This window comes from Intrasporangium zincisolvens, assembly GCF_034724055.1.
Taxonomy (GTDB): domain Bacteria; phylum Actinomycetota; class Actinomycetes; order Actinomycetales; family Dermatophilaceae; genus Monashia; species Monashia zincisolvens.
Genome location: NZ_JAWIIL010000007.1, coordinates 170,971 through 217,957 on the forward strand (window position 1 = coordinate 170,971; position 46,987 = coordinate 217,957).

Here is a 46,987-nt window from a genome sequence, read left to right on the forward strand (position 1 = left end):
GATCGCTCGTGAAGCCCCACTTCAGCTGCTCGTCGTTGTTGTGCTCGCCGAGGACCACCGGCCAGTCGGCCGCCGTCATCGGACGCAGCGTCAGCTCGCCGTCGGACAGCGACACCAGGTCGGGGAAGGCCGGGAACGCAGGTCCGGCATGCCCCGGCGTCGGCGTGCCCTCCGGCGCGCGCAGCAGGTAGGTGTCCATGACCCAGCCGTGGCGCTCGCGGGCCTCGGCCCGAACCCGCCGCACCTCGTCGATGACGTCGGCGAGGCGGCCGCGTACGAGCAGCTCGTCGGGCGTGCCGAGGTAGGCGCCCCAGAACAGCTCGAGGTCGGGGGCGAGGTCGACGAGACCCGCGCACGCGAGGCCGCCGTCGAGCATGACGACGACGTCACCGAGCGACGCGTCGTACTCGTCGACGAGGCGCCGGCCGGTTGTGATGTGGATGGGAGCACCGATGCGGTTCAAGGGGATCCGGTGCCGCGCGGCGAGCAGCTGAGGGGCACTGACGCCGGGCAGCACGTCGAGCTCGACGTGCATCCCCCGGGCGGCCCAGCGGGTGACGAGGGCGTCGACGACGCGGATCGTCGAGTCGTAGAACGCCGGGTCGCCCCACACGAGGAATCCGACGGTCTCGACGCCGTCGCCGAGGCCCTCGACGACCGACGCGTAGGCGTCGACGCGTGCCGCGTGCCAGTCGCGCACCCCACGGTCGTAGCCGGCGGCGTCCCGGTCGGCGTCCGGGCCACGACGCGGGTCGGGCACCTCGACGAACCGGTAGGACGACCGGTCGGGCACGAAGGCGTCGACGACGGCCTGCCGCGCCGCGACGAGGTCGGTGGCGCGTTCGCCCTTGTCGGCAACGAGGAAGACGTCGACCGACGCGATCGCCTCGGCGGCCTCGCCCGTCACCTGGGCGGGACTGCCCATACCGATGCCGATGATGCGGATCCGCTTGATCACGAGACCTCCTCGCGTTCGGTTTCCACTGCGCGCCCGGCGCCGACGCGGGTCAGGGCCAGCAGGGCGTCGACGTCGACGTGCTCCTCCAGGGCGTCGGCAAGCGTGTCGAGCATCCGCTCACGCCGCTGCGCGAACCCCGGTGCCGACGCGTCGGGCTCCCACTCGGAGCCGCTTGCGCGGGCGACGCCGGTGAGCCAGGCGCGCCGGAACGCGTCGCTCTCGAAGGCGCCGTGCCACATGGTGCCCCACACGCTGCCGGCCCTCCAGCCGTCGAGGAACGGCTCGGGCTCGGCGCCGGGGTAGGGGTCGTCGTCGGGCAGGCGCGAGGCGATGCCGTGGTGGATCTCGTACGCGCCGTCGACGGGATGACCCGCCCACGAACCGGCCGGCCGCGCCAGGACCTTCGCCTCGCCGAAGGCGACGCGCGTCGGCAGCAGCCCGAGGCCGGGGACGGTACCGACGCGGCCCTCGACGTCGTCCTCGATCTCGTGGGCGAGCATCTGGTAACCGCCGCAGATCCCGAGCACCGGGCGCCCGGCCGCCGCCCGTCGCAGCACGACGTCGGTGAGGCCGCGTTCGCGGAGCCACGCGAGGTCGCTTGCAGTGGAACGGGACCCGGGCAGGATGACGAGGTCGGCGGCGTCGACGACGGCCGGGTCGACGGTGACGAGGACGTCGACGCCCGGCTCGACTGCGAGGGCGTCGACGTCGGTGGCGTTGGAGATGCGGGGCAGCCGGACCACGGCCACCTTGAGCCGGTCTCGGGCCGTCGCGGACAGTGCCGTCGACGCGCGCCAGTGCCCGACCTCGAGGGTGTCCTCGCTGTCGAGCCACACGTCGAGCAGCCACGGCACGACGCCGTGGAACGGCACCCCGGTGCGTCGCGTGATCTCCTCGAGCCCGGGCTCGAGCACCGACACGTCGCCGCGGAACTTGTTGATGACGAAGGCCTTCAGCAGCTCACGGTCGGTGTCGTCGAGCAGGGCCCACGTGCCGTAGAGGGCCGCGAGGATGCCGCCGCGGTCGATGTCACCGACGACGACCACCGGCAGACCGAACTCGCGGGCGAGCCCCATGTTGACGTAGTCGCCGGATCGGAGGTTGACCTCGGCGGGGGAGCCCGCGCCCTCGCACACGACGACGTCGTAGGCGTCGGCGAGCTCGCGGTAGGCGGCGAAGGCGGCCTCGCGCAGGTGGGCCCGCCCGGTCGCGTACTGACCGGCCTCGAGCGTCCCGGACGGCTCGCCGCGCACGACGACGAAGGCCCGCCGGTCGGTTCCCGGCTTGAGCAGCACCGGGTTCATCGCCGTCGTCGGCACGAGCCCGGCGGCCAGCGCCTGGAGGTACTGGGCGCGGCCGATCTCGCCGCCGTCAGCGCACACCATCGAGTTGTTCGACATGTTCTGCGCCTTGAACGGCGCCACCCGCAGCCCGCGCCGCGCGAGCACCCGGCACAGCCCGGCGACGAGCACCGACTTGCCGGCGTCCGACGACGTGCCGGCGACGAGCAGGCCCGACGGGGGCGGGGAGGACGACGCGACCACCCGCCCATCCTGCCGGAGCAGCCCCACTCACGGGCACCCGGTCCTACGCTGCGGGGATGGCCTCGACCTTCGACCAGGCGAACGCGTTCCAGCGAGGGCTGCGCCGGTTCTCGGCCACCGCGCCGGGGTCGTGGTTCTTCAAGCGGGTCCTGCACCACCTCGACCTCGTCGGTCACCGCCTCGCACCGGGCCGGCCGGCCGTCAGCACCGTCCTCGCCGGCATCCCCGTGGGGCTGCTCACAACCTCCGGGGCGCGGTCAGGGCAGCCGCGCACGGTGCCCCTCCTGGCCGTCCCGCTCGACGACGGCTGGGGCCTCATCGCGTCACGCTTCGGCTCCGAGCGCCCGCCCGCCTGGTACTTCAACCTGCGGGCCGACCCGCGCGCCACCTTCGAGGTGGACGGCGTCGCCCACCCCGTCCACGCCGAGCAGCTCGTCGGTCCCGACCGGGAGCGGGTGCGCCGTGCCGCGCTCGCCATCTACCCCGGCTACGCCGTGTACGAGGACCGCGCGGGCGGGCGCGATCTCGGCTTCTTCGTCCTGCGCCCGGCGACTCCCGTGCCCGACGCGGGGCCCGACGGTCGCGCGGACGGCGCCGCGCCGGCGTGAAGCCACCGCGACGACGCCGGGCCACCCGATCACGGGTGGCCCGGCGTCGACTCGTGCGGCGCGGTGCCGGGACGGTGGCTCGGGCGTCGGTCTACTCCGGGTCGCCGTCGGCGAGCAGCTGGTAGAGCTTGCGGCGGGTCTCGGTGAGGATCTCCGCGGCCTCGGCCCGCTGCTGCGAGGTGCCCGTCGTGACGATCTGCCACATGGCCCCCATGACCTGGCCGACGATCGGCATGAGCTCGGTGCCGGAACGCTGGTCGCGCGGAGCGCTCTCGGGGCCTTCCTCGCCCGGCTCCTCGAAGGCGCGCCACGTGGCGGCCATCTCCTCGGCGTTCTCCTCGACGTAGGCGCGCCCGGCGTCGGTGAGGCGCAGCAGTCGCCGGCCCTCGACGTCGCGCCCCTCGACGAGGCCTTCGTCCTCGAGCTGCTGGACGGTGGGGTAGACCGAGCCGGGGCTCGGCTTCCACGCGCCGCCGCTGCGCTCGGAGATCTGCTGGATCAGCTGGTAGCCGTTCATCTCGTCGCCCGCGAGGACGTCGAGGATGGCGGCGCGCACGTCGCCGCGTCGGGCGCGGGGGCCGCGGCGTCCGCCGAACTCGGGGCCGAAGCCGGGTCCGCCGAAGTGGCGGACGAGGTCGGCGACCCACGGGGGCGGGCCGGGGCGTCCGCGGCCGTGGCCACCGGGCGGTCCCCAGGGCCCTCGGCCGCCGGGTCCGGGTCCCCAGCCGCCCCAGCCCTGGTCCCATCCGGATTCGCGTCGGGTGTGTCGGTGTCCGTGCATCGGACTCTCCTTTCCGTCGCGACCCACGAACAGTCGCGATACGTTGACGATATATCGCGAACGGTCGGAAGGGAAGAGATGGTTCCCGGGGTCGTGAGAAAAGTCGGGCCGTGTACGTATCACCGGCTCTGTCTGCGTCTCTGCACGTCTAGGGCCATGCGTAGACCTCCCGAGACACCCGTCGACACTCGCCGGACGCCAACGGAAGGCCCCGAAACGTCACCGGCTCGTCGTCGGAGATTTCTCATGGTTCGTTGAGGTATGCAGCAGGTTTGGTTACGGTTCGACGGTGGCGGAGTGACTTCTTCGCCGTGAGGAGGCTGTACGTGGCGACCAACCAGAGGAACGGTGCGGCAGACGGCAGGACGATGACGGCCGGCAGGCCCGCGCCGATCACGAGGAGGCACGCGATGGGGGACGGTGCCGCTATGCCGATCGGCGAGAAGCGCACGCTCCGCCTGCAGTGGGCCCCGTCCGCAGCCCCGCGGATCCGGCGCGAGCTCGTCGCCGACCTCGTCGCGCGTCAGGTGACCCCCGAGGTCGTCGACGAGGCCGAGATCGTCGTCAGCGAGCTCGTCGCCAACGCCGTGCGCCACGCGCGGCCCCTGACCGACGGCGCCATCCGGATCCACTGGAAGGTCAAGAACAACGTCGTCGAGGTCGAGGTCTCCGACGGCGGCGGCCCGACCGTCCCGCGCCCCTCGCCGCCCACGACCTGGGGCCCCGGCGGCCGCGGCCTGCGCATCGTGCGCTCCCTGGCCCACGAGTGGGGCGTCATCGACGACCCGAACGGCCGCACGGTCTGGGCCTCCCTCGGCGGGCCCTCCCGCCGCCGCTCGCACTGAGCGACACGTCGGCATGACGCCGACGGCGGCGCTGACGTCGGCACTGCCCGACCCCGCCCTCGTCGTCCTCGTCGGGGCCTCCGGCTCGGGCAAGTCGACGTGGGCGCTCGACCGCTACCGGGCCGCCGAGGTCGTCGCCTCGGACGCCCTGCGCGCCGTCGTCGGCAGCGGTGAGCACGACCTCGACGCGTCGGTCGACGCCTTCGCCGTGCTCGAGACGGTCGTCGACGCTCGCCTGCGGCGCCGGCTCACGACCGTCGTCGACACGCTCGGCACCGACGCGTCCCGCCGCACCCGCTGGCTCGCGGCGGCCCGCGCCGCCGGGCTGCCCGCCGTGGTCGTCGTCCTCGACACCCCGGCCGCACTGTGCCGGGAGCGCAACCGCGCCCGCGAGCGCGCCGTGCCGGCACGCGTCCTCACCGCCCAGCTCGCCGCAGTGGCGTCGGTCCGCGAGGCCCTCGCGGCCGAGGGCTGGGACGCCGTCCACGTCGTCGCGCCCGACGCGGCCGGGCGTGTCAGTGCCGAGACCGGCCGCGTCGACGAGCGCGCATCCGGCCCGGCACGCGTCCCTGGCCTGCGTGGCGCCGTCGTGCTGCAGGTGTCGCGGTTCCCGGCCGACACCGACCTGCTCGAGTGGCTGCGCGGCGTCGCGACCGCCGCCGAGGAGGCGGGGTTCGCCGGGCTGGCGCTCATGGACCACCTGATCCAGATCCCGCAGGTCGGGCGGGCGTGGGACCCGATCCCCGAGCCGTGGGTGACGCTCGGGGCGCTCGCCGCGTCGTCGACCCGCCTGCACCTCGGCACGCTCGTCTCGCCGGTCACCTTCCGGCCGGCGGGCGTCACCGCCAAGGCGGCCGCGACGCTCGACGCCCTGACCGGCGGCCGTGCGTTCGTCGGCGTCGGCGCCGGGTGGTGGGAGCGCGAGCACGCCGCGTACGGCATCCCGTTCCCGGCGCCCAAGCGGCGCCTCGACCTGCTCGAGGCCGGGCTCGAGACGATGCACGCGCTCTGGGCGCGGGGCACGAAACCGTATGCCGGACGCCACGTCCTGCTGCCCGAGACGACGCTCTACCCGCGCCCCGTCGGCGACCTGCCCGTCCTCGTCGGCGGGGGAGGGGACCGCACGCTGCGCGTCGCCGCTCGACTCGCCGACGGCTGCAACGTGCCCTCCGACGCCGCAGGCCTCGCGAAGATCGCCCGCTACCTCGACCTCGTCGAGGCCGCCGGCCGCGACCGCGAGGCCGTCCTCGCCACGGTCCTCGACGTACCCGTCGTCGGCGCCGACCGCGACGCCGTGTGGTCGGCCGTCGAGCGCCACCGCGGCCGCACCCCCGCCGCGACCTTCGCCGAGCGCCACCACGCGGGCACGCCGCAGGCCCACCGCGAGCGCCTGGCCCGGCTCGCCGACGCCGGCGTCACGACCGTGTTCCTCGCGCCGCCGGACCTCCGGGAACCCGACGACGTCCTGGCCCTCGCGCCCCTCGCGAGCGCCCTGGCGTGAGGCCACGCGCGTGCGGCCACGCGTGCGGCCACTAAGGTGGCGCGCATGGGTAAGGCATCTCGTCGTCCGCGCGGCGCCCGCGCCGACCGCACCACTCGTCCCGCACCGGCCCCCTTCGTCGCCCGGCCCTTCGAGGGCCTGCCCGGCGAGACCGAATGGGTCGCGATGCGCGAGATCGTCCCGGCGGCCACGGCCACCGTGCGGTTCGCCAAGGGCAAGGCCCCCGAGGGCGCGCCCGACGAGGTCACCATCGCCACCGTGCTGCCGCTCGCCTGGCCGGGCCTGCACCGCGACAACGGCGAGGTGCTCGTCGGCATCCAGTCCGGCAACGCCAGCGGCGACACGAGCCGCGACATCGCCCAGGCCATCGCGCTGGCCGTCGAGGCCGACGCCGGCACGCCGGTGCAGACCCTCCCGGTCTCGTCGGTCGACACCACGCGCCTGCAGGACCTCCTCGACCTCGACGCGCCGTTCGAGGTCGACCTGCACGACGGCTTCGACTTCTGGGTCGCCGACGCCGAGCTCGACGCCGACGGCCAGGAGTCGCTCCAGCGCGCCAACGAGTCGGCCATCCCGACCGTCAAGCTCTCCGCGGCCCCGTCCTGCTACTGGTGCCGCATCGGCGAGCGCACGTACGTCCGCTGGGTGCTGCCCTTCGCCGAGGACACCGCCACCACGGCCCTCGCGCGCCTCCACGCGTCCGGCGACAGCCTGCTCGGCGGCGAGGGCCGACTGCTCGGATGCTTCCGCTCGAGCGGCCTGCTCATCCCGGTGTGGGAGGTCGACCCGTCGGCCGAGCCGGCCTCGTTCGAGGACGCCGTCACGGCGATGAAGGAGCGCATCGACGCCGCAGCCGCCTCCACCGAGCCGCTCACCGCCGAGGAGCGCGGAGCCAAGGCCGGCCTGACGAACCGTCAGGTGACCCTCCGCTGAGCGGCTCCGCGACGGTGACCGCGCAGCGGCCCACGGGCGAGCCGCCCGTCGTCGTCGTCATCCCGGCCCGTGACGAGTCGGCCCGGATCGTCGAGACGATCCGCGGCGTGCGCACCATCCCGGGCGTCGTGGCGGTCATCGTGGTCGACGACGGCTCGACCGACCGCACGGCCGTCCTCGCGAGCCAGGAGGGCGCCGAGGTCGTCAAGCTCGTGCGCCACCACGGCAAGGCCGACGCCATGATGAGCGGCCTCGGTCGCCTGGCCGGGCTGCGCCGCGTCGGACGCGTCGACGCCGAGGCCTCGGTGCTCTTCGTCGACGCCGACCTCGAGGCGTCCGCGCAGGCAGTCGGTGCCCTCGTCGGGCCCGTCGCGCGTGGCGAGGCCGACCTCACCATCGCCACCCTGCCCGAGCAGCAGCAGTCCGGGGGCGGGCACGGGCTCGTCGTCGGGCTCGCGCGCCGCGGCATCGAGGAGCTGACCGGCTGGGCGCCGAAGCAGCCGCTGTCCGGGATGCGCTGCCTGTCACCGGCGGCGGTGGCGGCTGCCACCCCGTTCGCGCGCGGATGGGGCGTCGAGGTCGGCATGACGATCGACGCGATCGACGCCGGCCTCACCGTCGTCGAGGTGCCGTGCGAGCTCTACCACCGCGTCACGGGCCACGACTGGCGCTCCCAGGTGCACCGGGCCGCGCAGTACCGCGACGTCGCCCTCGCCATCGGCGTCCGTCGCCTCCGCCGCCGCCTCGGCACCGACTGAGGCAGGCCCAGAGCACGGTTCGGCGCGCCGTCACGCCTGGACTGACGAGCGAAACGAGCGAAGCGAGTGAGCCGAGGAGGGAAGGCGTGACGTCGGGCGCGCCGAACCCGGGCGAGCGAAGCGAGCCCAGACAACTCAGAGCGAAGCGAGTCAGCCGAGGAGGGAAGGCGTGACGTCGGTGCGCGCCGAACACGGCGAGCGAAACGAGCCAGACTTACAAATGGTGGCGGTCGCGGCGGCGGCGGACCGGGGCGTTGCGCGCCTCGATCGACAGGAAGTGCATGGCCGCCGAGATGACGAGCGGCACCGTGAAGATCGTGGCCACCGGCGGGATCGCCGCGCCGGAGTCGTTGGTGAGGAAGCCGATGACGGCCATGACGACGATCGACCACAGGCCGCGGTGCAGCAGCGGCGCCTCCTCGAGCAGGCGTCGCAGCGGCTCGGTGCCGAGCGCGCCCGGCCGGGCCAGCACGTAGACGCCGAGGGCGGTGATCGCGACGACCACGACGAGCAGCACCGGCAGGTGGACCGCGAGGTCGACGTTGGCCCACAGCTTGCGCGACATGACGTCCCACGCGCCGCCGTCGATGACGGTCTGCAGGAACCGGCCCGGGTGGCTGCGCTCGGACTCCGGGCGGCGCCAGTCGAGGTAGGAGACGCCGCCGACGACGAGCCCGGCGACGACGAGCACGAGCACCACGTTGCGCAGCGAGGTCTTCCAGCCGAGCACGCCCATGAGGAGGAAGCCGAGCGCCGGCACGAGGGCGATCGGGCCGCCGAAGTCGGCACCCCAGGCGGGCAGCACGTCGACCGCGAGCGCCGCACCGCCGATGATGACGACGGCGAAGACCGCGAGGCGCGGGGCCTCGCGGCGCACCAGCGCGTGCGCCATCGCCGCGCAGAGCAGGAGCACCGCCGACGCGTAGAGGGCGAACGCGACGTTGCCCATGCCGTAGAAGCGGCCGCCGACGAGGGGCTGGAGACCGAAGATCGAGGAGATCTGCAGCCGGGAGCCGGTGATGAGGTCGATGCCGATGACGGCCGCCGTGAGCGCCGACATCGTCGCCAGCGGCCCGAGCGCCGAGCTGCTCCACGGCCCGCTCAGGGAGATGAAGGCCAGGGCGGCGCTCATGACGAGCACGAGACCGAGGAGCATCGCGGTGAGCACGACGGTGTTCTCCGACCACCGCCACCACGGCACGAGGTTGGCCAGGAAGGTCGCGGCCGGCATCGCGGCGCCGGTGATGCCGACGAGGCGCACGAGCCGCAGCCCGCGCTGACGCGTCAGGCGCTGGTTCCACGGCCGGGCCCGGCGCACGCTCCACCAGAGCGCGAGGAGGGCCAGCACCATCGTCGAGAGCCAGATGATCAGGAACGGCGCGACGATGCGGTGCATCGCGTCGGCCTTGGTGTCGATGTCGGTGAGGACGGTCAGCTTCGTCGCGGCCGTGGACTCGCTGTTGTTCGCCGACGGCACGACCGACAGGGCCCGGCCGCCGATGCCGGTGAGGGGGTTGACGCCGCCGCGCTGCATGATCGTCGCGGTGATGTCGGACAGCTGCGCGACGCCGGTGGTGCGGGTCGAGGCCGAGGCGAGCAGGCCCGGCCCGTAGTGCGGCCCGGTGGCAGTGAGCAGCCGCAGGCGCTCCTGCCGGTCGCGGTCGGACAGGCTGACGACGACGAGGTCGGCGCCGTTGGGCATGGCGTCGACGACCTGGTCGAGGCGCCGCTCGAGGATGTTGATCCGCTCGACCTGCTTCGCCGGGTTCGGGTCGGTGGCATCGAGCGAGCCGACGTCGACGATCGACACCGGGCACTGGGCCAGGTCCGACACGAGCGTCGTGACGGAGAACTCGGAGTACTTGGCGACCTTGCCGTCGCTCGTGGCCGCCGCGAGACCCGCGCCGGGGCCGACCGCCTGGATGCACGTGTTGCCCTTGGCGAAGCTGTCGCCGAGCAGGCCCATCTGTGCGCGGAACTCCGACTGGGCGGAGTTCTCGGCGAGGGCGTCGTAGCCGATGACGCGGAAGCCCTGGGCGGCGTTGCCGGCGACCGACGGCAGCGGCCCGCACTCGGGCCGGTCGGACTCGGCGGCCGGGCCCGCGGACTCGCCGGCGCCGACCGTCGACCAGCCGTCGACCGGGCACGTCGTGAGGCCGAGCGTCTTGACCGACACCGACGCGGCCGAACCGTCGCGGAGCAGGCCCCACAGGGTCGGTGTCTTCTCGGGACTCACGTCGTCCCACGACAGGCCCCCGATCCCGACGACGACGAGCGACTCGCCCGGCTTCGGCGTGGAGGTCGGCGGCACCGGGACCTCGCTGCGCTTGACGTACGCGAGGGTCAGCACGGCCACCACAGCGAGGAGGGCGACGACGAGCGTCTTGACGGGGTGGCGGCGGATCACGCAGGACAGAGTACAAACCGTATCTGGGGTCGAGGACCTCCGATCACCCGCTGGATCACGGGCTGGAACTCCGAACCGCCACATGCGCCCCGCGACTACCCTTGCGCCTCGTGGACGACACGACGCTCGCGACCGTGGCCTTCGCCGCCGCGGGCGTCGCCCTGCTCGCGCTCGTGCTCGCCGTGCTCGTCCAGTCGCGGCTGCGTCGGGTCCGGGCCGACTTCGAGGCCCTGGGCGCCGACGGCGGCCGCACCGACATCGCCCGCGTGGCCGCCGACCAGAACCGCCGCCTCGACCGGCTCGCCGCCGACGTCACCCGGCTGCGGGCCGACGTCGCCGCCGCCGAGGACGACGTGCGCCAGAGCCTGCGCAACGTCGCCGTCGTGCGCTACGACGCGTTCGGCGACATGGGCGGCCGGCTGTCGTTCTCCGCCGCGATCGTCGACGACGAGGGCGACGGCATCGTCATCAGCTCGATCCACGCCCGGGGTGAGTCGCGCACCTACGCCAAGGGCATCGTCGGCGGCCGGTCGAGCATCACGCTGACGCCCGAGGAGCAGCAGGCCCTCGCCTCGGCCACCAAGGGCGAGCCGGGCACCGACCCGGGCGCCCGCACACCTGCCCGCACCACCGCCCGCACCACCGCCCGCACCAAGGACCCGTCGTGACCCCTCCCCGCACCCCCGACGAGCTGCACCGCTTCGGCTACCTCGGCCCGCGCGGCACCTTCACCCAGATGGCGCTCGACGCGTGGGACGCCGCCGAGGGCCGCGAGCACGTGCCGTTCGGCTCGGTCGACGCGGCGCTCGCCGCCCTGCGCGCCGGCGACATCGACGCCGCGATGGTCCCCATCGAGAACTCCGTCGAGGGCGGCGTCTCCGCGACGCTCGACGCCCTCGCCACCGGTGACCCGCTCGTCGTCGTCGGCGAGGTGCTCGTGCCGATCACCTTCGTGCTGTGCGCACGGCCGGGCACGACGCTCGCCGACGTCAGGGCCGTCGGCACCCACTCGCACGCGTGGGCGCAGGTGCGCTCGTGGATGGGCGCCAACCTGCCCGACGCCGTCTACGTGCCGACGCTGTCGACGGCGGCGAGCGCCACGGCGCTCGGGGCGCCCGGCGAGGTCATGTTCGACGCCGGCGTCTGCGCGCCGGTTGCCGCCGCCGACGGGGGTCTCGCGGTGCTGGCGTCGGACATCGGCGACAACAAGGCGGCCGTGACGCGCTTCGTGCTCGTGTCGCGCCCCGGCACGCTGCCCGCGCCGACCGGTGCGGACAAGACGACGGTCGTCCTCTTCCAGAAGGAGGACCACGCCGGTGGCCTGCTCGAGCTGCTCGAGCAGTTCGCGGTGCGCGGCGTCAACATGACGCGGCTCGAGTCGCGCCCGACCGGCGAGGCGATGGGGTCCTACTGCTTCTCCATCGACGTCGAGGGCCACGTGCTCGACGAGCGCGTCGGCGAGACCCTCATGGGCCTGCGCCGCGTCTGTGCCGAGGTGCGCTTCCTCGGCTCGTACCCGCGCGCCGACGGCGGCCTGCCGGGCACGCGGCCGGGCACGACGGACGAGGACTTCCGGGACGCGCGGGCCTGGCTCGCCGACCTGCGCGCCTGACGCGCCTGTCTCGCGCCGGCCCGGGGGCTCAGCCGATCGTCGCGCCGCTCTTGAGCAGGAAGAGGGTCTCCTCGCCGACGACGCCGTCGACGCCGATGCGGTTGGCGGCCTGGAGGGTCTCGACGGCCTTCTTCGTCTCGGCGCCGAACGTGCCGTCGACGGCGAGCTTCGCGCCGGCGGCGCGCAGGGCCCGCTGGAGCGTCGTGACGTCGGCGCCCTTGGACCCGGACTTGAGCGTGCCGTCGCCGAGCGAGCGACTGATGACGCCGACCCAGAAACCGGCGTCGACGCGGCCCGGGCGGCTCGGCCCGCCTTCGAAGGTGGCCTCGACCTTGGTGACCGCGGCACGCGTCGGCACGCCGTAGCTGCCGTCGACGGCCACGGGGCCGAAGTCGGCGTCGTTGAGGAAGCACTGGAGCGCGCTGACCGCCGGGCCGGTGGCGCCGGGGTCGAGCTGCGGGTAGGCGTCGAGCGTGCGGGTGCAGCTGCCGGCGACCGAGCCGGCCGACGTCGTGGCCGACAGTGTGGAGGAGGGCGTCGGGCGGGTCGGCGTCAGCGGCGCGGCCGTCTCGGTGGGGATCGGGCCCGGCGTGGCGGACGGGTCGTCCGCCGTCGGGGTGTCGCTCGGGTTGTCGCTCGGGGCGTCGACCGACGCGGTGAGCGGGGCCGACGGCGCCGCAGTCCCGTGGTCGGGGCCGCACGCGGCGAGCGTCGGCGCGAGCAGGACCGCCGCCAGAAGCGGCGTCCAGCGCCGGAGTCGGCGGCCGGTGCGCGTCGTGGTGGACGTCGTGGTGGACGTCGTGGACGGGAGCGTCTGGTGCTGCGGTGTCATGCGGGTACCCCTGGTCATCGAGACGGCCCGCCCTCGCCGGGCCGCGGTCCGAGTATGCGACGCGGCACGGCGGGCGGTCCGCAGACACGGCGGTTCGTGACGAAACGGACACCTACGCAGGCGCGGGAACGAGGCCCGAGCGCGAGGAGGGGGCGTCGGCGCTGCCGAGCCGACGCCCCACGGGAGCCTGGGCGACCCCAGCGCGCCCTGGCCCCACAGGTCACCGAGCCAGCCGCCCCTCCGCGGCCCCCGTACGGCTCGATGACCAGGTCCCCGAGTGGTTCCCCCGACAGCACAGAGACGGTCGCATCCGGCCTGATACGTGCTCCGCAGAAAAAAGTTGACGCGGCGCGGTGTATCAGTTCCGCCCCGCTCGCCACCATTCCGGTGAGAGCGTCGGGTGCACACGGGGCCGGCCACGACGCCGTCGTGCTCGGCTGCAGAGCGCACCCCTCGCGCACACCACGCTCGCTCCTCGCTCATTCCTCACAGGAGGCACTTCATGGCAGAGACCGGTCAGCCCGGTGGGGGAGGCCAGGGCGGCGCACCCCGTCCCGTCCGGCCCCCCGTCCGCGTCCTCGACCCGGCGACCGCGATGCGCCGGACCGACGGCCAGGCGCCCGACCCGGCGCTCTACCTGTCCGACCGGCTCCTCGTGCGCAACGAGCCCGGCGGCACGCGCGGTCTCGGCGACCTCGCGGAGGCGCTCGACCCGCTCGGCCTCGACTACGTCGAGACGCCGCGCACCGGCGGCGGCACCCGCGACCTCGACGCGTCGAGCGACTGGGGCACGAGCATCACGCTGCGCCCGCGTCGGTCCATCGACACCGTCGACGCGTGGAACGTGCTGCAGCAGCTGCGGGCCCTCGGCGACCCGATCTCCGAGCGGCTCAGCCTCGAGCACGTCCTGCGCCCGGCCGACGGCTACTGGGGCGGTATCGGCTACTGGGGCGGCATCGGCGGGTACTGGGGCGGGATCGGTGGCTACTGGGGTGGCATCGGCTACTGGGGTGGCATCGGGATGGACGCCCTCCAGGAGTACGCGGTGCCCGGCCGAGGCGGCCGGATGCCGGTGAGCCTCGCACTGCCCGACCCGGCCCTGCGCGCCCGTGAGATCGCGCGCCGCCCGGTCGTCGCCGTGCCCGACACCGCGGTCGCCAAGCACCCGTGGTTCAAGGACGACCGCACCATCGTGCGCCTGAGGTACGAGAACGGTCGCCTCGTGCCGGCCGGCCCGCCCGAGGACGTCGCTGCTGCGGCAGCCGCAGGTGCCGCAGCCGGGGGGCTCAGCGACACCCCCAAGCCGCAGGAGCCGGTGGGCCTGCTCCACGGCCACGCGACGTTCATCGCCGGGCTGGTCCGCCAGGGCTGTCCTGAGGCGACGATCCTGTCGATCCCGGTCATGGGCGAGGACGGCCAGGTCGACGAGGCCGACATCCTCGACGTCCTCGAGGCGCTCCTCGACCGGCACGTCCACGGGCAGACGAGCAACCACCCGGAGGACTGCATCGACGTCCTGTCGCTGTCGCTCGGCTACTACGCCGAGGACCGCACCTACACCTCCGGCCCCGTCGCCGACCTGCTCGACCGCTTCGCCGAGGCCGGGGTCGCCGTGGTGGCCGGCGCCGGCAACGACGGCACGAGCGCACCGTTCGTGCCGGCGGCGCTCGCCGCGGCGCTCCCGCAGCGGATCACCGCGAAGGCGCTCCCGCCGCTGTCGAGCGTCGGGGCGAGCAACCCCGACGGATCGACCGTCGCGCTCTTCTCCAACCCGCTGCCCGTCATCACGGCCGTGCGCCCGGGCGTCTCGGTCGTCAGCACCCTGCCGCTCACCAACGGCATGGGCCAGCCCTCGAGCAAGGTCGACGGCGACGGCCCGGTGCGCTGCACCGTCGACCCCGACGACTACACCGGAGGGTTCGGCGTCTGGAGCGGCACGTCGTTCGCGACGCCCGTCTTCGCCGCCGAGGTCGCGGCCGCGATCGCCGCGGAGAAGGACGTCGCCGACGTCTCGCGGACCGTCATGCGCAAGCGTGCCCTGCGCGCGCTGCGTCGCTGCATCTCGAAGGAAGGCGCGTCATGACCCCGACCCCCACCGCGCCCGACGGCCTCGGGACCCTCGCCGGCAAGGCCTTCGCGGCCTTCCTCGGCGGCGAGCGCGAGCGCCTGTCCGAGCTCGTCGACCTCGTGACGCCGGTGCTCTGGAACGCGGCCCGCTCGCAGGGTGCCAACGCGGCCACGTGCGAGGACGCCGTGCAGACCGCGTTCCTCCAGCTCGTCGACCGCGCCGAGTCGATCAACGAGCCGGCCGCGGTGCTCGGCTGGCTCGTCGTCGTCGTCAAGCGCGAGGTGTGGCGCCTCGCGCGCGGCTCCCGCCGCGAGATCGGCGTCGAGGAGGTGCCGGAGGGTCCGGCGCAGAGCCTCGACCCCGAGGCGCAGGCGGTGCTGAGCGAGCGCCAGGGCGTGCTGTGGAAGCACGTCTCGACCCTGTCCCCGCGGTGCCAGGAGCTGCTCCGGGTCATCGCGTTCGCCGACCGTCCCGACTACGCGGCCATCGCCGAGTCGCTCGGGATGCCCGTCGGCAGCATCGGCCCGACCCGCGGCCGGTGCCTCCAGAAGCTGAGGACGACCCTCGGCTCCGACCCCGGATGGGCGGTGTGACATGAGCTCGCACAAGGACGCCATTGACGACCTCGACGTGGCCGCGCTGCGCCAGCTGCGTGAGCTGTTCTCGCACGCCGACCCCGTACCGTCCGACCTCACCGAGCGGATCAAGTTCGAGCTGACCGTCCAGGCCCTGCACGCCGAGGTCGCCGAGCTCATGGACTCGGCGCTCCTCGCGACGCGCGGCACGAAGGTCGAGCCGACGCCCACCGAGTCGGTGACCTTCAACGCGGCGTCCGTCAGCCTCATGGTGACGGTCAACGCGAGCGACCTCGAGGGCCGGGTGCGCGTCGACGGCTACGTCACCGTGCCGGGCGCCACCGTCGAGGCCGTGTCCACCGACGGGAGCACGTTGGTCGATACCGATGCGAACGGACGTTTCGTTCTGGATGATCTACCACATGGCCCGATCCACTTCGTGATCCGGGTCGACCCCGACGACGAGAACGCGCGACCGGTCATCACGCCCACGATCCAGGTGTGACGCAGGTGATCCCGGCCGTGCAGGGAGGCGGCCGCGATCAGCGCACAGCGCACCCTGGACGAGGTCGAGGCCCTGCGCGAGGAGGCGGCGGCGGAGACGGGCGCCGGGCGGCCGGACCGGGCCGTCGGCCTGCTCCGTGATGCGCTGGAGCGGCTCGAGGCGTCGGGCGCCCGGACGGTCGCCGCACCCGCCCTGCGGGTGCGCGCCCGCACCCTGACCACGCTGGCCCTGACCGAGTTCCTCCTCGAGGGAGCGGACGCGGCGCATGCCCGGTTCGCCGAGGTCGAGCAGATCGTGGACTCCCTGGGCGACGACGACCTGCGCGCACGGCTGGCCTACCAGCGCGCCAACGTCGCCGGACGCGGGGGCGACCTCGCCGGGGCCCGCGCGGGTCTCGAGGGGGCGATGCGCCGGCTCGACGCGTTCTCGCCGCGCGAGCAGTGCTCCGTGCTGCTGAGCCGCGGCATGCTCGCGTTCGAGATGTCCGAGCCGGCCGTGGCGCTCGACGCCTTCTCGCGGGCGGCCGCGACGGCGCGTGAGGGCGGGTGGCGGCCCCAGGAGTTCATGGCCGCGCACAACGAGGGCTACGCCGCCTATCTGCTCGGCGACGTGCCGCGGGCGCTCGCGACGATGGCCGCGGCCGTCGAGGACGCCCCCGACGTGTCGCTGCTGCCCGCGCGCCTCGACCGGGCGCACGTGCTCCTCGAGGCCGGGCTCATCGACGAGGCGGTCGAGGTGATCGTCGCTGCGGCGGCCTCGCCCGACGCCGAGCAGGACCAGGTGGCCGCCGAGCTGCAGCTGCGCCTGTCGCGCGCGCACCGGCACGCGGGCAACCTCGCCCGGGCCGGGGCGGCCGCCGAGCTCGCGGTCGAGGGCTTCGACCGCGTCGGGGCCCTCGGTTGGGCGGCCAAGGCGCGCCTCGCCCTCGTCCACGTCGAGCTGGACCGGCTGCGACGCGGGTCGGCGACGGACGGCGTGCCCGACGCCGCTGCGGTGCTCGCCACGGCCGAGGAGGTCACGGCGACGGCGGCCCGCCTCGGCGACACCGAGCTCGGCGACTCCGCGCTCGTCGCGGCGGCGGACGCCCACCTGCTCGCGGGGCGCGTCGAGGCCGCCCGCACCTGCCTCGACGCCGTCAGCGGGCCGGGTGCCTCGCTGACGGGTGAGCTGGACCGCGCCGTCGTCGAGGCCGGCCTGCACGTGGCGGCGGGCGAGCCGGCCCGGGCCCGGCGCGTCCTCGGCCGGGCCGCGCGCGGCCTGGCCGCCGGTCAGGAGGGCAGCGCCAGCCTCGACCTGCGCAGCGCCCGGGCCCTGCACGGCGTGCGGCTCGCGCGGATCGACCTCGCGCTCGCGCTGCGGGGTGGCAGCTCGGCCGTGCTCGAGGCGCTCGACCGCTGGCGCAACGCCACCGACCGGCTGCCCTCGCTGGGCCGGCCCGACGACGAGGCCCTCGCCTCGCTCACCGAGCAGCTGCGTTCGACCCAGGCCCTGCTGCGCGGCGACGTGCCGGCGGCCGAGGCGGCCGACCTCACCGCACGGGTCCGGCGGCTCGAGCGCGACATCCGGGCCCGTGACTGGACCCTGAGCAGCGGCTCGCCGTCGGGCACCGCCGCGGAGGTGCGGGTGCGCCAGGGCCGCGAGGCGCTCGACCGGGCCGACCGCGACCTCCTCTGGTTCTTCCCCGACGGGGACCGCCTCATGGGCGTCGGGGTCGTCGGCGGCCGGGCCCGCGTCCGCGACCTCATGCCGCTCGCCGAGGCCGTCGAGCTGGCGCACCGCATCCGCGTCGACCTGCGCACGGCCGCGACGCGTGAGCTCGGGCCCTTCGCGCAGGCCGTGTGGGGGTCGCTGCGTGCCGCCGCCGACCGGCTCGACGCTGCGGCGGTCCGCCCGTGGGGGCTGCGCCGCTCCGGGCTCGTCGTCGTGACGTGCGAGGAGGTGTCGGCGCTGCCGTGGTCGCTGCTGCCGTCGCTCGCCGGGGTGCCGTTCACCGTCGCGTCGTCCCTGACGTCGTTCGCGCGTCGCGCTGACAGCGTTAACGGCGTGGGGGTGCCTGCGGCGCATGGGAATTCGGCCCGGGTGCACGTCAGTGTGGGGCCTTCGCTGCGACGCGCGTCGGGCGAGGCGTCCGCCGTGGCGCAGGCGTGGGCCGACCACGCCGAGGTCACGGTCGCGGAGCCCTCGGCCGCGCGGGGGCTCGTCGAGGCGATGGGCGCCGACGACGTCGTCCACGTCGCGGCGCACGGCACCCACCAGGTGCAGTCGCCGCTCTTCTCGTCGGTCCACCTGCACGACGGGCCGGTGTTCGCCCACGAGCTGCAGGTCGCCGGCGTCCGGGCGCGGCACGTCGTGCTGTCGGCGTGCGAGGTCGGGTCGGCGACGTTCCGGCCCGGCGAGGAGCAGCTCGGCCTCGCGGCGGCCGTGCTCAGCCTCGGCGCCCGTTCGGCGGTGGCCGCGGTGTCGCCGGTGCCGGACGAGGTCGCGGCCGACACGATGGTGCGCCACCACCGCGCCCTGGCCCGCGGCGTGCCGAGCGACGAGGCGCTCGCGTCGGCGCTGGCCGCCGGCGAGCCGATCGCCGCCGCCTTTTTGCACCTCGGCGGCCGCTTCACCCACGCCTGACCCGCCGCGTGCGTCCTCCCGACCTCAGCGCACGAGGCAGGGGCGCTTCGGGTCGAAGGTCCAGTCGTCGACGAGGTACTGCATGGCGACGGCGTCGTCGCGGGCGCCGAGGCCGTGCTCCAGATAGAGCTCGTGCGCGGTGGCGAGGGCGTCGCGGTCGAGCGTGACGCCGAGTCCCGGAGCGGTCGGCACCTCGATCGCGCCGTCGCGGATCGCGAGCGGAGCGGTGGTCAGGGCCTGGCCGTCCTGCCAGATCCAGTGCGTGTCGAGGGCCGTGATCTCGCCGGGCGCGGCGGCCCCGACGTGGGTGAACATCGCGAGCGAGATGTCGAAGTGGTTGTTGGAGTGCGACCCCCACGTCAGGCCGAAGTCGTTGCACAGCTGGGCGACCCGGACCGAGCCGGCCATCGTCCAGAAGTGCGGGTCGGCGAGCGGGATGTCGACGGCGTTCGTGCGGATGGCGTGGGCCATCTCGCGCCAGTCGGTCGCGATCATGTTGGTCGCCGTACGCAGCCCGGTGGCGCGCTTGAACTCGGCCATGACCTCGCGACCGGAGAAGCGCCCCTCGGCGCCGCACGGGTCCTCGGCGTAGGCGAGCACGTCGCCGAGCCCGCGGCAGAGCCGGACGGCGTCGGCGAGCAGCCAGCCGCCGTTGGGGTCGAGCGTGATCCGCGCGTCGGGGAAGCGTCGGGCCAGCGCCGTGACGGCGGCGACCTCCTCCTCGCCCGCGAGGACGCCGCCCTTGAGCTTGAAGTCGCTGAAGCCGTAGCGCTCCTGCGCGGCCTCGGCGAGGGCGACGACGCCGTCGGGCGTCAGGGCCTCACGGCGTCGCAGCTGCGACCAGCGGTCCGTGCCCTCGTCGTCGATGCGGTAGGGCAGGTCGGTGCGGCCGGGGTCGCCGACGTAGAAGAGGTAGCCGAGCATCGGCACGTGGCTGCGCTGCTGTCCGTCACCGAGCAGCTCGGCCACCGGTACGCCGAGGTGCTGGCCCAGCAGGTCGAGCAGTGCCGACTCGAGCCCGGTTACGGCGTGCACCGTCGTGCGGAGGTCGAACGTCTGGACGCCGCGGCCGCCGGCGTCGCGGTCGGCGAAGGTGTCCGCGACGAGGCGCAGGAGCTGCCGGAAACGGGCGATCTCCTTGCCCTGCAGCAGGTTCGCGGCCTCGCGGATCGTGCCGGCGATCTTCTCGCCGCCGGGCACCTCGCCGAGGCCGGTGTTGCCGTCGCTGTCCGTGACGATGACGACGTTGCGGGTGAAGAAGGGGCCGTGGGCGCCACTGAGGTTGAGCAGCATGCTGTCGTGGCCGGCGACGGGCACCACCTCGACGGTGGCGATCTTCGGTGACATCGGGGTGCTCCTGTCAGTGCTGCGCGAGGCGGAGGCGTCCGTCGACCCGCTGCGTCAGGCCCCACGGGTTGTCGTCGCGGGTGGCCTCGGGCAGGAGGCCGGCGGGCACGTCCTGGTAGGCGACGGGCCTCTGGAAGCGGTAGATCGCGAGCGAGCCGACCGAGGTGGTGCGGGGGTCGCTCGTCGCGGGGAACGGTCCGCCGTGCACCATCGCGTGCCCGACCTCGACACCCGTCGGCCACCCGTTGAAGAGGATGCGTCCGGCCTTGGTCTCGAGCAGCGGCAGCAGGGTGCGGGCGACCTCGTGGTCGGACTCCGCCGCCTGCACGGTCACGGTGAGCTGCCCCTCGACGCCGCGCAGCGCGTCCGTGAGCTCGCCGACCTCGGTCCAGCGCACGAGTACGCCGGCCGCGCCGAAGACCTCCTCGCTCACCGCGGCCTCGTCGCGCAGGGCACGGGTCGTCGTCGAGGCGAGCAGCGGGGCGGGCGCGTTCGCGGACTCGCCGGCGCGGCCCTCGGCCTCGACGGTCACGCCGGTGGCGCCGCGCAGTGCGTCGGTGCCCTTGTCGAAGGCCTGGGCGATGCCGGTGGTCAGCATCGTCTGCCCGGTGGCGTCGGCGATCGCGCGCGCCGCAGCGGCGACGAACGCGTCGCCGTCGGCGCCCTCCGGCACGAGGGTGAGGCCGGGGTTGGTGCAGAACTGGCCGGAGCCGAGCGTCAGCGAGCCGACGTATGCCGCCGCGAGTGCTTCCGCACGTCCCTCGGCGATGCTGCCGGGGAGGACGACGACGGGGTTGACCGAGCTCATCTCGGCGTAGACCGGGATCGGCTCGCGCCGGGCCGCGGCGGTCGCGACGAGGGCCAGACCGCCGGCGCGGGAGCCGGTGAAACCGACCGCCTTGATGCGCGGGTCGCGGACAAGGGCCTGCCCCACGGACGTGCCGCCGCCGAAGACGAGCGAGAACACCCCGGCCGGCAGGCCGGAGGCCGCGACCGCGCGCGCGACCGCGGACCCGACGAACTCGCTCGTGCCGGGGTGGGCGTTGTGCGCCTTGACGACGACCGGGCACCCGGCGGCGAGCGCCGAGGCGGTGTCACCACCGGCGACCGAGAAGGCGAGCGGAAAGTTGCTCGCCCCGAAGACGGCGACGGGGCCGAGCGGCACCTGGCGCTGCCGGATGTCGGCGCGGGGGAGCGGCGCCCGGTCCGGGAGGGCTGGGTCGATGCGTGCCTCGAGGTGGTCGCCGAGGCGTACGACCTCGGCGAACATCCGCAGCTGGCCCGTCGTGCGGCCGAGCTCGCCCGTGAGACGCGCCAACGGCAGCCCGGACTCGGCGACGGCGCGTGCCACGATGGCCTCGCCGTCGGCCTCGATCTCGTCGGCAACCCTCTGCAGGAACGCTGCTCGCTGCTCGGGCGAGGTCGCGCGGTAGGCGTCGAACGCGTCGGCCGCTGCCTGCGTCGCTTCCTCGAGCTGGGCTTCGTCGACGTAGGTGTAGACGGGCTCGAGCGAGTCTCCCGTGGCGGCCTGAACGCCGGCCGAGCCGGGGAGGCGGCCGGCAACGGGCGAGCCGGCGATGATCGAGTGTCCGGTCAGGGTGGTCATGCGGAGGAGCTCCGTTCAGCTGATCTTGTCGATGAGGATCTTGAGGTCCGACACGTCCTGCTCGGTGAGGTTCGTCAGCGGCGGGCGCACCGGTCCGGCGGGGCGACCGATGGCCTCGAGCCCACCCTTGATGATGGAGACGGCGTACCCGCGCTCGCGGTCGCGGATGTCGAGGTAGGGCAGCACGAAGTCGTTGAGCTTGCGGTAGACGGTCTCGAGGTCCTGCCGGCGCACGTCCTCGTAGAAGCCGACGGCGAACTCCGGCACGAAGTTGAAGATCGCCGATGAGTACGTCGTGACGCCGAGCTGGAGCAGCGGCAGGGCGAACGTCTCAGCCGTCGGCAGGCCGCCGACGTACAGCAGCCGCTCGCCGACACGGGCGTAGGTGCGGGTCATCGCCTCGACGTTGCCGACGCCGTCCTTGAGGCCGATGAGGTTCGGGTTGCGGTCGGCCGCCTCGGCGACGGCGACGTCGCCGAGGACCGCGTTGGCGCGGGAGTAGGCGATGACGCCGAGCGAGGTGGCGCGGCACACGGCCGAGACGTGCTCGACGAGGCCGCGCTGGCCGGCCTCGGTGAGGTAGGGCGGGAAGAGCAGGATGCCGTCCGCGCCGGCGGCCTCGGCAGCCCTGGCCTGGGCGATCGCGACGGCGGTGCCGCCCGTGGCGGGTGCGAGCACGGGGACGCGTCCGCCGATCTCGTCGACGGCGACGCGCACGACGGTGTCGATCTCCTCGGTGCGCAGCGAGAAGCCCTCGCCCGTGCCGCCGGCGGCGAAGAGCCCGGCCACGTCGTATCCGCTGAGCCACGAGAGGTGCTCGCGGTAGCGGGCCTCGTCGAAGGCGAGGTCCGGGGTGAAGTGGGTGACGGGGAAGGACAGCAGTCCGGTGCCCAGCTGGTGAGCGAGTTCGTCGGGAGCCAGAGGCACGAGGAGGTCCTTTTCGACAGTGCGGCTGCCCGTCCGGACGTCGGAGGGCCCGCCGCTGGGCCAGTGAGTCCCCTCAGGCTAGGAAGCCGCTGGATACCTGTCCAAGACGCATTCCGTATCCTGTGATGCCCCTGGGGCATCGACGAACGCAGCCCCGCTCAGCTTCCGTCGCCGAGCTGCATCCGGCCGATCTGGGCCAGGACGCGGCGCAGCATCGGGCTGCGGCGCCCGCGTGCCCAGATGGCGTGCAGCTCCACCGGCCGCCCCGGCTCCTCGCTACCGTCGGGGTCGCCGCCGCCGTCGACGAGGTCCTGGTAGACGACCCCCTGCACCCCGAGCGACCGGGCGGAGGCGGGGACCAGGGCGCACCCGCGTCCCGCGGCGACGAGCAGGACGGCGGTGAGGATCTGGTGCACCTGTTGCTCGACGCGGGGGTGGGCGTTGGTGAGGAACCGGACCGTCAGCTCGTGGAAGTAGCGGGACTGGACGGGGTTGTAGCTGATCACCGGCACCCCGTCGAAGTCCCCGGCCGTCAGCGGGCGCCGCACGCCGGCGAGCGGGTGCCCGGCGGGCACGGCCGCGCAGAGCGGCTCACGGAAGACGACGCGCGACTCGAGCTCGGAGGTGTCGAACGGCGGGCGAGCGAGCCCGAGGTCGAGCTCTCCGCGCCGGATGCCGTCGGCCTGGGCGGCCGTGACCCGCTCGTGGAGGATGACCTCGACACCCGGCAGGCTGCGGTCGAGCTCGGTCAGCAGCGGCCCGAGCACGCCGATCGCCGACACCGCCGTGAACCCGAGTCGCAGCGTGCCGGCGGCACCCCCGTCGATCCGCCGGGCCACGTCGCCGGCGCTCTCGACGAGCGCGAGCAGCCGGTAGGACTCGTCGAGGAAGGCGCGCCCGGCCTCGGTCAGCTCGACGCGTCGGTTGTCGCGCTCGAGCAACGTGCACCCGACGGTCCGTTCGAGCTTCTGGATCTGGCGGCTCAGCGGCGGCTGGGTCATGTTGAGCCGTTCGGCGGCGCGGCCGAAGTGCAGCTCCTCCGCCACGGCGACGAACGCCCGCACCTGGTCGAGGGTCATCATGTCCGGCGACGATACCGCCTGCGATGCGGCGAAGGTATCAACCGATGCAGCATCGGGTTTGGACAGGCATTGAACCGCGTTCGTAGTGTCGGGCGGCACGGGGACCGACCATCCGACCTCCCGACCCTGCACCGACGCCGGTGCCCCAGCTCGTAGGAGACCTTCAATGACGAATGTTGCAACGAGGACCCGCATCGCGTCCGTGGCGGGCGCCGCCGCGCTCGCCCTTGCCCTGTCCGCCTGCGGGGGCGTCAAGACGGGTGGCGGCGGCGGGGCCGCCTCGGGCGGCAGCGACTACCCCGCCAAGAGCATCGAGATGACCGTCGGCGCGTCGGCCGGTGGCAGCAGCGACCTCATCAGCCGTGCCATGTCCAAGGGCATGGGCCAGACGCTCGGGGTCGCGATGCCGGTCGTCAACAAGCCGGGTGCCAACGGGGCGCTCGTCGCCAAGGAGCTGCAGAACGCCGCCCCCGACGGCTACTCGATCGCCATCCAGAACGCGTCGCTGTTCGCCATCACGCCGCTCGCGGTGTCCGAGTCCGAGGCGGTCAAGGCCGACGACTTCGACATCGTCTACGGCGTCTCGCGCGACGACTACGTGCTCGCCACCAACCCGAAGACCGGGTGGAAGAGCATCGACGACATGAAGGCGTCCGGCAAGACGATCCGCTACGGCACCACCGGCGTCGGCACCGGGGCCCAGCTCAACTCGGCCCTCACCTTCGCCACGGCCGGCATCAAGGCGACCGCCGTGCCCTTCGACGGCGGCGCCCCCAACCTCACGGCCCTGCTCGGCAACCAGGTCGACGTGTCGACGATGCAGGTCGGCGAGGCCATCGAGAACATCCGCGCCGGCAAGCTCGTGCCGCTCGCCGTCTTCTCGGCCGAGCGCGTCAAGTACCTGCCCGAGGTGCCCACCGCCAAGGAGCAGGGCTACGACGTGCAGGTGAGCCAGTACCGGTTCATCACGACGCCGAAGGGCACGCCGCAGGCCGTCAAGGACAAGCTCGTCGAGGCCGCGAAGAAGACCTACGCCACCGACGAGTACAAGAAGTTCAACGAGCAGAACAACCTGACGCCGCTCGAGCTGCCCGGCTCCGAGATCGCCTCGATGCTCAAGGCCGACCTCGAGTCGAACACCGCCAAGCTCAAGCAGTTCGGCATCTCGCTGGCCTCGAACAGCTGAGCGTCGCTCCACCCGATCGCAGACCCGCCGACCCCACTCGAAGAGGAGCCAGGGATGAGCACGACGAGCGAACCGACGCGGCCCGACGCCGCCGAGGTCGACATCCTCGATGAGCTCAAGGCCGAGCTCGCCCAGGACCTCGAGGAGGAACGGCCACCGCACGCCGGGCCCCTCGCCCAGGTGGCCGCCGGCGTCGTGACGCTGGCGCTCGGGGTCGGAGGCACCGTCCTGTCGCTCGGCTACGGGCTCGGCAGCCTGACCCGGCCCGGGCCGGGCCTCTGGCCCTTCGCGGTGTCCGTGGCGGTCACGGCGCTGTCGCTGGCGCAGATCGCCTTCGGCCGCGACGCCACGGACACCGAGCAGTTCACCCGCTCCAGCGCCCTGACGGCCCTCGGCGTCCTGACGATGGTGGGCCTCGCGGCCCTGCTGCCCGTCGTCGGGTTCGAGGTGCCATCGCTCGTGCTCATGGTCATCTGGCTGCGCTTCCTCGGCGGCGAGTCCTGGCGCTCGACCGTCGTCGTCAGCGTCGTGACGGTCGCGGCGTTCTACGCCCTGTTCGTCCTCGCCCTCGCCATCCCGCTCCCGCGGCTCATCTGAAAGGGCAGGCGACATGGACTTCACCCCGATCATCGACGGCTTCGGCATCGTCCTGCAGCCGACCAACCTGCTCTACTGCCTCATCGGCGTCGTCATCGGCATGCTCATCGGCGTGCTGCCCGGGCTCGGCCCGGCCGCCACGATCGCGATCCTGCTACCGATCACGTACGGCATCGAGCCGGTCTCGGCGATCATCATGCTCGCCGGCATCTTCTACGGCGCCCAGTACGGCGGCACCATCACCTCGGTGCTGCTGCGCCTACCCGGAGAAGCGAGCTCGGTCGTCACCGTCTTCGACGGGTTCGCCATGGCCAAGCAGGGCCGGGCGGGAGCGGCCCTCGGCATCGCCGCCATCGGCTCGTTCATCGGCGGCACCGTCTCGATCATCGGCCTGTCGGTGCTGGCCCCGGTCATCGCCGGCTACGCGCTCGACTTCGGGCCGCCCGAGTACGCGGCCCTCGGCCTCCTCGGAGTCCTGCTCGTCTCGACGGTCGGCAACGGCGGCAAGCTCAAGGCCGTCATCGCCGCGGCCCTGGGCCTGCTCATCGCGACTGTCGGCCGCGACACCTTCACCGGCGCCGAGCGTTTCACCTTCGGCAGCCTCAACCTCGCCGACGGCATCGACTTCGTGCCGATCGCCATGGGCCTGTTCGGGCTCGGCGAGATCCTCTACAACCTCGAGGAGAACCACAAGAAGGTCCACGCCCCCGCGAAGGTCACCAAGGTGTGGCCCAGCCGCCAGGACCTCTCCGACTCCAAGGGCGCCATCGCCCGCGGCTCGGGCATCGGCTTCGGCCTGGGCGTGCTGCCCGGCGGCGGCGCCGTGCTGTCCTCGCTCGTGGCCTACGCCGTCGAGAAGCGCCGCGCCAAGCAGCCGGAGCGCTTCGGCCGCGGCGCCATCGAGGGCGTCGCGGCGCCCGAGACCGCCAACAACGCGGCCGCGACGTCGTCGTTCATCCCGCTGCTGACGCTCGGCATCCCGGCCAACGCGACGATGGCGCTGATGTTCGGGGCCCTGCTCATCCAGGGCGTCCAGCCCGGCCCGCAGCTCGTCGACACCCACCCCGACATCTTCTGGGGCGTCATCAACTCGATGTACATCGGCAACATCCTGCTGCTCGTCATGAGCATCCCGATGGTCGGCGTCTTCGTGCGCATCCTCAAGGTGCGGCCGGCGATCCTCGCCCCGATCACCGCGCTCATCACCGTCCTCGGCGTCTACACCGTCAACAACTCGGTGTTCGACATCTACCTCGTCATCGTCTTCGGCGTCGTCGGCTACCTCATGAAGAAGTTCGGCTTCGACCCCGGCCCGATGGTCCTCGCGTTCGTCCTCGGCACGCTCATCGAGTCCTCGGCCCGCCAGTCGCTGCTCATCTTCGGCGGCGACCCCACCGGCTTCCTCACCCGCCCCATCAGCGGCACGATCCTCGCCGCGGTCGTCGCCGTGGCGCTGTTTCCCTTGCTGCGCAGGGTGGTTCGGGCCCGACGCGGTGAGCCGACGCCGGCGCTCGACGGGATCCCCGACCACACGCCCGACCGCACCCCCATCCCTGACCCCGACCGAGAGACCACGGAGGCGAGATGACCATCGTCGTCGGCTACGTCGCGACCCCTGAGGGCCGCGCTGCCCTCGAGACCGGCATCGCCGAGGCCCGGCTGCGCGGCAGCGACCTCGTCGTCGTCAACTCGCCCCGGCGGGGCGCCCCCGTCGACGCCGCGATGATCGACGACGCCGACGCCGCGGCCCTCGTCGAGCAGGCGGCGGCAGCCGGTGTCCGCGCCGAGGTGCGCCAGCCGGCCCACGGGGACTCGCTCGCCGACGTGCTCGGCGACACCGCGAGCGAGGTCGACGCGTCGCTCGTCGTCATCGGGCTGCGGCGTCGCACTCCGGTGGGCAAGCTCGTCCTCGGCAGCACGGCCCAGCGCATCCTGCTCGACGCGTCGGTGCCGGTGCTGGCGGTGAAGGCGCCGTGACCCGCAACCGGATCAGCTGCGTCGAGATCGTGCCGGTCGCCTTCGCCGACCCGCCGCTGCTCAACGTCGTCGGCGTGCACCAGCCTTTCGCGCTGCGGGCGGTGGTGCGGCTGCGCACCGACACCGGTCTGCTCGGCCTCGGCGAGACGTACGCCGACGAGACCCACCTGGCCCGGCTCGAGGCCGCGGCGCACGGCATCCTCGGCACCGACGTCTGGGACCTCGCCGGCCTGCGGCGGGCCGTCGCCGCGTCGATCGGCTCGACGTCCGGCGCCGGCGCGAGCTTCGGCGGCATGCTCGAGGTCGACTCGGCCCTCGACACCGTGTACTCGCCGTTCGAGGTGGCCTGCCTCGACGCCCAGGGCCACGAGACAGGTCGGCCGGTCAGCGACCTGCTCGGCGGTGCCGTGCGCGAGAGCGTGCCGTTCAGCGCCTACCTCTTCTACAAGTGGGCCGGTCACCCCGGGCAGCCCGACGACGCGTGGGGCGAGGCGGTGACGCCCGAACAGGTCGTCACCCAGGCCCGACGCATGGTCGACGGCTGGGGCTTCGAGGCGATCAAGCTCAAGGGCGGCGTGCTCCCGCCCGCCCAGGAGGTCGCCGCCATGCAAGCGCTGCGCGACGCCTTCCCGCAGCACGCGCTGCGCATCGACCCCAACGGTGCGTGGACCGTCGAGACGTCGGCCAAGGTCGCGGCCGAGCTGACAGGGGTCATCGAGTACCTCGAGGACCCGACGCCCGGCATCGACGGCATGGCCGCCGTGGCGCGCACCACCGACCTGCCGCTCGCGACGAACATGTGCGTCATCGCCTTCGAGCACCTCGAGCCGGCCGTCCGGGCCCGCGCGGTCGGCGTCGTGCTGTCCGACCACCACCTCTGGGGCGGCCTGCACCGCTCGCGGCTGCTCGCCGGGATCTGCGACACGTTCGGGATGGGCCTGTCGATGCACTCGAACAGCCACCTCGGCATCAGCCTCGCGGCCATGACGCACCTCGCCGCCGCCACGCCGAACCTCACCTACGCGTGCGACACCCACTACCCGTGGAAGACCGAGGACGTCGTCGAGCCGGGCGTGCTCGAGTTCGTCGACGGCGCCGTTGCGGTGCCCACCGGCCCCGGCCTCGGCGTCACCCTCGACGAGGACGCGCTCGGCACGCTGCACGAGCAGTACCTCGCGTGCGGCGTCCGGCGTCGCGAGGACACCGTGTACATGCAGTCGGTGCAACCGGGCTTCCGCCCCAACACCGCTCGCTGGTGAGATGCGTGTGACGGTGTGCTCACTCGATCATGATCGAGTGAGCACACCGTCACAGGCGTGACACCTCAGTCGTGCTGGAGGCGGGCGCGCGAGTTGGCCAGGTGCAGGCGCATCGCCGCGCGCGCGGCCTCGGCGTCGCCGCGGGCGATGGCGAGGTGGATGTTCTCGTGCTCGAGCGAGACGCGGGTCAGGTGCGTGGCGTCGGACACGGTGTACTCGGCCTCGAGGCGCGTGCGCGGCAGCATGATCATCATCGGGCCCAGGGAGGCGAGCAGGTCGCGGTAGAAGTGGTTGCCCGAGGCGGCCGCGATGCGCAGGTGGAACTCGTAGTCCGCCTCGACGGCGTGGCTCGGGCGCTCGCCGGCGCGGCCGAGGTCGCGCAGGGCCCGCTCGATCGCCTTGAGCTGCACGTCGGTCCGCCGCGCCGCCGCGAGGGCCGCCGCCTCGGACTCGACGCCGATGCGGAAGTCGATCATGTCGAGCACGTCGCGGTGGCTGCGCACCCGGTCGGCCCCGACCTCGAAGCGCTCGGGCTCCGGGAGCGCGAGGACGAACGTGCCTCGCCCCTGGAAGGTCTCGACGAGGCCGGCCGCCTGCAGCCGCGAGATCGCCTCGCGCACGACCGTGCGGCTGACGCCGAACTCGTCGACGAAGGCGGCCTCGGTGGGCAGCTTCTGCCCCGGCTCCATCTGCCCGGCGAGGATGCGCTCCTTGAGCCGCTCGACCAGCTCGTGGGCCAGGCTCCGGCCGGTGTCCCGGTCGAGCTTGCCGGCGTCGTCCTGCGTCACGCGGCCCAACCTAGCGGGCGCCCGCAGTGGCGGCCGGCAGCGTCACGGTGTCGACGGTCCACCCCGACGCCTGCTCCGCCAGCGTGAGTCCGAGCCCGGGGCGGTCGGGCACGAGCATCGTGCCGTCCGCGATCTCGAGCCGCTCCTCGAACAGCGGGCTGAGCCACTCGATGTGCTCGACCCACGACCGGCGCGGGTAGGCGGCGGCGAGGTGCACGTGCACCTCCATGACGAAGTGCGGCGCGACGTGCAGCCCGGCGTGGTCGGCGAGGGCGACGACGCGCAGGTACGGCGTGACGCCGCCGACGCGAGGCACGTCGGGCTGCAGGTAGGTGACGGCGCGCAGGTCGACGAGGCGGACGAGCTCGGCGACGCTCGTCAGCATCTCCCCGGTCGCGATCGGGGTGTCGAGGGCGCGGCTCAGCGCGGCGTGCCCCTCGGCGTCGTACGCGTCGAGCGGCTCCTCGATCCACACGAGGTCGTGCTCGCCGAGGGCGCGGCCCGCGCGCAGGGCGGTGGTGCGGTCCCACTGCTGGTTGGCGTCGACCATGAGCGGGACGCCGTCGCCGAGGTGCTCGCGCACGGCGGCGACGCGCCGGAGGTCCTCGCGCAGGTCGGGCTGGCCGACCTTGACCTTGATGCCGCCGATGCCGGTGGCCCGGGCGGTGGACGCGCGCTCGCAGACCTCCTCGATCGGGGCCTGGAGGTAGCCGCCCGACGTGTTGTAGACGTCGACGGCGTTGCGGTGCGCGCCGAGCAGCTTGGCCAGCGAGAGGCCGGCCCGACGTGCCTTGACGTCCCACAGGGCTGTGTCGACCGACGAGATCGCCTGTGTCGCAACGCCGGAGCGGCCGACGGAAGCGCCGGCCCAGAGCATCCGGTCGTACAGGCGGGCGATGTCGTTGGGGTCCTCGCCGAGGATGCTCTCGACGACCTCGCGGGCGTGGGCGAACTGGGCGCGGCAGCCGGCCCGAGTGGTGTACGAGAAGCCGAGCCCGGTGAGGCCGTCGGTCGTCTCGACCTCGCACGTCAGCACCGACACCTCGGAGAGGGGGCGCTGGCGCCCGGTCAGCACCTTGGCGTCGCTGACCGGTGCCGGGAGCGGCACGTCGTGCAGCCCGAGCCGGACCGACGCGATGCGGTCAGCCGTCACGCGACGCCGATCTCGAAGGTGTCGACCGTCCAGGCCTTGGCCTGCTCGCTCAGGGTGAACCCGAGACCGGGTCGGTCCGGCACGAGCATCCGCCCGTCGCGGGTCTCGAGGCGCTCGTTGAAGAGCGGGTCGAGCCACTCGAAGTGCTCGACCCACGGCTCACGGGGGTAGCAGGCCGCGAGGTGCAGGTGGATCTCCATCGCGAAGTGCGGGGCCAGCTGCAGGCCCGCGTGGTCGGCGAGGGTCGCGAGGCGCAGGAACGGGGTGATGCCACCGACGCGGGGCGCGTCGGGCTGGATGATGTCGGCGGCCCGCGCCTCGATGAGCCGGACGTGCTCGGCGACGCTCGAGAGCATCTCGCCGGTGGCGATCGGGGTGTCCAGCGCGGCCGCGAGCTGGGCGTGGCCCTCGGCGTCGTAGGCGTCGAGCGGCTCCTCGATCCACACGAGGCCGAGGTCCTCGACGGCCCGGCCGAAGCGCAGGGCGGTGGGGCGGTCCCACTGCTGGTTGGCATCGATCATGAGCGGCACGTCGTCGCCGAGGTGCTCGCGCACGGCTGCGAGGCGGGCGAGGTCGACGCGGGTGTCGGGCTGGCCGACCTTGATCTTGATGCCGCCGATGCCGGCCGCGAGCGACGCGGTGGCCCGCTCTTTGACCTCCTCGACCGGCGCGTGGAGGAACCCGCCCGACGTGTTGTACGTGCGGACCGAGTCGCGGTGCGCGCCGATGAGCTTGGCGAGCGGCAGGCCGGCACGCTTGGCCTTGAGGTCCCAGAGCGCGATGTCGATCGCGGCGATGGCCTGGGTGGCGACGCCGGAGCGGCCGACCGAGGCGCCCGCCCAGAGCAGCGTGTCGTAGACCTTCGCGATGTCGTTGGGGTCCTGGCCGATGAGGCGGTCGGCGACCTCCTTGGCGTGGGCGAACTGGGCGGGGCCACCGGCGCGCTTGGAGTAGCTGAAGCCGATGCCGTGGTGGTCCTGCTCGGTGGCGACCTCGGCGAAGAGGAGCACGACCTCGGTCATCGGCTTCTGGCGTCCGGTCAGCACCTTGGCATCGCTGATCGGTGTCGGCAGGGGCAGCACGACCGAGGAGAGGGAGACGTGGCGGATGCGGTCGGCGGTCGTGCGCTCGTGCGTGGTCTCGTTCATGGTCGGGCCCTTCGTGGTCGGCGGTGACTTGGGCATCGTATGAGTCGAATACTTGTATGACAAGTTGTCGGGCGAAGGAATGAGATTGGAGCGACGGCGCGACGCGTCTGGCGCCGCGGAGGTCAGGCCGAGCGCAGGGCCCTGGTGTCCCGCCGCTTGGCCAACGCCATGGCGAGCGCGATCTTGCGCGCGTCGATGGCGATCTCGCGGAGCATGCCGGAGATGGGGTTGGTGTAGCCGGTGTACCAGAGGCCCCGTGCGCCCCGGGCCGTGGCGCCGCCGCGCTCGACGGGCCGCCCCTTGTCGTCGAGGACGCCGAGGTGCCCGAGCATCGGCTCGAGGCCCTGGCTGTACCCGGTGGCGAGCACGACGACGTCGGGGCGGATGCGGCTGCCGTCGGCGAGCACGACCTCCTCGCCCTCGACCGACGCCAGGGCCGCGACCGGCTCGACCGCTCCGGATCGGACGGCGTCGATGATGCCGACGTCCTGCACCGGGATGGCGTTGTCGCGCTCGACGCGGGTCAGCAGGCCGGTGTCGGGGCGGGGGAGGCCGTGGGCCGAGAGGTCGGGAACCTGGAGCCGCTCGACGTACGGCGCGACGGCGTCGACGAGGGCGGTGGGCAGGTGGCGCACGGCGATGCCGGTGTACTGCGCCGCGACGGGGCCGCGGTTGCGGCGCAGGATGTGCGGCACGGTGCGCACCGCCATCCGAACCCGCGCGGCGCCCTGCTCGGTGAGGTCGACGGCGATCTCGGTGCCGGTGTTGCCGGTGCCGACGACGAGCACGTCGCGGGCCGCGTAGGCCGCGCCGGTGCGGTAGTCGCGGGCGCGGACGACCTCGCCCGGCCAGTCGTCGAGGCCGGGCACATCGGGCTCGCGCGGTGTGTGGTTGAAGCCCGTCGCGACGACGGCGTACGGCGCGGTGAGCGTCGAGCCGTCGGCGAGCGTCACCGTCCACGCCTCGCCCCAGCCGGGGTGCTCGGGGGCGCGGTCGACCCGGGCCACCTCGGCGCCGGTGCGCACGTCGAGGTCGTGGTGGGCGGCGTACTGCTCGAGGTAGCGAACGACGTCGTCGCGGGCCACCCACCGGCCCATCTCGCGCGGGATCGGCAGGCCCGGCAGGCCGGACAGCTCGCGCGGCGTGTGCAGGTGCAGCCGGTCGTAGTGTCCGCGCCACGAGGTGCCGACACCGTCGCTGCGCTCGAGGACGACCCCGTTGAGGCCCCGCTGCCGCAGGGCCGCCGCGGTGGCGAGGCCGGCGGGTCCGCCGCCGATGACGTACGCGTCGACGCGTGCACTGCGCTGGGTCACGGGCATCAACGTAGCGGGCCGTCGGCCACGTGGGCCGCGACCCACTCGACGAGCGGGCGGACGTCGCGCCAGACCGTGCGCACCTCGGTCAGGGTGCGCTTCGTGCCGAGCCACTCGGGCTCCCCGAAGGGGCGGGTCACCATGACCTCCTTGAGCCGCAGCGTCTCGATGCGCGGGTGGTCGGCCGAGTAGCCGCGTGGCGTGGTCTTCACGGCCTCGCCGTGCTGCTCGAATCCCTTGCGCGACAACGACGCCAGCAGCTTCTCCAGTTCTGTGCCGGACGCCGGGGCGTCGACGGCGGCACGGAACCGCTTCGTCTCCGCGGGGCTGTGCGCGCGGAAGCCGCCGCCGGCGAGGAGCCCGTCGGCGCTGACCTGCACGTACCAGCCGCCGCCCCGCTCGTCGGCCACGAACGCGCCCTGGTGCGTCTTGTACGGCGACTTGTCGGCGCTGAAGCGGATGTCGCGGTTGGGCCGGAAGAGCTTGGCCGGGCCGAACTCGTCCTCGAGCGCGTCGAGCAGGGCGAGCATCGGCTCGCGGACAGCCGCCTCGTAGGTGCCCTTGTGGTCCTGCCAGTACGCGCGCGAGTTGTCGGCCTCGAGGCCGGCATAGAGCTCGAGCGCGTCGGGTGGGAAGCCGGCGAAGGGCGGGTGGTCCGTGGACGCGGCGGCGGGGCTCATGCCCCCACTGTGGCACCCGGATCCTGTGGATCCCCGGTGAACCTCGTCTCACCCGCCGGGGCCGGCTTGTTAGGCAAGGCTTACCTGTGCTTTCCTGAATTCCGGCAGCCCGACGTGCCCTAATTGCCCGCCCCGCTCCCACCACACCAGCCACACCAGGAAGAAGGACGCCGTGCTCGCCAGCAACGCGCTCATCGGGCTCCGCGAAGGCCTCGAGGCCGCCCTCGTCGTCGTCATCCTCGTCGCGTTCCTCGTGAAGTCCGGCCGCCGGTGGGCGCTGCGGTACGTGTGGACCGGCGTCGGCGTGGCCGTGGCCCTGTCGGTCGCGCTCGGCGCGCTGCTGACCTATGGCACGAGCCAGCTCTCCTTCGAGCAGCAGGAGCTCATCGGCGGGTCGGCCTCGATCCTCGCCGTCGTGTTCGTCACCGGCATGGTCTTCTGGATGCGCTCGGCCTCGCGCACCATCTCCGGCGAGCTCAAGGGCCGCCTCGACAAGGCCCTCGACCTCGGACCCGCCGCCGTCGTCCTCGTCGCCTTTCTCGGCGTCGGCCGCGAGGGCCTCGAGACCGCGATCTTCTTCTACGCCACCACCGAGGCGGCCGGACGCGGCAACAGCCAGCCGCTGCTCGGATGGGTCATCGGCCTCGTCGGTGCCATCGTCCTCGGCTGGCTCATCTACCGCGGTGCCGTGAGCATCAACCTCGCGACGTTCTTCCGCTACACCGGCGTCCTGCTCGTCCTCGTCGCGGCCGGCATCCTCGCCTACGGCCTGCACGACCTGCAGGAGGCCGGCATCCTGCCCGGCCTCAACAGCCTCGCCTTCGACGTCAGCGCGACGATCAGCCCCGACAGCTGGTACGGCGCGCTCCTCAAGGGCATCTTCAACTTCTCGCCGAACACGACGTGGCTCCAGGCGGTCGCGTGGACGCTCTACGTCGCCGTCGTCCTCACGCTCTTCCTTCGCCCGGTCAAGACGCCGCCGAAGCCCGTCGCCGCCGACGCGCCCCGGACGCCGCTCGCCGCCTGACGCGTTCGCACCCACCGGCCTGCCGGCCGTCCACCCGCAGCTCATGACCCGCACGCCCGCGCCCGCGGCCTCTCGCGGCGCCACCCCACAGGAGAACCATGCCTCGCCCTGCCCTGCGCCTCGCGACGGTCGTCGCCCCGGTCGCCGTCGCCGCCCTGGCCCTGACGGCCTGCTCCGGCTCGACCGGCGGCGGGTCCGGCTCCACGGCCGCCGGCGCCATCGCCGTCAACGCCACCGACACGGCGTGCGAGCTGAGCGCCACGACGGCCAGGGCCGGCACGGTCACCTTCGAGATCACGAACGCCGGCTCCAAGGTCAACGAGTTCTACCTCTACGCCGAGGGCGACCGCATCGTCTCCGAGGTCGAGAACATCGCGCCGGGCCTCTCACGCCAGCTCAAGGTCGAGATCACCGAGCCCGGCACGTTCACGACGGCCTGCAAGCCCGGCATGGTCGGCGACGGCATCCGCGGGTCGTTCACCGTCACCGGCACGGCCAACGCCGGCAGCGCCGACGCCAAGGTCAGCAAGGCCATCGCCGACTACCGGGCCTTCGTCGCGAGCGAGGCCGACGAGCTCGAGACGAAGACCGCCGCATTCGTCGCCGCGGTCAAGGCCGGCGACGTCGAGAAGGCCAAGGCGCTATACCCCGAGGCCCGCCACCCCTGGGAGAGCATCGAGCCGGTCGCCGAGAGCTTCGGCGACCTCGACCCGAAGATCGACGGCCGCGAGGACGTCACGGCCGAGGGCATGGCCTTCACCGGCTACCACCGCCTCGAGAAGGACCTCTGGACCGCAGGCCTGCAGAAGGACTCCGGCGCCGTCGCCGACCAGCTGCTCGCCGACGTCAAGGAGATCGTCGCGAAGAGCAAGACCGTCGAGCCGACGGCCCTGTCGATCGCGAACGGCGCGAAGGCCCTGCTCGACGAGGTCGCCACGGGCAAGATCACCGGCGAGGAGGAGCGGTACTCCCACACCGACCTCTGGGACTTCGACGGCAACCTCGAGGGCTCCAAGCAGGCGCTCGCGACGTTGCGCCCGGTCATCACCGAGCGAGACCCCGCGCTGCAGAAGGCCCTCGACGAGAAGTTCACGGCGCTGTCCACGATGCTGAACAGCAACCGCGCGAACGGGGCGTTCGTCAGCTACACCGCCCTGTCCGACGCCCAGGTCAAGGACCTGACCGTCGCCCTCGACGCGCTGAGCGAGCAGGTCGCCAAGGTGCCGGGCGTCGTGGAGGCGAAGTGACGCCGGCTGCGCCGCACTCCGGGACGCCGAGCCGCCGCCGCGTCCTGGGCGTCGGTGGTGTGGCCGCCGCCGGTGCCGTCGCCGGGGCGGTCGCGGGCGCCGGGGCGGGCTGGGCCGCAGGGCGTTCCGGCTCGGACGTGTCGGGCCCGAACGATCCGTCGGGTTCCGACGCGTCGGGCGCGGCGCTCGACGCCCCGGTGCCCTTCCGCGGCGCCCACCAGGCGGGCATCGTCACGCCGGCGCAGGACCGGCTCCACTTCGTCGCGCTCGACGTCGTGACGAAGGACCGTGACGAGCTGGCCCGGATGCTCGAGGAGTGGACCCGCGCCGCCGAACGGATGACGGCCGGTGCGGAGGCGGCGCCGGGCGGTCTCGTCGGGGGCGGGCCGTACCAGGCACCGGCCGACACGGGCGAGGCCTACGGGCTGGCGCCGTCGGGCCTGACGATCACCATCGGCTACGGGCCCTCGCTCTTCGACGACCGGTTCGGCCTGGCCGCCCGCAAGCCCGACGCGCTGCGCGACCTGCCGGCCTTCCGGGGCAACGCGCTCGACCCGAGGCGGTCCGGCGGCGACCTCTGCATCCAGGCCTGCGCCAACGACCCGCAGGTCGCGGTGCACGCGGTGCGCAACCTCGTGCGGCTCGGCTTCGGCGTCGTGTCGGTGCGCTGGTCCCAGCTCGGGTTCGGTCGCACGTCTTCGACCTCGACGACGCAGGCCACGCCGCGGAACATGTTCGGGTTCAAGGACGGCACGGCCAACATCAAGGCCGAGGAGGCCGACGCCCTCGCCGAGCACGTGTGGGTCGCGCCGGGCGACGAGTCCGGAACCGCATCGACCGGCGGGGCCTGGATGGCGGGCGGCAGCTACCTCGTCGCGCGACGCATCCGGATGCACGTCGAGGTCTGGGACCGCTCCACCCTCCAGGACCAGCAGGACACGATCGGCCGCGACAAGAAGGACGGTGCGCCCCTGGGCCAGAGCGGGGAGTTCACCGAGCCCGACTTCGCGCGCACCGGCCCCGACGGCGCGCCGGCGATCCCGCCCGCCTCGCACGTGCGCCTGGCACACCCGAGCAACCTCGGCGGCGTCCGCATCCTGCGCCGCGGCTACAACTTCACCGACGGCACCGACGGCGTCGGCCACCTCGACGCCGGGCTGTTCTTCATCGCGTTCGTCCGCGACGCGCAGAAGCAGTTCGTGCCGATGCAGCGGGCCCTCGCCGCCAAGGACGCACTGAACGAGTACGTCGAGCACACCGGCTCAGCGGTGTTCGCCTGCCCTCCCGGTCTCAAGGACGGGGAGCACTGGGGCCAGGCGCTGTTCGCCTGACCGTGGCCGCTCGGGGGGCGGCTGGGCGCGAGGGTCCGTCCCGACGCGTCGGTACGGTTTCGCCCATCCAGCGCGACGGGTCGCGGACGACGTCGTCGAGCACGCGAAGGCCCGCTCCGGTGACGGCCGCGTCGGGCCCGGCGACGGCGCGGCTGACGCCGACCTCGGCCCAGCGGGCGGCGAGCACCCGGGTCGTGATCTGTTCGCGGATCCCGCCCTCGAGGTGCTCGAAGAGCGCGCCGTAGACGCCGCCGAGGACGACCTGCTCGACGTCGACGAGGTTGAGGGCCGTGGCCACCGCGACGCCGAGGGCCTCGGCCGCGGTGTCGAGGGCGCGGCGCGCCCGGTTGCGGCGCGGGCCGGTCGACGCCGCGGCGGCGAGCTCGGCCACCGGGGTGTCGCGGGGCAGGCTCGCGGCGTCGGCGATGGCGTCGCGCCCGGCGTAGGTCTCGAGGCAGCCGGTCGCGCCGCACCCGCAGCGCGGACCGGAGCGGTCGATGACGGCGTGCCCGATCTCGCCGGACCAGCCGCCGCGCCCGGCCGCCACCTCGCCGTCGACGACGATCGCACCGCCGATGCCGACCTCGCCCGCGACGTAGAGGAAGGACTGGGCTGCACGCGGGGTGCCCTCGGCGTGGGCCCTGGCCTGGACCTCGGCGCGGGCGGAGAGGTCGGCGTCGTTGCCGACGCGCACGTCGATTCCCTGGAGCGCGTCGTCGGCGGCGAGGAGGGCTGCGAGGTCGACGTCGTGCCAGCCGAGGTTGGGCGCGAGGCGCACGAGCCCCTGGTCGAGGAGTGCGGGCACGGAGACGCAGGCACCGACGACGGGTCCGGTGCCGGGCGCGTGCGGTCCGCCGTCGAGGCCCTCGACGATCGGGGCGGCGAGGCGGGCCAGCTGCCGGGCGACGCGTCGGGCGTCGCTGCCGCGGTAGTCGCCGGGGCGGTGCGCCTCGGCGACGGGGGCGCCGGTCAGGTCGGTGGCGCGGACCGTCAGGTGGTCGACCTGCACCTCGAGCCCGAGCCCGACGACCGCGCGGGTGCCGACCCCCAGGAGCATGCCGGGGCGGCCGGCGCGGCCGAGCGACTCCTGCTCGAGCTCGACGAGCAGCCCGGCGGCGATGAGGCGGTCGACGAGGTCGGAGGCGGTGGCCCGGGTGACGCCGAGCGCCGATGCGAGGCGAGCGCGGGTCGGCGCCTCGGGGGCCTCGACGACGGCGCGCAGCACCTCGGAGAGGTTGTGGGTGCGCAGCGTCGCCTGCTGGACGGCCCCGCGCCGCACCCGGTCGGCCATCCCGCCCGGTGGACGTGTCGGGCCCTGGCTCGTCGTCGCGCCGGTCCTCACCCGTTGACCCTATCGCCCTCCTGGTAATAAGTTTGTTCATCATACAAATGGCGGCGACGATACTGCCCGCTCGAGGAGGAGCCCCGCATGGTCCGCACCCCGACCCCCGATGACCGGTTCTCGTTCGGCCTCTGGACCGTGGGCTGGGAGGCGCGCGACCAGTTCGGCGACGCGTCGCGCCCGCACCTCGACCCGCTCGAGTCCTGCCGCCGCCTCGCCGACCTCGGCGCCTGGGGCGTCACCTTCCACGACGACGACCTCGTGCCCTTCGGCAGCAGCGACGCCGAGCGCGACCGGATCGTCGCCGACTTCCGCAAGACCCTCGACGAGACCGGCCTCGTGTGCGAGATGGTCACGACGAACACCTTCAGCCACCCGGTCTTCAAGGACGGGGCGTTCACCTCGAACAACCGCGACGTGCGCCGGTACGGGCTGCGCAAGGTGGTGCGCAACGTCGACCTCGCGGCCGAGCTCGGCGCGGAGACGTTCGTCATGTGGGGCGGCCGCGAGGGTGCCGAGTACGACGGCGCCAAGGACCTCAACGCGGCGCTCGACCGCTACCGCGAGGGCATCGACACCGTCGCGGCCTACATCAAGGAGCAGGGCTACGACCTGCGGATCGCCTTGGAACCCAAGCCGAACGAGCCGCGCGGCGACATCATCCTGCCGACCGTCGGGCACGCGCTCGGCTTCATCGCCCAGCTCGAGCAAGGCGACATCGTCGGGCTCAACCCCGAGGTCGGGCACGAGCAGATGGCCGGGCTCAACTACACGGCCGGGATCGCCCAGGCGCTGTGGGCGGGCAAGCTCTTCCACATCGACCTCAACGGCCAGCGCTCGATCAAGTACGACCAGGACCTCGTCTTCGGCCACGGCGACCTGCTCTCGGCGTTCTTCACCGTCGACCTGCTCGAGAACGGCTTCCCCGGGGGTGGCCCGACGTACGACGGCCCCCGGCACTTCGACTACAAGCCCTCGCGCACCGAGGACGTGGCCGGCGTCTGGGACTCCGCAGCCGCGAACATGAGCACCTACATCCTGCTCGCCGAGCGGGCCGCCGCCTACCGCGCCGACTCCGAGGTGCAGGCGGCGTTCGCGGCCAGCCGCGTGCTCGAGCTGGCCGAGTCGACGCTCGGCGCCGGCGAGACGCTCGCCGACCTGCTCGCCGACCGGTCCGCGTACGAGGACGTCGACGCCGACGCGCTCGCCGAGGCCGGCTACGCCTTCGTCGCGCTCAACCAGCTCGCCGTCGAGCACGCCCTCGGCGCCCGCTGAGGGACGCCGCCCTCCTCATGCACTGCCCCCGTGGTGGGAGCAGTGCGTGAGGGCGCGAGGGTGTGGCGGCGAAGAGGGCTGGTCAGGACTGGCTGACGCGGACCGTCAGGGCGGCCGGGCGGATCCGGGCGAAGACCTCGGCCGCCTCGCCGATGACGTCGCCGTCCACCTGCAGGGCGATCGGCCGGTCGGCGCGGACCCGGATCTCCTGGCACACCTTGTGGTCGAGGGTCGGGTGGCCCTTGCGGCGGCGGGTCGCCACGCGCGTCGCGACGGGCACCCAGCCGACGACGCCCTTGGGGGAGGCGATGACGGCGTCGAGGCGTCCGTCGTCGACGCGGGCGTTCGGCATGAGCACGAGCCCGCCGAGCAGCCGCCCGCAGTTGCCGATGACGACCATCCGGGCGCGGCGGCGGAACTCCATGTCGTCGTCGACCTTGATCCGCACGCGGAACTCCGGCGACACGAGCGACTTGAGGCCCGAGACCATGTACGCCGGCCAGCCCACCTTGTTCTTGAGGTTCTCGTTCGTGGCGGCCATGATCTCGGCGTCCATGCCGAGCCCGCTCATGACGAGGAAGTGGTGCAGCGGACGCGGGTCCTCGGCGTCGTCGGCGGCGTCGTCGGGTGCGGCGCCGATGAGCACCTCGCCGACGTCGATGCGGCGGTTGCGGCCGGTGAGGGCCACCTCCAGGGCGTTCTCGAGCGCCACCGGGAGGTCGAGGTTGCGGGCCAGCAGGTTGCCAGTGCCGGCAGGCAGGATGCCGAGCGGCATCTCGGTGCCGACGAGGGCGTGCGCCACGTTGCGGACCGTGCCGTCGCCGCCGAGGCTGCAGACGAGGTCGACGCCCTCGCGCACCGCGAGCGCGGCCTGCCCGGCCCCGGTGTCGTCGGGCGTCGTCTCGTAGAAGACGGGGTCGCCCCAGCCCTGCGCGTGGCACGCCACGGTGATGCGCTCGCGGACCGAGGGCAGGTCGGTGAACTTCGTCGGGTTGACGACGACGGCGGCGCGCTTGAGCGGCACGGGGGTGTCGTCGTCGCCGGAGCGGAAGTGGTCGCGCGGGGGTCGGGGACGGCGCCGGAGCGTCGCCGTGGCCTCGGGCGCGACACGCGTGAAGACCACGCCGCCGACGACCAGGGCCAGAACCACGACCCCGGTGACGATCCACGGCAGGTAGTCCTTGAGCACCAGTGCACGGTATCGCCCGGCCCCCGTATGTCCGGAATCCGGTCGGGGCGCGGACGCCGGGCCCCGCCGCCGCACGGCGGCCCTAGGCTGACCCGCATGAGCGAGCCGACGGGCCCCGGGCCCCTGAGCGTCGAGGATCCCGGTCCCGCCACCCCCGACACCGCCGACTGGACGTGGGTGCTGCGCCAGCCGTGCCCCGACTGCGGCTTCGACCCCTCGCGGCTCGAGCCGACGGCGGTGCCGGCGCTGCTGCGCGACGCGTCCGCCCGGTACGTCACCGCCATCGCGCGCCCCCAGGCGCGGATGCGACCGCGGCAGGGCGTGTGGTCGCCGGTCGAGTACGCGTGCCACGTCCGAGACGTCTGCGACGTCATGCGCGGGCGGCTCGAGCAGATCCTCGACGGTGGCGGCGACGCGGTCCGGTTCGCGAACTGGGACCAGGACGAGACCGCTCTCGAGAAGCAGTACTGGCGCGCCGACCCCGAGGCGTTGCGCGACGAGCTGCGCACCGCGTTCGAGGCCGCGGCCGCCACGTACGAGCGCCCGGTCGGCGACGAGTGGGGCTGGGTGGCCCTGCGCAGCGACGGCTCGGAGTTCACGGCCGGAACCCTCGCCGTGTACTTCGCCCACGACATCCGCCACCACCTGTGGGACGTGAACGCATGACGCTGCCGATCGACGTGCCGCTCACCCTCCCGGACGCCCGCACCCCCGACCCCCACGACGCCCCCGCCATCCGCTGGGGCGTCCTCGCGCCGGGAGGCATCGCGCACGCGTTCGCCGAGGCCGTCGCCGTCGGCACCGCCTCGGAGGTCGTCGCCGTCGGCTCGCGCAGCCACGCCCGCGCCCAGGACTTCGCCGACGAGTACGGCATCGGCCGCGCGTACGGCAGCTACGAGGACCTGGTCGCCGACCCCGACGTCGACGCCGTGTACGTCGCCTCGCCGCACTCAGAGCACCGCGCCCACGCGCTGCTCGCGCTCGAGGCCGGCAAGCCCGTCCTCGTGGAGAAGGCCTTCACCCGCAGCGCCGCCGAGGCCCGCGAGGTGCTCGATGCCGCGGCCCGGCGCGACCTGCTGGTCGTCGAGGCGATGTGGAGCCGGTTCCTGCCGCAGTACGACGTCGTGCGCCACGTCGTCGAGTCCGGCCTCATCGGCGAGGTCGTCGCCGTCTTCGCCGACCACGGCCAGCGGCTCTACCCCGACGGGCCCGAGCGCCTCTCGCAGCCCGAGCTCGCCGGAGGCGCGCTCCTCGACCTCGGCGTCTACCCCGTGTCGTTCGCCGACGTCGTGCTCGGGGCCGCCGAGTCGGTCGCGTCGGTCAAGGCGTCGGGCACGCTCACCGACCTCGGCGTCGACGCCACGACCACCATCGCCGTCACCAACGCGGCCGGGGCGCAGGGCGTCCTGTCGTGCACCATGGCCGGCGTCACGCCGTGCACCGCCGTCGTCGCCGGCACGAACGCCAGGCTCGAGCTGACCGGCGCGTTCTACGGCGCCGGCTCGACGCTGCGCCTCGTCGGCCGCGACAACGAGGTGCTCGACGAGCGCCCGGGCGGCCTGCCCGAGGACGTCCGCGGGTTCTCCTACGAGGCAGCCGAGTTCGCCAGGTGCCTGGTCGCCGGCGAGACCGAGTCGCCCCTCCTGCCGCATGCCACGACGCTGCGGGTCATGGAGACGATGGACGAGGTGCGCCGCCAGATCGGGGTCGTCTACCCCGGGGAGTGAACCCCGATCGGGTGCGAATGCAACCCGCGCGGCCTCTCGAGCAGTCATACTGCGGACCGCACATGCTAGAGACACAGGGGTCCGCATGCTCACCGACGACTTCGTCCCGTTCGACCCGGCCATGACCGGGCCGCCGACCGGTTTCTTCCTCTTCTTCGGCCTCGTCGCGGCGCTCGCCGTCGCCGTGTTCGGCTACACGCTCGTCAAGGGGGTGTCGCGGTGGCGGGCCGACGAGATGTCCCCGTTGCGCAGCGTCGACGCGCTCGTCGTGTCGCGCCGCACGGACGTGCGGAGCCGCGCCGGCTCGGCCGCGATACCGGGCACCGAGCCGGGCACGATGCTGAGCCAGGGCACTCCGGCCACCTCGAGCACGACGTACTACGTGACGTTCGAGGAGGAGTCGGGGGAGCGGCGTGAGCTGCAGGTCAGCGGCTCCGAGTACGGGCAGCTGGCCGAGGGCGACCGTGGCCACCTCATCCACCAGGGCAGCCGCTACAAGGGCTTCACCCGCAGCGTCGTCCGCGACTGAGCGGCGCGGGCGCGCGTGAGGCGCGTCTGGCGCGTCAGGCGCCGAAGTCGTTGGGGTCGCGCCACTGCCGCTCGAAAGGCAGCCGCCACGTGAACGGCGCGACGAGCTGGTGGATCTGGTTGGGCCCCCACGTGCCCGCCTGGTACGGCCGCACGGTCGGCGGGTTGTCGATCAGCGGCTGGCTCACCTCCCACAGCCGCTCGATGCCCTCGGCCGAGGTGAAGAGCGTGCGGTCGCCGCGCGCCGCGTCGTAGATGAGCCGCTCGTAGGCCTCGAGCACCGACCCGGCCCAGTGCGTCTCCTGCACGGAGAACTGCATCGACAGCTTGTCGAGCTTCATGCCCGGCCCGGGGCGCTTGCCGTAGAACGACAACGACATCCGCGACTTGTCGGCGAGGTCGAAGGTCAGGTGGTCCGGGCCGTTGTCGCCGACGCCGGAGCCGGGCGGGAACATCGAGCGCGGCGGCTCCTTGAACGCGATGGAGATGATGCGGGCGCCCTCGGCCAGGCGCTTGCCGGTGCGCAGGAAGAAGGGGACGCCCGCCCAGCGCCAGTTGTCGACGAAGCACTTGAGGGCCACGAACGTCTCGGTGTCGCTGTCGGCCCTGACGCCCGGCTCGTCGCGGTAGCCGACGTACTGGCCGCGGACGACGTCGTGCGGGTCGATGAGCGCCATCGACCGGAAGACCTTGTTCTTCTCCTCGCTGATGGCGTGCGGCTCGAGCGAGGTCGGCGGCTCCATCGCCGTGAACGCGAGCACCTGGAACAGGTGGGTCACGACCATGTCGCGGTAGGCGCCGGTGCCCTCGTAGAAGTCGGCGCGCTGGGACAGGCCGAGGGTCTCGGGCACGTCGATCTGGATGTGGTCGATGTGGTTGCGGTGCCAGATCGGCTCGAAGAGGCCGTTGGCGAACCGGAAGGCGAGGATGTTCTGCGCCGCCTCCTTGCCGAGGAAGTGGTCGATGCGGAAGATCTGCTCCTCGGCGAACACCTCGTGCAGCTCGGCGTTGAGGGCCCGGGCGCTCGCGAGGTCGGTGCCGAACGGCTTCTCCATGATGATCCGGCTTCGCTCGACGAGCTTGGCCTCCTCGAGCTGGCGCACGACGGCCAGGGCCGCTTTCGGGGGCACCGACAGGTAGTGCAACCGCCACGCATCCGGCCCGAGGATGTCCTCCGACTCCTCGACGGCGGCCCGGATCCCTTGCGGCCCGGCCGAACCCGGCACCCAGTGGATGCGGTCGGCGAACTCGCGCAGGTCGTCATCGGTGACGTCGTGGCTCGAGTGCTCGCGGATCGAGGCGAAGACGAGGTCGAGGAACTCCTCACGGGTGAGGTCATCGAGGCTCGTGGCAACGACGCGCAGGCCCTCGAGCAGCTGCGTCTCGTGCAGGTGGAGCATCCCGGGGAGCAGCTTGCGCTTCGCGAGGTCTCCGGTGGCGCCGAACAGGACGACCGTGGTGGCGGGCATGTCCTCAGCGTGGCGCAAATCCGGCCCGAGCGGGAGGGTCGGGCCGGGTGCCGCGAACCGGGCGCGTTCGACGGGCCGGGGGCCTACGCTCGGAGCATGCTCTTCATCGGCATCATCCTGTTCGGAATGCTGGTCGGCGCCGCGGCGCAGCTCATCCTCGGCAAGGGGTCCACGGGGATCGACTGGACGATGGCGATCGTCGCCGGCCTCGTCGGCTCGCTCGTCGGCGGTCTGCTCGCGAGCCTCCTGTCGGGCGATGGCCTCGACCTGCGCCCGAGCGGCATCATCGGCTCCATCGTCGGCGCCGTGATCGTCACGGCGGGATGGCGCTGGAGCCGCACCCGCAACGTCACCCGCTGACCGCTACCCCCTCCACGGCCACCCGGCCGCGCTCGACGTGCCAGCGGTGCGTCAGCCGCAGCCCGGCGAGCAGGCTCTCGTCGTGGCTGACGACGAGCACGGTGCCACCGAACGCCGCCACGGCGGCCTCGAGCTGCTCGATGGCGTCGACGTCGAGGTGGTTGGTCGGCTCGTCGAGCACGAGGACGTTGACCTCACGGCCCTGGAAGAGGGCCATGAGCGCGCGAGTCCGCTCACCCATCGACAGGCTCCGCGCCGGGCGGCCCACGTGCTCGGCGCCGAGCCCGAACTTCGCGAGCAGCGTCCGCACCTCGCCGACCGGCCACTCCGACCCGGTCCGCGGGTGGGGGCCGAGCTCGCGGCGCACGACGTCGAGCACCGTGGCGTCGGTCTCGAGGAGCCGGCGTCGCTGGTCGAGCACGCCGACGGAGACGCGGGTGCCGAGCGTCTGACGGCCCGACGTCAGGGGGAGGTCGCCGAGGAGCGCTCCGAGCAGCGTCGTCTTGCCGCTGCCGTTGTCGCCGACGAGCGCGATGCGGTCGCCACGGCCGAGCGTCAGCGACACCGGCCCGAGCCGGAAGCCGTGCCGTTCGACGACGGACTCCGACAGGGTCGCGACGACGTCGGCCGGCGGCCGGCCCTCGGTGATCGTGTACCTCAGCTGCCACTCCTTGCGCGGCTGGTCGACGACGGTGAGCCGGTCGGCCGCCCGCTCGAGACGGGCGCCCTTGGCGGCCTGCCGGTCGGCGCGGGCGCGGTGCTTCTCGCGGATGTGCTTGTCCGGCTCCTTCGTCGCCTTCGGCCCGGTGCGGCCCTTGACCGCCCAGTCGGCGCGCTGCCGGGCCTGGCCGAGGAGGGCGTCGCGGTCGGACGCGTACTCCTCGTAGGCGTCCCACGCCTGCGACCGGGCCAGGGCCCGCTGCTGCACGAAGTCGCTGTACGTGCCGGTGTAGTGGCCGATCCGCTGCTGGGGCAGGTCGAGCTCGACGACGCTCGTCGTGACGCGGTCGAGGAAGGCGCGGTCGTGGCTCGCGACGAGCACGGGCCCGTCGTGCGACCGGACGAACTCGGCCATGAGGTCGAGGCCGCGCGCGTCGAGGTCGTTGGTCGGCTCGTCGAGCAGCAGCACGTCGTACTGGCTGAGCAGCACGGCCACGAGGCTGGCCCGGGCCGCCTGCCCGCCCGAGAGCGTCCCGAGCCGACGCGACGCGTCGACGTCGAGGCCGACCCGCGCCGACACCTCGGGCAGGCGCTCCTCGAGGTCGGCGGCACCGAGGGCCAACCACCGCTCGAGGGCGAGCGCGTACCGGTCCTCGGCCCCGGGGACGCTCTCGGCGAGCGCGGCCGAGGCGGCCTCGAGCTCGACGTCCGCGGCAGCGACGCCGGTGCGGCGCCGGGCGTACGCGAGCAGCGACTCCTGCGCGTCGGGCGGCACCTGGGGGAGCCAGGCCACCGTGGCGTCGGAGGGGGCGAGCCGGATCGAGCCACCCTCGATCGGCAGCTCGCCGACGAGCGTTCGCATCAGCGTCGACTTGCCGGAGCCGTTGGGCCCGACGACGGCGGTGACGTCGCCCGAGGCGAGCGTCAGGTCGAGGCCGGAGAAGAGGACACGGGCACCGAAGGCGACGTCGAGGCCGGTGACGGTGAGCGTGGTGGACGGCGTGGAAGACATGAGCGAGGTCCTTGATGGTCGGCAGGGCCCCGCCGGGAAGAGGGACGCGTCAGGCGTCGCGCATCAGCCGGGCGGGCGGGCTCGAGGCATCAGGAGATCCACACGGGACGGGACACTAGGGCCGCGGGCCGACGGCGTCCACCCCTTTTCCGCGGACAGGTCTCGCGGTCAGAGCAGGCCGGCCTCGTGGACCGTGATGGCGACCTGG

42 protein-coding genes (1 of these 42 cut by a window edge) are annotated in these 46,987 nt (G+C 73.5%); 24 read left to right on the top strand and 18 right to left on the bottom strand.

All coding sequences use genetic code 11. The features are described from left to right. Positions 1–958, bottom strand: the 5' portion of a protein-coding gene (gene cobF / locus RY076_RS17855) for a precorrin-6A synthase (deacetylating) (protein WP_323100440.1). It extends 410 nt beyond the left edge of the window; the window shows 958 of its 1,368 coding nt (coding positions 1–958); it begins with the start codon at positions 956–958; its stop codon lies beyond the left edge, outside the window. Further along, the gene (locus RY076_RS17860; protein WP_323100442.1) at positions 955–2,502 is read right to left on the bottom strand and encodes a cobyric acid synthase; all 1,548 of its coding nucleotides are present in this window, start codon (positions 2,500–2,502) and stop codon (positions 955–957) included. Before RY076_RS17860 ends, cobF begins: the two co-directional genes overlap by 4 nt. 56 nt (positions 2,503–2,558) lie before the next feature. On the opposite strand from RY076_RS17860, the gene RY076_RS17865 reads away from it, so the two are divergent. Further along, on the top strand, positions 2,559–3,110 hold the full coding sequence (locus RY076_RS17865) for a nitroreductase/quinone reductase family protein (RefSeq protein WP_323100444.1): 552 nt from the start codon (positions 2,559–2,561) through the stop codon (positions 3,108–3,110). Positions 3,111–3,201: 91 nt separating this feature from the next. On the opposite strand, the gene RY076_RS17870 is transcribed toward RY076_RS17865, so the two are convergent. After that, positions 3,202–3,891, bottom strand: coding sequence for a PadR family transcriptional regulator (locus tag RY076_RS17870; RefSeq protein WP_323100445.1), 690 nt, complete (start codon positions 3,889–3,891; stop codon positions 3,202–3,204). A gap of 428 nt (positions 3,892–4,319) precedes the next feature. Between RY076_RS17870 and RY076_RS17875 the strand changes: the two genes are divergently transcribed. The 4 genes from RY076_RS17875 to RY076_RS17890 are packed head-to-tail and all read left to right on the top strand — an operon-like array spanning position 4,320 to position 7,928. After that, on the top strand, positions 4,320–4,736 hold the full coding sequence (locus RY076_RS17875) for an ATP-binding protein (RefSeq protein WP_323100446.1): 417 nt from the start codon (positions 4,320–4,322) through the stop codon (positions 4,734–4,736). 13 nt (positions 4,737–4,749) lie between these two features. After that, positions 4,750–6,237 (top strand): LLM class flavin-dependent oxidoreductase, encoded by a 1,488-nt coding sequence (locus RY076_RS17880; protein ID WP_323100447.1) that lies wholly within the window; start codon positions 4,750–4,752, stop codon positions 6,235–6,237. A gap of 45 nt (positions 6,238–6,282) precedes the next feature. After that, entirely contained in the window at positions 6,283–7,170 is an 888-nt protein-coding gene (locus RY076_RS17885; protein WP_323100449.1) for a DUF5926 family protein, read from the top strand. A 14-nt stretch (positions 7,171–7,184) separates the two neighbouring features. Then, positions 7,185–7,928 (top strand): glycosyltransferase, encoded by a 744-nt coding sequence (locus RY076_RS17890; RefSeq protein ID WP_323100451.1) that lies wholly within the window; start codon positions 7,185–7,187, stop codon positions 7,926–7,928. A 214-nt stretch (positions 7,929–8,142) separates the two neighbouring features. Here RY076_RS17890 and RY076_RS17895 read toward each other — a convergent pair whose 3' ends face one another. After that, the gene (locus tag RY076_RS17895; RefSeq protein ID WP_323100453.1) at positions 8,143–10,335 is read right to left on the bottom strand and encodes a hypothetical protein; all 2,193 of its coding nucleotides are present in this window, start codon (positions 10,333–10,335) and stop codon (positions 8,143–8,145) included. Positions 10,336–10,445: 110 nt separating this feature from the next. Between RY076_RS17895 and RY076_RS17900 the strand changes: the two genes are divergently transcribed. Together RY076_RS17900 and pheA are read left to right on the top strand one after the other, a co-directional pair. Next, positions 10,446–11,003 carry a DUF4446 family protein gene (locus RY076_RS17900; protein WP_323100455.1) on the top strand — a complete coding sequence of 186 codons (558 nt, stop codon included), beginning with the start codon at positions 10,446–10,448 and terminating at the stop codon, positions 11,001–11,003. Next, complete coding sequence (pheA, locus tag RY076_RS17905; protein WP_323100457.1) at positions 11,000–11,947, top strand: prephenate dehydratase; 948 nt, start codon at positions 11,000–11,002, stop codon at positions 11,945–11,947. Before RY076_RS17900 ends, pheA begins: the two co-directional genes overlap by 4 nt. A 28-nt stretch (positions 11,948–11,975) precedes the next feature. On the opposite strand, the gene RY076_RS17910 is transcribed toward pheA, so the two are convergent. Beyond that, positions 11,976–12,779, bottom strand: coding sequence for a peptidoglycan-binding domain-containing protein (locus RY076_RS17910; protein ID WP_323100459.1), 804 nt, complete (start codon positions 12,777–12,779; stop codon positions 11,976–11,978). 502 nt (positions 12,780–13,281) lie between these two features. On the opposite strand from RY076_RS17910, the gene RY076_RS17915 reads away from it, so the two are divergent. From RY076_RS17915 to RY076_RS17930, 4 genes are all read left to right on the top strand, one after another. Next, complete coding sequence (locus RY076_RS17915; RefSeq protein ID WP_323100461.1) at positions 13,282–14,862, top strand: S8/S53 family peptidase; 1,581 nt, start codon at positions 13,282–13,284, stop codon at positions 14,860–14,862. Beyond that, on the top strand, positions 14,859–15,440 hold the full coding sequence (locus RY076_RS17920; RefSeq protein WP_323100463.1) for an RNA polymerase sigma factor: 582 nt from the start codon (positions 14,859–14,861) through the stop codon (positions 15,438–15,440). Before RY076_RS17915 ends, RY076_RS17920 begins: the two co-directional genes overlap by 4 nt. 1 nt (position 15,441) lies before the next feature. Then, entirely contained in the window at positions 15,442–15,927 is a 486-nt protein-coding gene (locus tag RY076_RS17925; RefSeq protein ID WP_323100464.1) for a carboxypeptidase-like regulatory domain-containing protein, read from the top strand. Between the two features lie 198 nt (positions 15,928–16,125). Then, a complete protein-coding gene (locus tag RY076_RS17930) occupies positions 16,126–18,549 on the top strand; it encodes a CHAT domain-containing protein (RefSeq protein ID WP_323100465.1) in 2,424 nt (807 codons plus the stop codon). A gap of 24 nt (positions 18,550–18,573) precedes the next feature. On the opposite strand, the gene RY076_RS17935 is transcribed toward RY076_RS17930, so the two are convergent. The 4 genes from RY076_RS17935 to RY076_RS17950 all read right to left on the bottom strand — a co-directional run bounded on the left by RY076_RS17935 (position 18,574) and on the right by RY076_RS17950 (position 23,511). Further along, entirely contained in the window at positions 18,574–19,896 is a 1,323-nt protein-coding gene (locus RY076_RS17935) for an enolase C-terminal domain-like protein (RefSeq protein ID WP_323100466.1), read from the bottom strand. A gap of 13 nt (positions 19,897–19,909) precedes the next feature. Then, entirely contained in the window at positions 19,910–21,502 is a 1,593-nt protein-coding gene (locus RY076_RS17940; protein WP_323100467.1) for an aldehyde dehydrogenase (NADP(+)), read from the bottom strand. A gap of 15 nt (positions 21,503–21,517) precedes the next feature. Beyond that, positions 21,518–22,429 (bottom strand): 5-dehydro-4-deoxyglucarate dehydratase, encoded by a 912-nt coding sequence (gene kdgD, locus RY076_RS17945; RefSeq protein ID WP_323100469.1) that lies wholly within the window; start codon positions 22,427–22,429, stop codon positions 21,518–21,520. Positions 22,430–22,587: 158 nt separating this feature from the next. Then, positions 22,588–23,511 (bottom strand): LysR family transcriptional regulator, encoded by a 924-nt coding sequence (locus RY076_RS17950; protein WP_323100471.1) that lies wholly within the window; start codon positions 23,509–23,511, stop codon positions 22,588–22,590. Positions 23,512–23,677: 166 nt separating this feature from the next. Between RY076_RS17950 and RY076_RS17955 the strand changes: the two genes are divergently transcribed. The 5 genes from RY076_RS17955 to RY076_RS17975 are packed head-to-tail and all read left to right on the top strand — an operon-like array spanning position 23,678 to position 28,530. Further along, positions 23,678–24,697, top strand: coding sequence for a tripartite tricarboxylate transporter substrate binding protein (locus RY076_RS17955; RefSeq protein WP_323100473.1), 1,020 nt, complete (start codon positions 23,678–23,680; stop codon positions 24,695–24,697). 54 nt (positions 24,698–24,751) lie between these two features. Further along, positions 24,752–25,294, top strand: a complete 543-nt coding sequence (locus tag RY076_RS17960) for a tripartite tricarboxylate transporter TctB family protein (RefSeq protein WP_323100475.1) — start codon at positions 24,752–24,754, stop codon at positions 25,292–25,294. 13 nt (positions 25,295–25,307) lie between these two features. Beyond that, positions 25,308–26,882, top strand: coding sequence for a tripartite tricarboxylate transporter permease (locus RY076_RS17965; RefSeq protein ID WP_323100477.1), 1,575 nt, complete (start codon positions 25,308–25,310; stop codon positions 26,880–26,882). Further along, positions 26,879–27,271, top strand: a complete 393-nt coding sequence (locus RY076_RS17970; protein ID WP_323100479.1) for a universal stress protein — start codon at positions 26,879–26,881, stop codon at positions 27,269–27,271. The genes RY076_RS17965 and RY076_RS17970 overlap by 4 nt, the downstream gene beginning before the upstream one ends. Further along, positions 27,268–28,530 (top strand): glucarate dehydratase family protein, encoded by a 1,263-nt coding sequence (locus RY076_RS17975; RefSeq protein ID WP_323100480.1) that lies wholly within the window; start codon positions 27,268–27,270, stop codon positions 28,528–28,530. Before RY076_RS17970 ends, RY076_RS17975 begins: the two co-directional genes overlap by 4 nt. A gap of 65 nt (positions 28,531–28,595) precedes the next feature. Here RY076_RS17975 and RY076_RS17980 read toward each other — a convergent pair whose 3' ends face one another. From RY076_RS17980 to RY076_RS18000, 5 genes are all read right to left on the bottom strand, one after another. Then, positions 28,596–29,318: a FadR/GntR family transcriptional regulator gene (locus RY076_RS17980; protein WP_323100482.1), complete on the bottom strand. Its 723-nt coding sequence runs from the start codon at positions 29,316–29,318 to the stop codon at positions 28,596–28,598. Positions 29,319–29,328: 10 nt separating this feature from the next. Further along, positions 29,329–30,471 (bottom strand): L-talarate/galactarate dehydratase, encoded by a 1,143-nt coding sequence (locus tag RY076_RS17985; protein WP_323100483.1) that lies wholly within the window; start codon positions 30,469–30,471, stop codon positions 29,329–29,331. After that, positions 30,468–31,619: an L-talarate/galactarate dehydratase gene (locus RY076_RS17990; protein ID WP_323100484.1), complete on the bottom strand. Its 1,152-nt coding sequence runs from the start codon at positions 31,617–31,619 to the stop codon at positions 30,468–30,470. Before RY076_RS17990 ends, RY076_RS17985 begins: the two co-directional genes overlap by 4 nt. A gap of 122 nt (positions 31,620–31,741) precedes the next feature. After that, on the bottom strand, positions 31,742–32,938 hold the full coding sequence (locus tag RY076_RS17995; protein WP_413785794.1) for a flavin-containing monooxygenase: 1,197 nt from the start codon (positions 32,936–32,938) through the stop codon (positions 31,742–31,744). Further along, positions 32,938–33,612: a DUF2461 domain-containing protein gene (locus RY076_RS18000; RefSeq protein WP_323100488.1), complete on the bottom strand. Its 675-nt coding sequence runs from the start codon at positions 33,610–33,612 to the stop codon at positions 32,938–32,940. Before RY076_RS18000 ends, RY076_RS17995 begins: the two co-directional genes overlap by 1 nt. A gap of 172 nt (positions 33,613–33,784) precedes the next feature. On the opposite strand from RY076_RS18000, the gene efeU reads away from it, so the two are divergent. From efeU to efeB, 3 genes are all read left to right on the top strand, one after another. Then, positions 33,785–34,639 carry an iron uptake transporter permease EfeU gene (efeU, locus tag RY076_RS18005; RefSeq protein WP_323100490.1) on the top strand — a complete coding sequence of 285 codons (855 nt, stop codon included), beginning with the start codon at positions 33,785–33,787 and terminating at the stop codon, positions 34,637–34,639. A 98-nt stretch (positions 34,640–34,737) separates the two neighbouring features. Further along, positions 34,738–35,886, top strand: coding sequence for an iron uptake system protein EfeO (gene efeO / locus RY076_RS18010; protein ID WP_323100492.1), 1,149 nt, complete (start codon positions 34,738–34,740; stop codon positions 35,884–35,886). After that, positions 35,883–37,217, top strand: coding sequence for an iron uptake transporter deferrochelatase/peroxidase subunit (efeB, locus tag RY076_RS18015; RefSeq protein ID WP_323100493.1), 1,335 nt, complete (start codon positions 35,883–35,885; stop codon positions 37,215–37,217). The genes efeO and efeB overlap by 4 nt, the downstream gene beginning before the upstream one ends. Here the strand turns inward: efeB and RY076_RS18020 are convergent. Continuing rightward, complete coding sequence (locus RY076_RS18020) at positions 37,177–38,559, bottom strand: ROK family transcriptional regulator (protein WP_323100495.1); 1,383 nt, start codon at positions 38,557–38,559, stop codon at positions 37,177–37,179. The two genes, efeB and RY076_RS18020, sit on opposite strands and share 41 nt — an antisense overlap. Positions 38,560–38,646: 87 nt before the next feature. Between RY076_RS18020 and xylA the strand changes: the two genes are divergently transcribed. Next, positions 38,647–39,834, top strand: coding sequence for a xylose isomerase (xylA, locus tag RY076_RS18025; protein ID WP_323100497.1), 1,188 nt, complete (start codon positions 38,647–38,649; stop codon positions 39,832–39,834). A gap of 82 nt (positions 39,835–39,916) precedes the next feature. Here the strand turns inward: xylA and RY076_RS18030 are convergent, their stop codons facing one another. Continuing rightward, positions 39,917–41,023, bottom strand: a complete 1,107-nt coding sequence (locus tag RY076_RS18030) for a diacylglycerol/lipid kinase family protein (RefSeq protein ID WP_323100498.1) — start codon at positions 41,021–41,023, stop codon at positions 39,917–39,919. Positions 41,024–41,119: 96 nt separating this feature from the next. Here RY076_RS18030 and RY076_RS18035 point away from each other — a divergent pair, with 96 nt between their 5' ends. The 3 genes from RY076_RS18035 to RY076_RS18045 all read left to right on the top strand — a co-directional run bounded on the left by RY076_RS18035 (position 41,120) and on the right by RY076_RS18045 (position 43,279). After that, positions 41,120–41,689 (top strand): DinB family protein, encoded by a 570-nt coding sequence (locus tag RY076_RS18035; protein WP_323100500.1) that lies wholly within the window; start codon positions 41,120–41,122, stop codon positions 41,687–41,689. Then, complete coding sequence (locus RY076_RS18040; protein WP_323100501.1) at positions 41,686–42,750, top strand: Gfo/Idh/MocA family protein; 1,065 nt, start codon at positions 41,686–41,688, stop codon at positions 42,748–42,750. Before RY076_RS18035 ends, RY076_RS18040 begins: the two co-directional genes overlap by 4 nt. A gap of 85 nt (positions 42,751–42,835) precedes the next feature. Further along, entirely contained in the window at positions 42,836–43,279 is a 444-nt protein-coding gene (locus RY076_RS18045; protein ID WP_323100503.1) for a DUF2500 domain-containing protein, read from the top strand. 34 nt (positions 43,280–43,313) lie between these two features. Here RY076_RS18045 and zwf read toward each other — a convergent pair whose 3' ends face one another. Beyond that, positions 43,314–44,747, bottom strand: coding sequence for a glucose-6-phosphate dehydrogenase (zwf, locus tag RY076_RS18050; protein ID WP_323100504.1), 1,434 nt, complete (start codon positions 44,745–44,747; stop codon positions 43,314–43,316). A gap of 96 nt (positions 44,748–44,843) precedes the next feature. Between zwf and RY076_RS18055 the strand changes: the two genes are divergently transcribed. After that, a complete protein-coding gene (locus RY076_RS18055; protein WP_323100505.1) occupies positions 44,844–45,107 on the top strand; it encodes a GlsB/YeaQ/YmgE family stress response membrane protein in 264 nt (87 codons plus the stop codon). Here RY076_RS18055 and RY076_RS18060 read toward each other — a convergent pair. After that, the gene (locus RY076_RS18060) at positions 45,097–46,779 is read right to left on the bottom strand and encodes an ABC-F family ATP-binding cassette domain-containing protein (RefSeq protein ID WP_323100506.1); all 1,683 of its coding nucleotides are present in this window, start codon (positions 46,777–46,779) and stop codon (positions 45,097–45,099) included. The genes RY076_RS18055 and RY076_RS18060 overlap by 11 nt on opposite strands. Between the last annotated feature and the right edge of the window lie 208 nt (positions 46,780–46,987).

Bases quoted from the DNA above. Each gene is read 5' to 3' on its own strand.
- RY076_RS17865 (WP_323100444.1), top strand. From the start codon at position 2,559: ATGGCCTCGACCTTCGACCAGGCGAACGCGTTCCAGCGAGGGCTGCGC.
- RY076_RS17870 (WP_323100445.1), bottom strand. From the start codon at position 3,891: ATGCACGGACACCGACACACCCGACGCGAATCCGGATGGGACCAGGGC.
- RY076_RS17875 (WP_323100446.1), top strand. From the start codon at position 4,320: ATGCCGATCGGCGAGAAGCGCACGCTCCGCCTGCAGTGGGCCCCGTCC.
- RY076_RS17880 (WP_323100447.1), top strand. From the start codon at position 4,750: ATGACGCCGACGGCGGCGCTGACGTCGGCACTGCCCGACCCCGCCCTC.
- RY076_RS17885 (WP_323100449.1), top strand. From the start codon at position 6,283: ATGGGTAAGGCATCTCGTCGTCCGCGCGGCGCCCGCGCCGACCGCACC.
- RY076_RS17910 (WP_323100459.1), bottom strand. From the start codon at position 12,779: ATGACACCGCAGCACCAGACGCTCCCGTCCACGACGTCCACCACGACG.
- RY076_RS17915 (WP_323100461.1), top strand. From the start codon at position 13,282: ATGGCAGAGACCGGTCAGCCCGGTGGGGGAGGCCAGGGCGGCGCACCC.
- RY076_RS17920 (WP_323100463.1), top strand. From the start codon at position 14,859: ATGACCCCGACCCCCACCGCGCCCGACGGCCTCGGGACCCTCGCCGGC.
- RY076_RS17925 (WP_323100464.1), top strand. From the start codon at position 15,442: ATGAGCTCGCACAAGGACGCCATTGACGACCTCGACGTGGCCGCGCTG.
- RY076_RS17935 (WP_323100466.1), bottom strand. From the start codon at position 19,896: ATGTCACCGAAGATCGCCACCGTCGAGGTGGTGCCCGTCGCCGGCCAC.
- RY076_RS17940 (WP_323100467.1), bottom strand. From the start codon at position 21,502: ATGACCACCCTGACCGGACACTCGATCATCGCCGGCTCGCCCGTTGCC.
- RY076_RS17950 (WP_323100471.1), bottom strand. From the start codon at position 23,511: ATGATGACCCTCGACCAGGTGCGGGCGTTCGTCGCCGTGGCGGAGGAG.
- RY076_RS17955 (WP_323100473.1), top strand. From the start codon at position 23,678: ATGACGAATGTTGCAACGAGGACCCGCATCGCGTCCGTGGCGGGCGCC.
- RY076_RS17960 (WP_323100475.1), top strand. From the start codon at position 24,752: ATGAGCACGACGAGCGAACCGACGCGGCCCGACGCCGCCGAGGTCGAC.
- RY076_RS17965 (WP_323100477.1), top strand. From the start codon at position 25,308: ATGGACTTCACCCCGATCATCGACGGCTTCGGCATCGTCCTGCAGCCG.
- RY076_RS17970 (WP_323100479.1), top strand. From the start codon at position 26,879: ATGACCATCGTCGTCGGCTACGTCGCGACCCCTGAGGGCCGCGCTGCC.
- RY076_RS17990 (WP_323100484.1), bottom strand. From the start codon at position 31,619: ATGAACGAGACCACGCACGAGCGCACGACCGCCGACCGCATCCGCCAC.
- RY076_RS17995 (WP_413785794.1), bottom strand. From the start codon at position 32,938: ATGCCCGTGACCCAGCGCAGTGCACGCGTCGACGCGTACGTCATCGGC.
- RY076_RS18000 (WP_323100488.1), bottom strand. From the start codon at position 33,612: ATGAGCCCCGCCGCCGCGTCCACGGACCACCCGCCCTTCGCCGGCTTC.
- efeO (WP_323100492.1), top strand. From the start codon at position 34,738: ATGCCTCGCCCTGCCCTGCGCCTCGCGACGGTCGTCGCCCCGGTCGCC.
- xylA (WP_323100497.1), top strand. From the start codon at position 38,647: ATGGTCCGCACCCCGACCCCCGATGACCGGTTCTCGTTCGGCCTCTGG.
- RY076_RS18035 (WP_323100500.1), top strand. From the start codon at position 41,120: ATGAGCGAGCCGACGGGCCCCGGGCCCCTGAGCGTCGAGGATCCCGGT.
- RY076_RS18040 (WP_323100501.1), top strand. From the start codon at position 41,686: ATGACGCTGCCGATCGACGTGCCGCTCACCCTCCCGGACGCCCGCACC.
- RY076_RS18045 (WP_323100503.1), top strand. From the start codon at position 42,836: ATGCTCACCGACGACTTCGTCCCGTTCGACCCGGCCATGACCGGGCCG.
- zwf (WP_323100504.1), bottom strand. From the start codon at position 44,747: ATGCCCGCCACCACGGTCGTCCTGTTCGGCGCCACCGGAGACCTCGCG.
- RY076_RS18055 (WP_323100505.1), top strand. From the start codon at position 44,844: ATGCTCTTCATCGGCATCATCCTGTTCGGAATGCTGGTCGGCGCCGCG.
- RY076_RS18060 (WP_323100506.1), bottom strand. From the start codon at position 46,779: ATGTCTTCCACGCCGTCCACCACGCTCACCGTCACCGGCCTCGACGTC.